Genomic DNA, 51,813 nt, shown 5'->3' with positions numbered 1-51,813 from the left:
TCTTGCTCTTTTTTTGTAAATAATCTTTTCGTCATTTCATTCCGCTCCGACATCTTTTTTCTCATTATAAACAAAAGAACCCTATAGGATAGACTTTTTTCAAAGTGTCTATCTTATAGGGTACATTTTACTTTGAATCAGCTTTCTTTCTTTTAAAATAAAGCCTGAATAAACACTTAACTTTTTTAAGCTTCAAATATCCCTAAATGTTCGCGTAAAGTTGAACCTACGTAATCTTTTCGGAATACTCCAGCTTCCACAAATAAAGGAATCACATCACTAAAGAAGAGATCTAATGATTTTGGAGGTCCTCCAGGGATTGCAATAAATCCGTCCAGTGCGCCTGCTTCGAATCTTTCCATGATTTGTTGAAAAATTTCTTGTGGTGTACCAATAGCCACCCAATGAGAAGAACCAATTACTTCTGGTCTTTCAAGCAACTGTTCAACAGTTGGTTCGTTTTTAATAATAAATCGTCGTAATAAATCCGCATGCGTTTTACTACGCACAGCTTGGTCAGCATCCGGAAGAATATTCGCAGTGACTTTTTCATTTAATGCTAACTCTCTAAGATTCAAGCCGAGAACCATTTCAGCTAAAGCATATCTTCGCTCTATCGTGAGATGCTGATTAGCTTGTCGATACATCTCTTGTGCTTCTTCATACGTATCGCCAATAAAGAAATATAGACCAGGTAATACACGTATGGCATCTGGTTGTCGGCCATGCCCTTGTGCCCGCTCTTTTAAATCTTTGCACAATTCAATCCCTGACTCGATATCTGGCGTTGCAGCGAAAATCGCATCGGCAACTGAAGCAGCAAAGTTTCGACCAGACTCTGAAGCACCAGCTTGAAATAAAGGCATTGTTCCCGAAAAATGCTCAGGGACATTAAGAGGACCTTTTACATGAAAAAATTCCCCCTCATGGTCAATCGGCTGTATCATTTCTCTAATCACTTCAGCGGCATCTGCACTATCTACTTCTAAAACTTCATAAGGATGGCTCTTCCAAAGTTTCTTTACCAATTCCGTGCATTCTGCGGCTTTTGCATACCGTTCTTCAGATGCTGGCATCTTCTCATTCCCAAAGTTTTCAGCACCCTCAATCGATGTCACAATATTCCATCCTACTCTCCCATTACTAATCCAATTTAAAGATTGTAATTGTCGCGCTAATATATAAGGTGGATTGAAAGATGTTGAAGCAGTTGTAACGACTCCAATTTTTTTAGTTTCACGAGCAATAGCCGTAAAAAATAGTGTTGGATCTAGAATTACAGATCCCCTATTACGAGCAATCAAATCAGGGTGGGCCACTAAATAATCTGCTTTAAATACAAAATCTAACTTTGCTTTTTCTGCACGCTTAGCTAACTCTATTTGCTCTTCAATTCCTGAATAAAACTTATTATCATCCATTTGCATATTTTCTTTATCTTTTTTACTAGAGGACAATGTTAATCCAATACAAAGTTGTTTTTTTAAAGACATATGTACACACCTTCCTATAATTAGTTTATTGTCACATTTTTGGCTCATCACCAAAAGTTGGGGATGACATTTGTTAAAACGTATACCTTGTTGATTGGAGTGGAGGCTGGGCGACTCCTTGGAGATTAGCTATAGAGGAACGAAGGCTAAAACCATCACGTCCTGTGATAACGCCTTCGTGACCAACGTCGGTGCTGTTGCTGTCGCTGCGCTTTCGCACAAACAAAACCCTCTGCTGCCGCTTCGCTTTCCCGCAAAAAACATCTGTTGGCCCGAGACCCTGGAGCGCAAGCGTAGCGTCTCATCGGACGCCCCCAGGAAGCTCTGCGCGAAAGCGTAACGGCAGCAACAATGTTTTATCTGTGCGAAAGCGTAGCGTCAGCAACAATGTTTTATCTGTGCGAAAGCGAAGCGTCAGCAACAAAGCACTCAGTCGGAACGGAAATCAACTACACGTTATGGTGAGGATCCCATTTTTACTACCACACCAAAATATCAATCGTTCGAACATAAAAAACATTAATGATAATGATAATCATTTTCATTATAAGTTTCTATAATAACAAAATCAAGGACTATACTTATCGTGATATCCATAAAAAAACTAAAATGGCTTTCGTTTCGTGGTTTTATGCTGGTATGAAACAGCACATCTTTTTTATACAATAAAGCTTTATCCCATAAATAAAAACGGCCTGTGATTATCGGTGTAATCAACAAGCCGTTTTTTTCTAAATTTAATTTTTTAACAATACTTGATGTTAGTTTGTTAAATCAATTTACTTTCTTTAAGTAAATCATATACTATCGTGTCTTTCGTTTTATGAATACCAAATTTACCTATTTGTTTTAAGATAAATGGAGCATCTACATCTGTTAACTTTTTACCATCAAGTAAGCGAGCAGTTGAAGACAATAAAGTACGAATATCATAAGTAGATGCAAATACTTCTGGAACGCCTCGATCAATATCTAACAATTGATAAACAGCTTCCATTGCTGTTCTTACTGAATACTCAGTTGTAAATACTGTGTCTCTTTCAGTTTCACTAAAGTTCCCCATGAAGGCTAAGTTAACAGATCCATTAGGGACAACTAAAGGACGATCTCCCATTGCTCTAGGCATGAAGTAAGATGTTATATAAGGCATGTAACATGGAATTGTATTACAAGAATTTTGTGCTAAATCTGGTATTTCGTCTACAGGCACACCCATATGGTACAACCACTCTTGTGCTATCTCACTTCCAGAACATTCAGTAATACTCTTTTTAATAAAATCACCTGGTTTATTAGATAGTAAACCATAAATCCAAACTACCAATTGGTCTTTTGGTTGATCTTTAAAATGAGGTTGTCGGTTCAACGTATAGCTTAGCATCCAATTAGAATCTGTAGCAGTTACAATACCACCAGTAACTACCTTGCCAGCATATGGATCTCTTTTACTTATTTTTTCAATATACGGAGCAACTTTAGCATCCAATGTAGTTAGTGTTGCTGAAACAAACCAACTTTCTTCAGGTAGGTTATCGCAGAATTTTTCTGGTTTACCAAACTCAGAATCTTGGGAAGCTATGTTTTTCCAAAGTGACCAGCTTCCGCCTAAATCAGTGCTTATAGGAGCTGGCGTATTATTGTCACCATATGTTGTACTCTCCGTAATACTACCATTTGTAACAAACACTAATTCATTTTCTGTTAGCTCGATATTCTTTTTCACACCATTTTGTCTTAACACTAAAGTATGAGCTACTTTTTTATCGCCAACTTTATCAACTAAAACATTCTCTACAACCGTATTAAATTGAAAATCAACATTATGGCCTTCCAAATATTTAATCATAGGAAGTACTAAAGATTCGTACTGGTTATATTTTGTAAATTTCAAAGCAGATAAATCAGGTAGACCCCCTACATGGTGAATGAAACGCATAATATAACGACGCATTTCCATTGCAGAATGCCATTTTTCAAAAGCAAACATCGTAGACCAATATAGCCAGAAATTCGATTCAAAGAACTCTTCAGAGAAAACATCTGTAATTTTTTTATCATCTAATTTCTCTTCAGGAGTAAAGAATAATTTAATCATTTCTTCAGATGCTTTATCAGATAATGTAAACTTCCCATCATCCTCAAGTCTTTGTCCTCTATTATCCATCAATCTACATTTTGAATAGTTAGGATCCTCTTTATTTAACCAATAAAATTCATCTAAAACAGAAGCGTTTTCTATTTCTAAAGATGGGATTGAACGGAATAAATCCCATAGGCATTCAAAATGATCTTCCATTTCCCGACCACCACGAATAATAAAGCCTCTTGTCGGATTTAAAATACCATCAAGGCTACCACCTGAGATATCTAGTTCTTCGAGAATATGAATATTCTCTCCCTTCATTTGACCATCACGAATTAAAAAACATGCGGCTGAAAGTGAAGCTAGCCCCGAACCAACAAGATATGCTGATTTCTCATCAACCCCCACTGGTTTTTTAGGACGTGCAAAAGCCTCATAATTACCGTTACTGTAATACATAATACCGCCTCCATAACTATTATTGTGATATAGCATACCATTAATTAGCACGATGATGGTAAAATGCGAGAAAATTTAACAAAAAATTCAATTTCGAAGGTAAACTATAGAAATATATATCCTTCTAATTTGACACAACATTTCATTGCATTTTTATAAATTATTTATCGATATCTTTTGCATCAAAGGATTTATGCAATAAATTGTTCTTGTAGAGATTATCTGTACTAAACATTAAAGCACTTGGATAATTGCATGATTTTCTTTTATATATTAATCACAAAAGGCCGTCCTTAAGGGTTAAAGTGTACAATCTTTTGAGGGTAGCCTTGCATAATTATTATATTAAAAAAATAAAAAGGTGATTCAGCATTCAAAATTCACAAGGACAATTGTTATTTATCCCAGTTGACGCTTTCTTAAGGCATGTCCCCTAGAAATACAATAACCATCTATCATTTTTTTGATAGATGGTTATAAAAGTGTTTAAAATTTCTCTTTAATTTCCGAAAGGAAGATCATTCAATCTGGCTCCCTTATTTTATAAATCGTATAAATCGTTTCTTCCCAATTTGTAAAACCTCCTCATTCATCAATATCTTGTCAGTATCATCTACTGTAAGTTTTCCACCATTTAAAGAAACGTCATTTTGTTTAATTAATCGCATAAATTCACTTTTACTTTTAATATAGTTTTTAGCAATTAATGATGGAATAATATCTAGTACAGATTCTTTCCCTATTTCAATTAACATTGAGGGTATATTATCGGGAATTTGTTTCTTTGAGGAATGGTCGAACTTTGCTAGCATCTCTCCTTCATTAACAATCTTGTCTACACCCTTTTGAATAATTTCTAATTGTTCCTCTGGTTTTAAAAACATACAATACAACTCCTTGAATTCTTAATTAATATTGCAAGTTCTATAAGAGCAAAAAAAACGCCCTTTAGGAATCAACCTAAAGGACGTGTATGAACGTGCTACCACCTTAATTTAAGAATTATTCACATAACCCTTCTCAATAGGTACGGCTAAAGCGATACCTTTGCATTGATTACGGATGCAAACCCGTCGTATCCTACTAAAGTTCGGTACGCAGCTCCAAGATGTATTCATTTTAACTTTCCTTGCGCCTCTCATCGACCGGCTACTTTCTGTAAGTTCCAATCAATTATGCCTCGGCATAATTGCGTCTGGAATCGGCTTTGTGCTTGCACAAAGAACTCCTTTCCGATTCCGTGACATCCGCCGGAGGCTTTAACTTCAACGCTTTTACTCTTATACTCCAAATCGTTATCAACAATTTTTCGTTATGCAAATCTTGTTAATTATTATAGTCCCTTTATTTGAATTGTCAATAAATTAAAAGGATATTTTAAATTAAGTTGGATAATTCTTGTAAATTTACTTAACATAGCTCCCTAAGTACATTTACAGATACAATTGATAACTAAAGCCCTCTAAATGCAATATCTAATAAAAATTATAATTGGGCTAAATGAATAATCAAAAATACTATAGGAGGAATCATTAATGATGGCAGAAGATTTAACGTATTAAATTTCTTGATCCCCAAAATACTTAAACCGGAAGCTAATATTAATATACCTCCTACAATCGTCACTTCATTTAGAAGATCATTGCTTAAAGAATTCTCCATTAATATCGCAATTAAATAAATAGAACCTTGCCATACAAATAATACTATTCCTGCAACAGCTATCCCAATACCAAAAGTAGAAGCTAAAACAATTGAAGTAATTCCATCCAACATACCGTTTGCAAGCAGATATGTATAGTCTCCCTTTAACGCAGCCTCAACGGGACCTAAAATTGATAAAGTTCCAATACAAAATAATAAAATAGCAGTCGATAACCCTTCAGCTAAATTACCCTTAGAGTACTTATTTACTAAAGCATTAAATCTTGTTTCTAACTTTAGTTTTTGACCTAGTAAACCTCCTATAGCTAAACTTACAATAAAGAGCACTGGATATTTGCTTGAAGGTAAATGTTGTACTAGTGCATTTATTCCTAACCCCATAGCTACTAGTCCCATAGCCTGCATTAAAATATTATGATATTCATCTTTTATCCCCTTTTTAAAGATGCTTCCCACAATGCTCCCGACTATTATCATCATTGTATTAAATATTGTTCCAATCATAATCATTTCTCCTATTAAATAATAATCTTAACCCAAATGTATTATGAAGCTTAGCCATTTCCCCTATTGAAAATCGATTCTCCATTCAAATCTTCCTTTAGTCATAAGATATGTTTAATTTATCTTATCACAATACAGTTCATTGACCGTTATTAGTGGCAGTTTTATCAAGCATATCCTCGATTCTTATATGGCTCAACCAGTAATTTAAATGATTTTATATAATCACTCTAAAAAAATAAGCTATAAAGAAAAATTTCTTCACAGCTTATTTTTATATTATTTTTTATTGCTCACTAGTTTGTGTGGATGGTTTTAATAAGAACCAAACAACTACTAAAGTTACTAGTGCTAATATAAAAGTACCCATATAAATAAAATGTACACTTGAAGCTAATGCTTCTTGCGATTCGGTTACTACGTTTGCTGTAGTTCCTTCATGCCCACCAGAAGTTACAAGGTCAAGGTTTTTAATACCGCGTGCATGAATCATCGTGTTGAACATTGCCCCGAAAACTGCAGCTCCTAATGTTTGACTAAACGTATTGATAAATGTGTTTAAACCAATTGCTGTCCCGCGCGTATTATTTGGAACAGCCGCTTGAATTGTTACCATGTAGATAGGTGTAATAAGCCCCATTCCTAAGCCGAATAATCCAACTGCAACATAAATGAGGAATGCTGGTGAATCTGTCGACAATGTAAATAATGAAAAGGCAGCAACCGAAAGAACGCTAGCTCCAAGTAGAATGATTTGCTTCGTATTTAAGCTACCAACTAATTTACCTGAAAAAATAGTGCCAACTGTCCACATTACAGGTAGTGGCATTAAAATGAGTCCGGCGTCTGTCGCATTTTTCCCTAATACACCTTGACTCCAAATTGGAAGATACATTGTAATACTAATAATCATTGCACCAGAAATAAGCGTTAGTATATTTATAATAGATAATGTACGGTTAGAGAAAAGTGCTAGCGGAATTAATGGTTCCGGAGATTTTTTCTCAATGAATAAGAAAATAATGAATGAAAGAGCTGCAAAGATTAAGAGGCCAATAATTGTCATGTCCCCCCAGTTTTGCTTACTGCTACCTGTTAATAACGCGTATAGTAGAGCGATTGTACTTAATGAGAATACTGTTGCACCAAGATAGTCGATATGATGCTTAGCAGGCTTAATAGATTCTTTATAATAAATGACAATCATTATGCAAGCGATAATTCCAAATGGAACGTTTAAGAAGAAGATATAGCGCCAAGAAAGGGAATCAACTAAAAATCCGCCAACTAATGGTCCGATAACACCAGAGATACCCCAAACAGCACTAATCCACCCCTGTGCTTTTGCACGGTCTTTCACTTCGCTATATAAGTCACCAATGATTGTCATTGTTATTGGCATAATAGCGCCAGCACCTAGACCTTGAAGGGCACGAAAGACGATGAGCTGTTCCATCGATGTAACGATACCGCAAAGTGCAGAGCCAATTAAAAATATTGTAGCTCCGATAAGTAAAACTTTTTTACGACCGAATAAATCAGCCAGTTTCCCGTAGATTGGAGTCGAAACAGCTGTGGCAAGCATATAAATTGCATAAACCCAACTAACAAGTTCGACGCCTGACAAATCATTCGTTATACGGGGGATTGCTGTACTAATAATTGTTCCTTCAACAGCAGAAAGAAATGTCATTAACATTAATGATAAAATAACTTTTTTTCTCATATTTTTCCCTTTCACTTCCATCTAGTTAAAAAAACCAATATATAACTAAGTATTTTTTATTATATATCAACTAATAACTATGTATCTTCTAAAACGTCAAATTGAATATCTCCACCATTGAAACGGATATCAATAAAACAATTATCGTCAGACCCCATTAATTTTTCCCTCATCAACATTATGTACTTCAACTAATCTGCCCCGATTAGCACAAAAAGCGATCGCTCTAATTGAACAATCGCCCTCGTTAATGAAAAAGAAAAGCTATTTATTAAACTTCTTGATAATTGCTCATTAAATAATTCACAAGACAATCATTAATTTTAACACAAATATCCATAAAAAAAACCACCTCAAAGAATAGCTAAATGAAGTGATTTTTATCAAGCTTTAATACAAATTATCTACCTTTTTTACAAAGCACAGCAGATGTGAAGAGATAATAAAGTTGTAAACTGAGCAAGTAGCAAAAAGACGTTATAGCTACTCGCATTTAAAAGAGCTTGTTACTTAAATTAAAAGGCCCAACTTCTCTGCAAATTAATATAGAGAAATTGGGCTTTTACGTTACTTCATTTAGTTATATGAATAGGACTATCTATAGCAGGAGTTAGATTTTCAATAAATACAAATTCTTTTAAATCACCTTTGAACTTCCGAAATACTAATGCAGGTCATTTTCCAGACTTAAGTGGAATACGAAGCTCTTCATTTGGCTTATTGATTCCATAACTATAAATGTAAATATCTAGCTCTTTCTTGTCGAATTTCTCATAAACGTCCATAGATTTATTACTTTCATCATAAGATTCTGGTTCCCCTAAGATCTGTTCTTTACCGTCCAAATAATAAGTTCGATCGACTCCATCAAACGTCGGGTCTGAGCTCAAGGTTTCCACATAGAGGTTATTGTCCTTCAAATAATAAGTCCATGAGACTGGATACCCCGCAATGCTAGACGTTGTAGTTTGATGTTTTTCTGATATGTCAGTCAAATGGATTGGTTTGTCGTTCTCGTCTCCGTAAAAACTATCGATACGGTGCTTCGCGACGAGGGTTATAGGCTGATTAGCCAGAGAAGCTGCATCTAGCCCTACCACTTCAAAGCGTAGTTCTTCTTGTCCTTTACCCATAAAATACCCATTTAACAGAGTTCCACCTACATCTAGTTGATACTCTCTAAAAGGAAGAGTGTAGTAGTCTTCTTGAGTAATTTTCAAACGAACTTGGGTTGGTGTAACCTTCATTTCGTGGATTTTCGTTCCGCCAGGCACATTGTCCATAGGGATATCTAGCACTTGCTTAAATGACCCATTTTCCAACTGTTTTTTGGAAAGATTCATATTTATGCTCCAAGTACTTTCTTTTGTTTCTAGTATGTGATCATAAGAAAGCTGGAATTTAGTTCCTTCTTCACGTAAGGTGTTAGACTTGAATATTTGACTCATGTTTGCTCCCATGTCTACGAAAGAAGAACTTTCCGCTTTTTTAACAGATTTATCCGCACTATTGATTGCCTCGAAATTGATCCATCTGTTCTCCAATTCAGGATCCGTAAGCGTAACGGCTGATTTTAGGAGAACTTTACCTTCAGCTTGTTCAAAAGACTGCAAGGTCACGCTACCCAGCCCATCCTTTTGAATTGGGAACACTTGCGTAGTAGAGTCATTAGGATTATAGCTGATGGACTGCTTCTTATTGTTGATCAATCGCATGTTCTCCATTATAAACTCAACATCGGTCGTCTGCCCTTTGCCAACCCAGTCCGTTTCAAAATACCCCTGGAATTCACCAATCTCTCCATTCCATTTACCCCAATAATTGCCTTCGATAAAGTTACCCTTTGAATCTTTTAGTCCGATCACTTCAAAATCTACATCATTTACATCCTGGGGTGTTTCAGGTTTCAAACTATACAGCAATACGGTTCTGTTCTCGTCTATAAACGCCGTATGTACGGTTAACGTGACACCCTCCTTTGTAACGGACTGCTCAATCGTTTGGCCTAAGCCCTTCTCTAACGCGGACTGAATACCTTCCCTATGCGAAAGCATGCTGGACCAGTCATAATTCAGAGCTGCATAAACTGGTGTAGCCATCAAAGCTACAGATAGCCCTGCAACCAATGCAAAGCGCTTTCTTTTTCGAGGACGGAGCACAACTGGTTCACCCCCAGCAACCTTTAGCTCGTCCTGCTGGATACTGCTCCACATCTGATCAAAGTCAGGGTAATCGACATTATTTGATGCCTTCATTTGGTTTTTAAGCTTTTTCTCAATGCGTTCCAAATTGGTTCTCTCCCTTCAACCATAAGTTGTTTTTGTGTTCAAGCTTTTTGCGCATGATTTTCAATGCTTTATGGAGTCTCGACTTCACTGTTCCCACAGGAATCTGCAGGGTTTCAGCGATCTCTGCCATGGATAGCTCACCGATATAGCGGAGGGTAACAACTGCCATTAATTTGTCTGGTAGTTGCTTCAGTAGTTCCTCCCATTCTTCCTGAGCTGTTTTTTCTACTACAATCGTGTCTACGGATTTAATTGAAAATGTAGCCTGCTCATGAAGCCATTGAACCTGACCCTGTTTATCACGCTGAGTCTGATTCCGTTTTAGCAAGTTTAAGCAATGGTTCATTGCGATGCGCATGATCCAGGCACGCGTATGCTCAACGCTTTGCCAATCCTGACGAAAAACGGTGATAAATACGTCATGGCAGAGATCTTCCGCATCTTGTGCGTTTCGTAGCATGTAATAACATGTGCGGTATACATCCTTGTTATAAGAATCGAATAATTCACGCTCTGTCAATCCAAGGCACCTCCTTTCTATGCGTTATACTTTATAAACAAATGACTATTGAAAAAGGTTCATCTTTTTTGGTAAAGTCATTCTTTATTGGTATTGAATTCTTTTTTGTGAACTTCGTATTCAAAACTAAGACAACCACAATAGAAGAGAAAGCTTCTATCATAAAGAAACCACGCATTTTGAAACATTGATCAAAGTGCGAGGTTCAAATTTTATCGATATTTAATTTTAAAAATGGGAAATCAGATGTTAGCCTAAATATATTATGTATTTTTTCTGACATACTAAGCCTCGTAATATTTTTAGCAATATTTAAAAATACTAATGTAATAGTCTTCTTCTGGAAAGTCCCCGATGTATTCCAGACCATTTCTTGAATAAAACTCTTTTAACTTTTCATTTCCAGCCCAACAATCTAAATATAGTGTTTTTTTTAACTCTTTTACAAAAGAACAAGCAAATTGCGTTATTGAGGAACCAAAATCCCTCCCTTGAAATTCAGGTAATATAGCAATCTGAGATAGATATTTACTTTTCACTTCAACAGAGAACTCATTGATATTATCTATATCGTTTATGCAAAAGGTCCCAATTATTTTTTTATCTAAAAATAAAACGTAACAGAAATTATTCTTTATTTGATTAGCAATTTTTTTGTGATCCCAAGGATAATCCCATTGGTGTATTCCTTTTTGTTGTAAATCCAAAGTAGTGGTATTCAATATATACAACAATTGTTGTAAATCATCTAATTTAGCTAATCTTATCTTCATATACTTACCCCCTTCCTTTAATGGTACTAGCTTTAAATCACCTGTGTTGATATTCCATGTTCTAAAATGGGATGTAATAAGTCATTTACAACCTCATAATACAAGCAGATGGCAATGTAGAGGTCCATTATAGAACTTCTAAACCATCTGCTTTTGTAGGCAAGCACTTTTTTATCATTAGAAAGATGGAGATAAGTTAGTTCATCTTCCTAAGTCTCCAATTCTACACTTCTCCTTTTTTACGTGCCGCCATTTCATCTTTCATTTCTTCTTTTAATCCTTCAATTGACTTTTGACGTCGCTTATTTTTTTCTTTAATCATTTCACTTTGCATAGGGTCTGCAAATTCCAAACTAATTTCCGCTTCATGAAGTTTTTCTTCGGTGTTTTTAACGATATCACGGATTCGTTCAACGTTATTGGATCTATCATCTGGTTTCGAGTGTCTTGAATTAGCCATGTTAGCCTCCTAAAATTTTGACATGAATTTAGTTTGGCTTGTTTGTGTGTTTATATGTGTACTAATTTTTACTAAGGAGAAGATAAATACATTTTAACGGTACAACAAAAAAGCAACCCCCGCTTGAGGATTGCCATTTTAGTTAGTCGAATCTCGTTGAATTAATATCGGCTTAAAGCGATATAATTTTTGCTCATTGGATAGATGTTCTTTTTTGATTTTGGTTAAGAGAAGTGAAGCCGATTTTTGAGCCATTGGTAGGATGGGTTGTTTCAATGTTGTGATAGAAGGAGTTACAAATTTTGCATATGGTACATCATCAACCGCTATCACCTGTAAATCATTAGGCACGTGCAAGTTTCGTTTTTTTATATAAATCATTAATTCTTGGAAAATTCGATCATTTGCCGCAATTATTCCCTTCGGTGGTTGTTCCAATGTAAATAATTGATTGAATATCTCTTCCATCTCAGCTGGCTCACCATTTTTTATATAGCGCTCATCAATGAACAGATTTCTATTTCTTAGTGCTTGGCGAAATCCTTCTAAACGTTCGACACGAGGAGTAATCGGTAAGGTTAAAGATGTAGTGATAATGGCTAATGGTCGTTTTAGAAACGTCTCCACTGCCGTATCCATTGCGGAAAAATTATCAAGCAAAACAGCTGGAATATCTACTCCCTCAATAAATCGGTCGATAAAAACGATTGGCATTGCTTGTTGATGAAGCCTTATATAGAGATTTTTATTTTCTCCTGTTGGAAAAACTATTAAGCCATCTACCTGTTTTTCTAGTAAAGTTTCGATATGCTTCTTCTCTTTTTTAGGATTATCCGCTGAGTTACATACAATCATATGGAAGCCTTCTTTATCAAACTCTGCTTCCAGTGCGTTTATAATTTTTGTTGAAAAGTCATGGATAATATTCGCTACAATAATGCCAATCGTAAAGGTAGATTTCTGTTTTAAGCTACGAGCCATTAAATTTGGACGATATTGCAATGCTTCAACAGCTTCTTCAATTTTCTTACGAGTCTCTGCACTCATATATTCATATCGCTTATTCAAATATTGCGATACAGTACTATTCGAAACATTTGCATATTGTGCAACATCGGCAATTGTTGTTTTTTTCACTAAAATCAATCTCCTACCTATAAATATGAAAACTCTTCTTGGTATTATGTAGCATAGCATATTTTACTGGTTAAATTAACTATTCAAATAGTTATACACTTGTTCAGGTAAATCAATGCCCTTTTCCATTGTTTCTGCACTACGCTTCTGTTCAATTTCACTAGGTACCAGTACTTTATCAAAATATAGTATAAATTGAAATAAAATACAATCAAAGATGTGTGTAACAGTCTTATATTTAAACTTCTATTTTTGAAATAGTGTATCAAATATTTCAAACTTATGATTAACTTTTATAAAAATAGCCTTCTTCTGTTTAGATTGAAGAAGGCTATTGGCTCTAGTATATTATATATCTGAATTTTTATCTTGATTTATTTCCTTATTTCTATCTTCCCAAAATGTTGCATTTTTTATCCCTAGTTTAGTTGGGTTAAAGACTGGATCAACCCCTAAAGCTTTTTGTTGTTCATAATCTTTAAGAGCTCTTAAAACTGGCTTTCTTAAAAGGAAAATTCCGATAACATTAATCCAAGTAATAAGTCCAACTCCTATATCAGCTATTGACCAAATTAAATTAGCTGACACCATTCCCCCATAGAAAGTAGATAAAATGACAATGATTCGTAATGCATTCTTGTGCATTGCATTATCTCCAAAGATATACACGATATTTGTTTCAGCAACATATGCAATAAACAGTAATGTAGTAACAGCAAAGAAAAATACTGCAATAGCTACAAAGACATTACCAAATCCCTGAAATACAGAATCTACTGCTAATTGAGTGTAGCCAACTCCAATTTCAACATTGCCTATCTGGTTCACTATATAACCACCAGCTGTATTTTCAACATTATATTTTCCTGTTATCAAAATCATAAATGCAGTTGCACTACAAACAATGACCGTGTCGATAAACACACCCATTCCCTGTACTAACCCTTGTTTAATTGGATGTGAAACATCGGCTGTTGAAGCAGCATGAGGCGCAGTCCCTTGACCTGCTTCATTTGAATAAATTCCACGTTTTACTCCCCATGCAATCGCAGCACCAATAAGGCCACCAAATGTTTCCTGAGTACCGAAAGCACTAGAAAAAATTAAAGCAATAATGTCGGGTAATTGACTAATATTCATAACTACAATAATTAAAGCTATTAAAATATAGGCAAGTGCCATAAAAGGAACGACAACTTCTGAAAACTTGGCGAACCTTTTAACTCCACCAAAGATAACTGCTGATACAAGTATACAAACAAATACTGCAGTAAAAATAGGCTTAATGTTAAATGCTGTACTAAAAGATGCTGTTATTCCATTTGCCTGAATACCAGTTAATAGGAATCCATAAGCAAATGCAATAGTAATTGCAAATAATGAACCTACCCATTTTTTCCCCAATCCTTTAGATAAATAGTAGGCAGGACCTCCACGAAATTCATCTCCAACCTTTTCCTTAAAAATTTGTCCTAATGTACTTTCAAAAAAGGAAGTAGCCATACCAATAAAGGCCATAACCCACATCCAGAATATAGCTCCTGGGCCTCCTAAACCAATAGCAGTTGCAACTCCGGCTATATTTCCAATACCAACACGTCCAGCAATGGACATTAATAGTGCCTGATAAGAAGATACATTATTTTTTGATACACTTCGATCAAGTGTTCTTTTAATCATTTCTTTAAAATGTCTAATTTGTATAAATCTAGTACTAAAAGTAAAATAAATCCCTACTACTAAAATTAATCCGATAAGAGCATAACTCCACACAATAGAATTAATAGCATCAACAACCGCTTGCATTAAATTTCCCCCTTTGTATAGTTGATTTTATTAAGTTTCTCAAGTTATAAATATTAATAATTCTTTTTTACATAGCTTTTAATTCGATTAATAGCTTCTATTAAATTCTCATCTGAATTGGCGAAAGAAAAACGTAAATATCCTTCACCCATCTTTCCAAATGCTGATCCAGGTGTAACAGCGACCTTTGCTTCATTTAAAAGTTCTATAGCGAAATCTTCAGATGGCTTTTTGAATTCTTTGATATTTGCGAAAGCATAAAAGGCGCCTGCTGAATTAATACAGGAAAAACCAGGAATCTCATTTAATCCATTTATTAAAATTCCACGTCGACGTTTATAATGGGTCACCATCTCTTCAACAACAGATTGTGGACCATTAATTGCTGTCACAGCTGCTTTTTGAATAAAAGGCGGTACACAAGAAGCCACTCCTTCTTGAATCTTTGGCATAACAGAAATAATATCTTTATTACCAATGACAAATCCTACTCTCCAACCCGTCATTGCATAAGTTTTAGATAAACTATTTATAATAAGAACATTTTCTTTCACTTCTGGAATTTGAGCCATACTAAAATGCACTTCATCATCGTAAATGATCTTTTCATACACTTCATCAGAAATAACGATTAAATTATGTTTTAATACAACTTCTGCTAGCTCTCTAATATCTTTTTCATTCAAAACAGAGCCTAATGGGTTACTTGGAGAATTTAAAATAATTGCTTTCGTTTTTGAAGTAACAGCTTTTTCAACGTCCACTGCTTTCAGTTTAAATTCATTTTCTTCATAAACAGGAACAGGCACTGCTTTGCCTCCAAGCATGAGAATTTGTCCTAAGTAATTAGGGTAGGCAGGATCAGCAATAATAACCTCATCACCTGGATTGATAGTTGCCACTAAAGCTAACATAATTGCTTCCATTCCTCCAAAAGCAACCATAACTTGATCAGGTGTATATTCTTCTCCAAATTCAATAGTGTATTTTTTGGCTACCGCCTGACGTAGTTCATCAGTCCCTGCATTGGATACGTAATGGGTAAGATTCTCGTCTATTCCTATCTTTGCAGCTTCTTTTATATAATCTGGTGTTTCAAAATTTGGCTCTCCAACAGTTAGTTTGATAACATCTTCATATTGATTGGCTAATTCAAACATACGTCTAATTGCCGATGCGGGATAATTTTTTGCAACATTCGATAAATAGTTCATAGTTATTCCTCCTGTAATAGCTAGTATAGTTTTTTATCAGTGCCAATAGATTTTATGAACAAATTTTACCACCAGTTTTGTTATGCTTTCTAAGAGGTTACTTGAATCTTCTTGGATAGTTTTCTTCATCCATACTTCTCTAAATGTCATATTCATACTTAATTACCTCCTAGTTTGATAGATTCTCAATATACGCTTTTGCACGTTCAACAACACCTGCATAACCATCTTTTGCAAATGCTTTGTTTAAATCACTTCCAATCCCAACTGCCACTGCCCCTGCATCTAACCATTCGTTCATATTAGCTAAGCTAACACCGCCTGTAGGCATAATTGTGATATGTGGTAGAGGCCCTTTAACGGTTTTAATAAAGTTTGGTTCAAATTGATTTCCTGGGAATAATTTAATAATGTCACTTCCACCTTCAAGTGCTGTTACCATCTCAGTAATAGTCATACACCCTGGTAAATATGGTATGCTATAGCGATTGCAAAGCTTTGCAATCGCAGCGTTGTAGCTTGGACTCACAACAAACTTTGCACCGTTTAAAATCGCGTGGCGCGCAGTCTCAACATCCAAAACTGTGCCGGCTCCAATTATTGCATCACTATGGCGTAATGCTTTAAAGGTTTCTTCAACAAAAGGTGTTGTATACGTTATTTCAATTGCTCGAATGCCACCTGTAATTGCACCTTTTGAAATTTCTGTCGCTTCTTCAGATGAACTTCCGCGAATAACAGCTACAACTTTTGCATTTGACAACGCTTTCAAAATTTCGATTTTTTGCATTCCTGACAACTCCTAACGCTCAATTAGTTTTTCATCGCCGATAAATTGCCTTAATTCTTGCAAGAATGGGAGCCCTTCATTATCTCCTTTAATCGCTGCTACCAGTGCACCCGCACCATTGGCTAAACGAAGACGTTCCGGGATATCGTAACCATTTAAATAGCTATAGACATAAGCTGCATCAAACGCATCCCCTGCTCCAACTGTATCAATCGCACGAATGGAAAAAGCTTCTCGATCATAATGTTCAGTTGCTGTATAAACAGTGGCGCCTTGTTCACCTTTTTTTACAATAATTTCATCTATTTTATAACTCTCTTGAACGTCTTTAACTGTACGCCCTTCAAATAAAAGTTCGAATTCATCCTGTCCTGTTAAAAGAAGATTGATAGATGGATACACTTTTTCATATACCGCTCGGGCATCTTCTATAGTCCATAGTTTTAAACGTAAATTTGGATCAAAAGATATAGGTATATTTTTTGCTTGTGCTAAAGCAATCAATTTCAATGCAACTTGAATGTTATGTTCACATACCGCTAAATACACTCCGCTAATATGTAATAAGTCCACATCATCAAGCACTGACTCATCTATACGATCTTCTGTCAGCTCAAGTAAAGGTGATGGATTGCGGTAATAAAACGATTTACCTGCACCGTCTTCTCGAATTTCTTTGAAGTAAATAGAAGTTGGAATATGGGGTGTTCGTAAAACATACGAAACATCAATCCCTTCACCACGCGCAAAGTTATAAATTAACTTGCCAAACTCATCGTCTCCAATACAACTAATCCATTTTGCTTCCATATCTAAACGTGTAACACCTATTGCAAAATTTAATTCTGCACCACCCACAGCTCGCTCAAAGGAAGGAACGAATCGTAGAGGACCTGTCTTAGATGGATTAAAAACGACCATTGCATCCCCTATCGTTGCAATTCGTTTATTTCTCAATTTTTTCATCCCCCTCCGCAAATAAAACGTTTTAGTAAATCGTTTTAGTAAATCGTTTTATTAATACTAACACGATTTTTTTTACGTTGCAATGACAATCTGATTATTTAGATTATTGAAACAAATTACCATTTCTTCAATTGTTAATAAAGAAAACTGTCATTCCAAAGCTGAAAAACAACCATATAGACCCATAAAGATTGTTTAGATTTAATTACTTTTATTTGATTCAACTTTTTTTGTAATTATGTAACTAACGAATATTTAAGCAAAAAATTCCCCGTAAAAGATAGGTTTATGCCTACCTTTTACGGAGAATTCACTTTGTAAAGAATTTTTCTTTATTGATAAAACGGCTTCACCTTGTACCCATTTTTCTCCAAATGATAGCGAATGTTTTTATCGATTAAGAAGTGACCTGAACCAACAACAACAAAGTACGTACCTTTTTTTTCTTCAAGTACATTCATGATTTTCTTTGCCATTTGTTCATCACGTAAACCAAATAGCATGTCATTGTACTCTGACGATTCTCCTTCCATTGCTTGGAAACTTTTTGCAAAAGTTTCAACATCCCCCTGCTTCCAGCTTGTAAACCACTCTTGCAGGATTTCGGATTGATTTTCTTCTGATGGATTGATTATGTTATCCAACACAGCAACTAAAGACTGCTCCTGCGCTTCTGGTGATAACGCGTCAAACATATCAACTTGTGCTTTTGTACCTTCTAATTCAATCACTGGCTTTTGCTGCAGATGTGCATTCAATAAAAAGTACATATCAATACCGTGCATCGCCATATCTTGTGGCGTCATACCAAAGGAATCATCCATCGCCAGTAATGATAATGTGCTAGAGAGCATCCAAGGCTTTTGCAATGTCAGTTCTTCCATTGGGAGCTCATAAAGCGCTGCGACTTGCTCAAGCTTCGCATATGTTTCTGGCGCAACTGCATCTTTCAATGTTAAGCCGTCCGTATACATTGCTTTTTCTGTATAGTATTCAAGCCCTTTCGTATCTAGAATATTTGCCTCTACTAACAGCGCATCCGCTTCATCGAACGCTGACACTAGTTTTTTATCAAATGGATATAAGTCAGGTGTACCTAAGTGAATGGACCCCAGTAAATACACACGTGTATCTTCATCCTCCACTACCCAGGCTACCCCTTTTGCTCCTTGCTCTGCAAGCGCATATGTACTCTTAATGAATCGAACAGCTAGTAGAACAGCCTGTTGCGTCGTTGCCTTTTTCTCTAACTGCAGTCCGTTTGAAGAACCTTGTAATATGTTATGATCTTTCATAAATTTAATGGCATCTGTGCCAACAGGTAAATCATAGCGCGCCACGATATTATACAAACGCTTCACAATATCACCGCGTGTGTTATCGTTCTTCACTTTCACTGGCTTATACTGTTTATTTTCTGCTAAGCCCAGTGAGGCAATTTTCTTTTCCGTTAATGCCAGCAGTTCATTTACCTTGTCCACCGAGATCTCTTGAAGGAAGCCTTCATAATACCATTCAGTTGGGTAAATTCCGTATTTTTCACCCTCGTTTAAGGTTTCAATCGCCCAATTACTAATCGATGGTACTAGGGGAGGTGATTGCTCCTCTGCATGGATCACGGGCACAACCGTTGTCAGCATCAATGAAGCACCAAGCAACGCAGCACTTGTACGTTTCATTATCTTTTTCAACATATTCTATTCTCTCCCTTGGTCTTATTTTTGAATCAATACTGTTTGAAATTATACCATACAATACCCATCTATTTTATACTAAATGTGAAAATGTTTACAATTTTGTATCGACCTGAAAAACTACAAAATGCTTGGCCATTTTATATGTATATCAATCCTGATACGGTTTCTAAAAAAAATAAAAGCCTTGTAGAGATATCTCCACAAGGCTTTTCTAATTGGAACGATTTACATTGCAAACTTATTATTTTGAAACAGAACCGTCTTTAACTTTATTGTTATTCGCATCAACTAGGTTAGTTGATTTGAAATCAACTACAATATTATCTGTTAAAGCATAGTGATCTTTAGTTGTCACAGTAAGGTTACCACCAGCTGCAACAGCAGAAGTAAGTTTTACAGTTGAACCAGCAATCTTAACTGTTAAACCTGTTGGTGTATTTTGGTCAGCAATACTTTCAGTGAAGTCTACGATAAATGTTTTGCTATCTACTACAGTTACTTTAGAAGCTACAGGGGCAATATTTTCTTTAAGTGCTATTTGAGTTGTAGCTTTACCATTTTTAAGTGTATTCCCTTTAGTATCTACTACATTCTTAGCTTCAAGTACATAATTACCATTAGCAGTAATAGAACCTTCAGGTAAAGTGAATCTTACTTTTTTATTACCATCTACAAACTGAAGTTGAGTTCCAGCAGGAAGTTCTTTTCCTCCAAGTGTGTAGTTAGCTTCTGTTGTTGCTGTTGCAGTCACATCTGCAGCATACTCAACAGTAAATACATTGTTATCTGTTACCACAACAGGTGTAGTTCCAAATACTAATGAATCTGTAACAGTTTCAGGTGTAGTTTCGAAAGATCCAGTTGTAACATTAAATGTAATCGTATCTGCAGTAACGTTTTTAGATAAATCTTTAACCGCTCCAGCAGCTAATTCAAATGTATATGTTGAATTGCTATCTAAATCAATGTCAACTTTCACTGTGTTTTTCTCAGCACCCTCAATTTTGCCGTTTCCATCTACGTCGAAACCAGCATCAGCTTTTACCGCTGTTACTTTTCCAGCTGTGTAAACAACACCATTTTGAGTTTTAAGCGTTAAATTTCCATCTACTTTTACAGGCTCATCAAAAGTAAGGTATAAAGCATCTACGTCTGTAGTAGAATTCACATCATCAGCTACTAACATTTTAGTTGAGGCAGATACAAGTGTAGCAGGCGTTGTATCTTTAGTTAGAATAGCATTGAACTCAAATGCATCTCCAGCATTACCAGCTAAATCTTTTTGTCCTTCTACTTTAATGTTTGTATTAATAAATGTCGCTGTACCTAATGCAGTTTTAGCATTGATAGTGAATACAGTTTTATCAGAAACATCTTTAGTATCAGCATCTGTTAAGTAGAAAACAGTTGATCCAACAGTTACTTTTGCATACTCTTCAGTAGTAGCATTTCCATCAAGATTTTGTTTCATTAATTCTTCTGAGAAATCAAACGTGATTTCTGTACCGTTCACTGCTGTAGAAACAGTTGGTTTTGAACTATCAACGTCTGCTTTAGCAACTGTGAAGTTAACAGCAATAGGATTAGCGATATTGTTTGCGAAGTCAGTAGCCCCAACAATGTCCACTTTATAAGTCTGTTCAGCTGTTAAGCCTTTGATTGTTAATGTTTTACCAGATAAAGTATATCGATCTTTAGAAAGTTCAGTACCATTTAAGCTTACTGTTCCTTCACTTTGTACAGGCTCATCGAAAGTGATAATAGCTGTAGTGCCTTTTGCTTCTACAGAATTAACGCTAACAGGAGTTGTGTCTGCAAATGTTAGCAGTTTGATAAACTCTTCAGTTAGAACTTTAGCATCTGCTTTAGTTTTGATTGGTTTTACAGTAACTTTCCCATTAGTTAATTTTAACTCTTTATCAGTCGTTAAAGTAACAGTCAGTCCGTCTTCAGATACTACTGCGCTAGTGACAGCTACACCTTCAATAGCGTATTTTGTTGTCATTGCAGCATCTTTTGCATCAACAGCTGTGTTGAACTTCACTTCAAGCTCCTTAGCATTAAGTCCTTTTACAGATGCTACAGCTGGTGTTACATCTTCAACTGCATCGATAGTACGTTTTACCATAGTAGCGAATTCTTCGCGGCTGATTTTATCTTGTGGTGCTAATAATGAACCTTTACCATTGATTACGCCGTTTTCTACAGCTGTTTCTAAGTAAGATACAGCCCATTTAGAAGCTTTAGAAGCATCTGAGAATTGACTAAGATCAGCTTTACCTGTTAATTGGTAACCTTGTACGATAACTTTAGCAGCTTGTTCTCTTGTTAATTGAGCTTTAGGTTCAAATTTACCATTGCCCATACCGTCAAATAATTCTGGTGAAGTTGCAAGCACTGCGTTATAGAACCAGTCATTTTCATTTACATCAGAAAAATCTTCTGTTCCTGTAGGTTTTAAATCCAATGCTTTTGATAAAATTTCAGCAGCTTCTGCACGAGTAAGCGTACCAGCTGGGTTGAAGTTTCCTTTTTCATCGCCTTGGATGAAACCTTTGTCAGTTAAAAACTGTACGGCTTCTTTTGCCCAAGATGAAATGCTATCTGCATCTTTAAATTCAGCAGCTGATGCTACTGGTACGATTGCTGATGCTACTAGAGCTGCTGTAGCTGTAGTTGCGAAAAATTTACGACCTTTGTTTTGCTTTGCCATTATGTTATTCCTCCAGAACTTTAATAAAATTATACTATTCTGTGAAAACAATATTATTGCTCTATTAATTTTCGCAAATATGTATAATAAGTTTTCGCAAATAATAAATTTACTACAAAAAATTATATGTAAAGCAATCTTCTAAACTTATAATGATTATATTTCCCAATCAAAATTTGCTTTACTAGACAATAATATTACTATGATTCCAATAAATAAACGATAAAAATAAGGTAATATTACTATAAAATTGGGCTAATAGGTTATTTTTTCATAAAAAATTATTTAGGTTTTCGAAAAATACGTTAAATTTTTTAAAGTAATAATAGGTGTGTTGATTAGGAAAAATAGGCTTATTATTGAGCGATAAAAGGATTTTTTTATCACAAACCTGAAGTAATACTATTTATGTAGCTGCAAAGACAATTGTTGTGAAAGCTGAATTAAAGTATTTCTTCAACCTTTATTTAATAACAAATAGAAACACTCCATTTTGAATTGTGATCAAAATGGAGTGTTTTTATAACTAAGTATGAATTTTTTAATATCCCTTATTGCTTTTATTACAGATTTATAGACTGCTACCACTATTGGTACTTTCCTTTACTTATTGAATAAATCTAGGGTCTAATATCCCTAAACCACTTCCTAAAATTTCAAATCTTACTTTCGAAACGCCTTCTAAATTAACATTAACCTTCACCTTGTCTTTTATTGATCCGCTATTATAAATCAATTCATCATCTGCATAAATTTTCAAGGATCCTATACCAGAAGATCCAGCCACTAACTTTTTAACCGGCGCTAAATAGGTTTCGAACCCTTTGTAATTTCCATTAGATAAGTATTCAACTGTATGATCTTGAACAGCTCCTCCTCCATGATATCCACCAACTTGATATGAATGATCAAACTTTTCCCCCGTACTAATAACGATTGAACTTGGATAATGGAATAAGTGGTCTTCATCATAGCCAATAGGTTTTACATCTTTTAAAGAGATGAATTTTGGAACATCGCCAATATAAATCGATTTTGTTTTTCCATCCCATGTCACTTGTTCTCCCAAAGATTCAGCAACAAAGCGCATTGGGACGTATGTAGTGCCTTGATAAATAAATCCAGATTGACCTTCGACCGGTACTTTTTTAACCTTATCTACATAGTAATTGATAGTATCTTGAACTACGCTGATCTTTATCATGTTGCTTGCTGCTTCCGTTGTTGAGAGGATAGTAAAGGTCAAACCTCCTAATATAAAAAATCCTAAATAACTTGTTACGATAAGTAGCTTTTTCACAAAATCACTCCTTGATATTTCATATCAACATAAATTTATTCTAAATTATACCATATATTTCATAACAGCTTTAAAGGTTTGGAAATAATCGCTGATCCTTATTACAGGTTAAGTGTCGCCCTATTGTTGAAAAGTTTGTCCTGTTTTATTGGCTAAGTGGTTTCTGGGGAGGAATATTGCAATTCTACTGTCAGCCTAAGGGAATTGCAAAAGGGCAATTAAACTATTAGCTTCCTTTTTTATACTTTTTCAATAAAATTTGTGGAATTTTTTATAATATGTAAACTTTTCTTAAGGTTCTGCGTTGTATGGGCAGAAGGGAGGCAGACATGGCAAAGCAATCAATGAATGAATTTTTGCAGCAAGTAGGAACCATATTATACCGTTATTTGAGAAAACGTGGATTAACCCATGAGGATGCAGAGGATATCGTTCAAGATACATGTTATAAATTTTTATTACATAAAAATGGAATTCAATCAGACAAAGTAATGAGTTGGTTATATCGTGTGGCCACCAATCAGTTTTATGATCTCAAGAGAAAAGAAAAGCGCCATCCAACAACCGAATTTGATGAAGTTCAATTGACAGTATTGATTAACATGCCTGAGATTCAGGTCCTAAAAAAAGAAAAATTACAGGACATCCGAGACACGCTTGAAACGCTATCCACCTTGCATCAGGAATTATTAGTCCTGAAATATGAGCTGGGATTATCGTACAAAGAAATTTCAGCCCTCATGAATAAGAATGAAAACACACTAAAAACGCATGTCAGACGTGCTAGGGAAGAATTTACTGAACGATTTAAGGAGGACACTGATTATGAATAAAGAACAAAATAATTTTTTATTTGATGAAAAACAGACGAAAAAAATAATGAGAAAGGCGAAATTTTGGTCAACGATAAAAATTATCGGAATATCGATTATCGTTACGCCAATTGTTCTAGTAGCAGTATGGTACAATCTCAGGAATTTATCATTAAATAGTGCCGTGGAAGTAATGGATGATATTTGGTTCTATAACCAAATTAGTTCCCCAAATGTTCAAATTAGCAAACAGATGTTTGATGATAATTTGTTCGGAGGGAAAATAAAAGCAACAACATATAAGGTACTTGGAGATAAGAATAGACCTTATATTTGGGAACCTCTCGAAAGTGATTACAATCTATTCGGAACTATTTCACATAATTACATTTCGGACACAATCCAAATAGAAGGTTCAGAATCACTAGCAGAAACAAATCAAATTGAATCTTTTAATGAATACACTGGCGATAGAGAAATGTTTTTTTATCATCCTAAGATTTCATACGATGTTTATAAAGACAGTATCAGTGAACTCAATCAATTGGAAGAAAATACTTTAGTAGAACTAGCAATATCTTTTGATAATGCATATAGCTTTGACGACATTAAAAGCAAGTTACCTTCTAATGTGCAAGTAGATTGGTGGTGGGTAGATACCTTTACAGGGGAAGGATTGAATTTTATGAAGCAAAGTCAGGGTACTATTGGAGCTAAATCTCCGTTCATTTATGGATTTCAATCAGAGCAATCAAAACCAAAAGCACGACGTTCTCCAAGCGGGGTTGACACCTTTATTTCAAACATTGAGTATCTTCGAGGAAGGAAGAACTTTCAGTGGGAAACAAACCAAGTTTATCAATCTTTAATAGGGGAAAATGGAACCCTGGATAGAAGTGATGTAAAAATTATTGGGGCCGTAGTAACTGGCACACCAGAGCAATTGGAGTCTTTACTAGGGCAAACATACATTAAAGCATCAACGTTTGGGGTAATATCTAATCGAAAATAGGGCACTTAAAATTTATTCCGTAATCAGGCGCGATTTCGGAATAAATTTCCATATTCAACTAAAGGATGCTTTAGTAAAAATATCGACAAAAGATCAATCTTTATTATAAAGCTACACAAATATGTATAGTACAAATAAGGCTCGTTTCACAATAAAATTAATTAACGAGCCCTTTGTTATATTCAATCCACTTTTCCATTTCTCTTTCTACTGCTCGATTTTGCCACTCAAACCAAATACCAGAACATTCGCTACAATGACTGTCTACTCCATTTTTATTATGCATATCTCTACATGTAAATAAAGTCTTTTTACGGCAACTGTAGCAGTAGATTTCTTTTTCTCTATAAAATTCCATGACTAATCCCCTTCAATTTTATACATATTTATTTCCATTTTTGAAATAAGTTATTCTAAATAAACTAGAATATTTAACTACAAAAAGAATATCTTTTAAACTTTTTAAAGTTTCAATTTGGATAAATACTGTAAATATTATTGAGAATAGTGGGTTTCTAAATGAACAATCATTTGCAATTCCAGAGAAATTCGTACTAAAAACGCCATTAAGGAAGTACTTTTCATAATGGTGTAAAGTTCATCATTTATTGTCATAGTTATCTATGAAACTAAAAAAGATGACTCCTATACAGTATAGAAATCACCTTCTTGTTTCTTAACCTCTGTTCTCTTGTGTCCTTGACATAAGTGCTACTTTCGTTGTTTTCCAATTACTATCTTGTAGTAGCAAATCCTTCTTTGAGAATATTCTAATCCCTACAATATAAGTAACTAGTCCAATAGCAGCCAATACTACTAGCTTCAAAATATAATCAGATGTTCCGGCAATAATGGAATTGACTTCATCCAACGCTACAATTGTCAGTTTGTCTATTTAGCTGGTTATACCATGATTAGATTAAAAAAGTAGTATAGTAGGACAACGATACGCTTTTTTTGGGTAGAATGTGCATGGCATCCGCAAGCAATATCGAAGTAATTGCTAAAGTCATATGTTCTAATTACTATTTAAATCATATAAATCTTTTAATTTTATCTCCTCAGTATTATTTTTAAATTGAATATTTATCTTGTCCTCATCGGTTAATTCTTTTTTTTCGCCATTGTTGAGTAATAGAGTATTTTTATCTAAGAAGGTATAAGTGATGTTAACACCATCTCTATAGGACGTTGCTAATTCAGAGAAAAAATTCCATTTCTTATCAGCTGAAATATTCCAATTTTCATAAATAATAATTTCATCTTTATATTTATTATTTCTAGAATTATCAATAGCTAAAAGATAACGATTGTTACTTTTGGCTTGGAATGTCAAGGTAACTGTTGTTCCATGTCGTTGAATGTTTGTTTGCACATTATTCTCATCTGCTATCCACATATGGACAAAAAGAAAATAATAACTCACAGATATAATGATAAAGAAAGCTAGTAATGATCCTGCGACCATGAAAATTTTTCTCCTATTTTTGGAACGCACCTTTTTTAAATAATCAATACTTTCCTTTTCCTTATTATGTTCATGGGTATTTTCTACAAAAAAAGCTTCTTGCATTTCCATTACATATTTTTTGCATTCTTCACATTCCTTCATATGTTTTTCCATCTGTCTAGTAGTTTCTTCACTAGTCAATTTTTCTATATAGCTAGGTACTAAATCTTTAAAAATATCATGGTTCATATCCTATAACACCCTTTCTTAATTCTTGTTTTGCACGATAAAATGTAACTCTTGCCCAATTTTCCGTTTCACCAACAATGGAGCCGATTTCCTTAAAAGAAAGATCACCTAATAACCGTAAGTAGAGTATTTCACGCTTTTTATCACTCAGTTGATGAGCTTGCTTGAAAAAATTAACTTTATCTTCTTTTCTAAAATATTCTTCTTCTAAGTTGGAGGTTAATGCTTTCATATCACTTAATGACTCTAATAATTGATTTCTTTTCTTATCATGATTCAGTTCCTGTAGCCAAACATTTTTTGCAATAGAACATAGCCATGTAGTAAATTTCACTGTTCCATCATCATGAAATTTGTTTATAGACTTAATCGCTTGATAGAACGTCTCCTGAGTTAACTCTTCAGCAATTTGATGATTATTAGTTAGTGCCAATAAATATCTAAAAACGAAATCTCCGTATTCTTGATATATATTATCTTTATTCACAATTTACCTCCTTTCAGATAGCTTGAAAAACACCAAATAAAGTTCGTTTGGTTGATAAATATAAGAAAGCGCGATATTTATTAACTTTAATTAAATTGGCTTTAATTTCTTTTTAATAATTTTTTCAACTATCAGTCAAGCTACTAAAAAAGTTAATCATTCATATATCCAAAATTTTATTGATTCGTTACAGTTTTTATAAAAAAATATATATTTTTTTTACCATGTCTACTTGATTATTTCCTGTCACACCTTCTAAAGAATGTATATAGGAAAGAATTTCATGTTTATTTGATTTATCTATATTACTTGTAGCTTCATTTAATAGTAGTAGTTTAGGGTTACTAACTAAGGCTCTTGCTAAAGCAATTTTTTCACCCCAGATAGATTACCGCCATTTTCATCTAGTAACATTTTTAATCATTTAAATGAAAAGAATCTAACTGGTAAAGACCACATATTTCCGCAACTTCATCGATATGATTAACATCCAATTCCCTCAACGAAGTTCCCATTAATAGATTATCTAAAATAGCCCCTTCAAATATAAATGAAGATTGATTTACATACGCTATATTTTCTTATGTACTTAATGAATATTCTGCTTCAACCCAAGCTTGAAAATAAGGATTGCTTTTCACTATTCTGAATCTACAATTGCTAGTTTTGGATATGCCTTATCATTACTCGGACTAATAATCGAATATCAACTTTCTAACTGTAGAGGTGATTCTTCTCCTGTGTAGAAATAAAAAAGTTGTTTAATTAGGCTCATTGAAATAAAGTATCCATCTATCAGCATAATGGATAGATGGGTATTAAAGATGTGCTGCGCAGATTATCAAACAAAGTACTCGGTGTTCCACATGAATTTCCCCACATACCCCAAGCCGTCTCCATTTAACTCCTTTGAATTAGTTAATTATCAAAAATTTAGTAACCCCCCGATATATTAATACGTCTAACGGAATATAGATGAAAGGGAGTGAAACACTTGCGCATACTACAAGCTACTGTCATTCTGTTATTACTTTTCTCCAGTCTATCAGGGTGTTCAAGACCGAGTAGCGATTCGGAAGGCATATCAAAAAATATGGTAAGTGAACAGTCTAGCATGTCAAAAGAGCCGATAGGTACAGCTGATGCAGAAGGATATATTATAGACAAAACGGAAAATTCATTAACGATTGTATGGTATGTTCAACAAAAAGACGTTACTACGAAAACTAAAAAGGAAATTCTTGATATTGCAAAGCCCAATGCTTTAACTGCCTCTTATTCAGAAACCAATAATTTTGAAATTGGAGATAGCGTGTTAATTTGGACAACGGGCAAATATGATGATTCAAATCCCCGTCAAGGCGCCGCAACAAAAGTAACATTAGTCTCCAAAGCAGATGAATCGTAAGGAGCTTTTTCCCCCAAGAGTTGTGTTCACGCAGATGCTTTGAATTATACTTCGAATTGGTTAGGACAAGTAAAAGCATGTTGAGATTGTAACTATACTGCGTCAAGAATACGGATTAATGGTCCAGTATCTAGGAAACATGATGATGCAATAATAAGTGCCGCGATGGCTCATGAAACAGGGCATGCTTTGGGTATCAATTACTCAGCGGTTACTAATGCTTTAATATACAAAACAATTGGTAACTCGAATCAGGTAAGAATCTGGGATGACAATGCAGCTATTAAAGCTATTTATGGAAATTAGGAGGTGATTCACATGAAAAAGAAAAATTTCATACTTTTAACAGTCCTTGCAGGTCTTACAATCTTTTTAACTTCAAGCTATTTTATCAATGCAAGCAGTCCAGACGAACTAGTATTTAATGAAACACACGATTCATTTGAGAAAAAATATGATGATGTATCCGAACTAGAAAAAAGTGCTGAGTTGATAGTCGAGGCAAAAGCAACAGATGAAAAAAATAATCAGGTAATAATGGATGGAGATTTCCCATTATACTACTGGACAGAGAGCAAGTTTGAAGTGGAGAAAATTCACAAGAATAATTTTGGTATTAAAGAAAATGATGTTATTACTGTGAATGAACCTTATGCATTTATTAATGAAAATGATGTTTTTATCTCTGAAGGATATGAGATGTCCGAAGTGGGAGCAAAGTATCTTCTATTTTTAGCGAAAAAGGAAAATGAAGATAAATATCTTCCTATCGCTGTATATCATGGAAAATATAACATGAACTTTAATGGTAAAAAACAATTATCAAATAGAATGAATCCATTCGAAATTGAAAATCCTAATTATGTGAAACTAAAAAATTCAGTGAAAGAAAAATACAACTTTGATTGATAGAAGTAGAATAAAATGTCACCAATTAAAAGATAAATATTAATATAATTTTTATGTAAATAAAGTAGTGTCCGGATACAAGTCTTTTAATAAGTTCTGCATGGCTAACATCTTCTTCAAATATTCAAATCATATAAGAAAAAACATAAACCTATACTAGTATCGAGTAGCTTGAATATTATTTCCATTAGGAGACTTACTTGCACTTTATACTAACGAGGTTAGAATTTCTGAACTTATTTTATAACTTGAATCATAATGTCTAACTGAACATCTTTTTTCCAAAATATTTTTCACACTCATGATATCAACTCCGAAGTTTTTATTTATTTCACCTTTAATTATAGTAAGCAATAATAAATAAGAAAATAACGCACTTAAATGTGGTATAGCCACTTTTAAGTGCCTATTTAGGAGGGAAAGCATAGGGTTAACTATAATACTGGCATCAACATTTTTATGAACATCGCAGGTGGGAAATGGAAATGTTTAATACTCTTTTTCTTGAGTCAAAAATCAGTAAGGACAAAAGAGTTTTACGAATTAATACCTGGAATTACACAAAAAGTCTTAACAGATCAATTGAAACAGTTAGAAAGAGATGGACTTGTACGAAGAGAAATATTTAAAGAAGTACCACCAAAAGTAGAATACAGCTTAACAGTTCTAGGAAGATCATTTGTACCAGTATTAAACACAATGTGTGAATGGGATAATAAGTATGCAATTATAAAAGGTATAGATAAAGATCAAAAAATTAATTGTGATCAAACTTCACCTAAGGTTCCCACTTTCAAAGACAATTATTAAAAATAACTTATTCAGTAGGATCACACCTCTATCTTCGCCGCTTCTTTATATGGGTGAATAATTCAATTTCTATTTAACCTTCACCAATTTATAATTATCTATTGTTAATACATGATCACATAATAGATCAATATCTTCTTGATTATGGCTCGTTATAAAAATCGTCTTACCATTATTTTTATAGTCCAATAATAACTTTCTTATATTCTCTACACTTTCACTGTCGAGTGCATTGAATGGTTCATCTAATATTAAAACTTGCTGATTTTCCATTATAGCTTGAGCTAAAGAAAGCTTTTGTTTCATCCCTAATGAATAGTGTTTTACCTTTTGTTTGTTATTGGGATCTAGACCTACGATTTTCATCGCATTTTTGATTTCTCCATCTGAAACAAGATTCTGAATAATTGCTAATGTTTTCAAATTATCAAATCCATTTTTGCTAGAATCATAACCCGGACGATCTATGATGATTCCAAAGTTTTTCGGGAATTTAGTTTTTAGTTCCATATAATCAGGATCAATCACTATACTGCCTTCATCAGGCGGTATAAAACCACAAATCATTTTAAAGAGTACAGACTTACCTGAACCATTATTTCCTGTAATTCCGTAAATATATCCTTTTTCAAATCGAACAGATATGTCTGTAAATATCGGGTTATTTTTAAATGATTTACTTACATTTATTAACTCAATTAATGCCATTAAATTTCCCTCCAGTATTATAATGAAACTCCTCTTTTTTTGAATAAGTAATAAATAATAAATAATTCAACTAAGAGATAAATAAGCAAAATAATAGAAATTTGAACTATTACATTTTCGCCACCGCCTACATGACCAAGACTGTTTAAACCAGATGGGAAGATTAGTTTTTGATTCAAAATAGGTAAACTAAGTACCATAAGTATTCCTAATGTAATCAGGCTATACTCACCTTTTTTCCATATCCAGATGACAATAAATGAAATGAGTACATAATTCATTAGTTGTAAAAAACCATTTATAAAGAAATGATAAACTAGCATAGGTACTGAACTTCCTGGCACTTCTGTTAAGGATAAATTGAGACTTTTCCCTTCCAATACGCCTGCGATAATCGTTACGCAAAATAAAACGGTTAATAATAAGATTCCCTTAAGCATAACTGGCCTGAAAAATTGCCCGAACCAGCGATACAAGCTAGGATACCGTATTAATTGATAATAAATTCGTTCGGTTAATACAATACTTAAATGCATTTGGAACAAATAAACGAACCCTAAGAAAATAATGCAGTAATAAACAAACGAATCGATGAAAAATCTCTGTTCAGTAAAGCCAAAAAAGACAATATATAATCTGTCCCAAACAGTAGAAGTTTTTACACCAGCCCCAGATGCAGGGAAAATGACCCCTAAAAGACAAAGAACTATATAAATGACTGTATTTTTGATTTGTGGCATAGTATTCCATCCTAGTTCTCTATTTTTTAAAAAGTTTTACCACTAAAATACATATTATAAATATTGTGGGTAATATTAACAATGGAATATAAAACGAATTGAAATTTCCAACATTATAGTAAGTAAGAACATAATTTTGAATTTGAAGCCAAGTCCAATCTACCCTTTTAAATGAGATAAGTGTCCCAAAATAGATACAGCTTATTGCAATGGTTAGCGTACTGTTTTTAGGCCTAAATAAGTAAAACGTCGCTATAACAACATGTACAGTAATCAAAAAAGAAAAATACTGTAACATTTGCACCAATACGGAAAAATATGGCTTACTAAAATGCTGTTGCAATCCAAAAACAAGATAATTTATTAATCCAAAATCATTGGTAGCATACTGGCTCCACGATAGTTGGAAAGGAAGAGGCAAGGTAATTAAGTAACCGATAAATATCCAAATTAATAGGAATACTACAATCGACGGAATAATTTTACTAACCGTATATAAAATCCATCCTGTATAGCTACGGACTCTATGCAAGATCATATATTCCCAATTTTGCAAAATTACCTTGCTAAACAAGAAAAGAAATAAGGGAAATAGAAAATATATAAACAAAAAAGGATTAAAGATAAAGTCTATAATGAAATCCCATAGATTAATTGAAACTCCCTGTATCTCTTGTATCTTAGCTAGTTTAGATTTTATATTCCAACCGTAAGGAAAAAGGAAAAGTATCCATAGTGTCCATTTCCAGCTTAGAAATTCTTGTCCAATCTCTTTTAACTTGATCATATTAAATCATCCAGATAATCGAATTTTTTTCTTATGTATAGAAATAAACATAAACATAAACAACACAATCCTATAAACGGAGTGACAGCTGTCCAAATGGGTTGTTGTATATAATTGTATGGGAAGACAGCATCCAAAAGTTGAAATGGTCTATCTAGTAGATAGCTGCCTACGAAAAAAATTAATGTCGGAATAGACATAGCTACAAACTTATTTGGTACTATCAATAAAAGCAAGAAACCAATAGAAGCATATATTGCTGCATTTATCCCTACCCAAAAGGAATAGATTAATCCATAGGTTAAAGAACCATATTCTAAAAGTTGTGTAAAAGTAAAACGTGTATAAGCGTCTTCTTGAACCGTTATTTCATTCAAATTATATGCTTCGGGTTGTAAATGAGCCAACCCTAGCGAGGGGAAAATATAAAAGCAAAGGCTAAACAATGAAAAAATATAAATAAAAAAAACACTAAATGATAACAGAAAATTTGCAGAAAACTTGATGAAGAGTAATTTCTTTATCGGCATTCTTAGACGTGTATAAACTAAAAATCGATTTTTCAACTCTGCTGAAAATAAGGGTAAATAAATTAACGTTGCAAGAATAGTAAAGAAAATCGGCATATTTTTAACCATAAAAGAAAATACTTGTAATGAGTCTTTAAACTCGTAACTGTCTCTAACCGCTAAATAATAGATGATGGGTAAACACATAATGAATAACCATATTAAAACATTTCTAAATTTCAGTTTATATGCAATTTCCCTTCCAATCGAATACTGGCTCATTAATAGCATCCTCTCTCAATTAAAACTGATATAAGTGTTTGTTAACAATATCATTTTTACATTAATTTGTAAATTTCGAAAGAATGTGGAATCCCCTTATTTCTGCAATTTTAAAGTTAGTTCCCTATCCACTGAAAATTGTTCTCTAACATCTACTACGTCATCTAACCAATCCAACAAAACAATAACTTCTCTCCAAATTTGAAAAGAATTCATGCTGCCTTGTAGTCTTCCAGCCATTTATTCGCGTTACATTCCCATTCGAGGAAAAATCCTGAACATTTAACCACGGAATATACTCACTAAATTCTCCCTGACCTCTGCCTTCCTTTAAATATCGCATACTTTTTTCTTCCATCCACTTTTTCTGTTTGCCATATTTAAAACACCCCTCTTTGATAAAAATAAAAAGAAGCTGGGACAAAAAGATTTTAGCCAATGAAAAACCCGAACTATTTTACGAAACTCTAATTTAGTGTTTTGTAATAGTTCGGGTCTTCTGATTATATTTCCAACTTTATTTATTCTATACATAAATGTAGAGTGACAATAAAGTTATTTAATTTTCTAACCTCAAATAAAAAAACCCGTCCAGATTTTTAGGACGGGATTAAAATAAAGTTGTTTAATTTTTGATGTAAAATACTTCACTACTTTTAAATTAAAAATAATAAAATCGTTTAATTCTAAGTGGTGTTTTACAATAGGGCTCTTAGTGAAATAGATCAACATTTAAGAATGTTGATCTATTTCATCTCCTGCTTTTTTCGATGCTCTTTGAAGTTGATAAAATTTCATCATACTAATTAATCCCGCTAATAGGGCTCCCAATAGGACTGACCCAATAATGACGAGGATCAATGGCCACTCAGCTTTTCCAAATAAATAATTAACCGTTACCATGTCAACATTGATAACTGAAAAAACCGCGATAATTAAGACCACAATTAGAGCTAATATTAAGTTCCATTGCTTTTTCATAAGCCACCTCATTAATTGTTATTTAACTATTCTACATTCACTATTATAGAATCAGGATTAGCTTAGGACAATCACTATTTCGCGGCAAGGATATTCCCTTTTTAAACAACTCTATTATTTTTTAATCGACTTTATTGTTTTTTAAATATTTTTATTACCATGAAACAATAAATATTGCTTTGAAATAAAGTTTGATCAAAATAGATTCTTCTCTTGCATATTTAGGTTTCGATTTTATAAAAAAGTTTGAACATTTTTTAACTGTGTTGTTCAACAATCGCGCCCGATTGCGGAAGACCGTGCCGTACAAAGTTTGATAATTAATTATATTTCCGATTGATAGGCATAGAATCCATTCTGTTTCTTGTAATCCGGAACTGGATTTTTCCCTGTAAATGGAGCCAATCGTTCAACATTCTCCCATAATGAAGGACTATTAAAATCTGAACTATTTTATCATCAAAAATTTGAAAGTATGGAACATTTCATTTCAGAATTGGAGAAGTACATTTACTATTTACAATAACAAACGAATTAAAGGAAAATTAAAAGGAATGAGCCCTGTCCAATACAGAGTTCATTCCTCAGTAACTGCTTAAAATATGTGTCTAACTTTTTGGGGTCACTTCATTTGAAGTTCCTTATAAATTCGTTATCTTACAGGTTCTATAGATGAGATCCGCCACTTGCATCGAGCAATTGACCAGTTACCCAACGGCTGTCTGAGGAAGCGAGAAAGGCGGCAATATCTGCCACATCCTCGGGTTCTCCCCATCTGTTGAAGATTGAAAGACCAGCCGCATATTTTTGTCCATCAAGGTTTTCCAAAGTCTCAGCATTCATCTCTGTATTAATAATTCCAGGCTGGATGGCGTTTACCGTAATATTACGGCTCCCTAGTTGTTTGGCTAGAAGACGCGTAAATGTGTCGATAGCACCTTTGGACATACTGTACGTGAAGACACTTGGAGAAGCTGCACGTGTTACAAAAGATGAAATATTAATAATGCGTCCTCCATCTTTTAAACGTGGCAAAGCTTGTTGAGTAACAAAAAGTGGTGCTTTAACATTAATCTTCATTACCTCGTCAAATGATTCTTCCGTCGTCTCTTCTAAACTGATAATTTGACCAATTCCAGCATTGTTGACAAGAATATCGAATCCGTCACCGCCCATATATTCCCGAATAGTGTCATCCAAAGTAGTAAATAAATCTTGAATACCATCTAAAGTACTAAGGTCCGCACCAATCGCGCAAGCATTTCCTCCGCTTTGCTCGATTTGGTGAACAACTGCTTCTGCCTCATTACGTCTTTTCCCGTAATGAACGACGACAAAGGCTCCCTCTTGTGCCAGACGCAATGCAATACTGCGGCCAATTCCTCGACTTGATCCTGTAACTAAAGCTATTTTGCCTGCTAACTTACTCATGCTTCCATCTCCTTGTTCAAACATAGTTATATTACATAGATAGTTATATCATGGAACATTATTTGAAATGTTGCTCTCCTATTCGGTTTCAAGGGGGCGATTGCTTCAGATAACTTAGTTCATCTCTTGGTTGCCAGCAGCATTGGTAGAGGTGGATTCAGGATTGTTCTTTATTTAGTAACTGAAAAAAATGAAATATACTTACTAACTATGTACCCAAAATCAGAGTGAGAAAATATGACTCCTAAAGAAATTAGAGATTTAGTCAAACATAATAAAGACTTAATTTTTGAATCAAAAGAATAAAAAAGGCCTCATGATCACATGGAGGGCACTGAAAAAGTCGATTTTCCACAAAAATGTGATGCAAATCGACTTTTTTGAGTTTCTAAATCCAACAAAAGACAGATTTATAATATAAAAAAATGAATTTCTTTAGTTTTTCAGTGCCCTTGATCACATGGAAGCTCTTTTTATTTAAAGGTGATTTTTATTACAAATTATCAGTCTTTTTTACAAAACTACGTTCTAAAGTGACGATAACATAGATATTCAATAAAAAATCTCTCCTCTTAGAAATCTATAGAGGAGAGATAATTTTAATCAATCTTTATTATAAATAATCCATCTTTCGTACAAAGCTACAGTGGTAATAATCTTTTTTTCAAGTAACGAACTTTTTTAACAAGTATCGATCTTTTTTTCAATACAACAATTATCCAAAGGGGTAAAACGGTGCAGCTTTTTTACAAACGGTATAACTTTATTTTAAACGGTACATCTTTTTTACAAACAGTACGACTTTATTTCAAATCTACATAATGTTGAATGACAATAAAATTGTATACTATAGGTCGCTAAAAAGCGCATTCTTATATTAGATATTTAAATTATTTTACAAAAAAGTTATATATTTAATATCCATTTGGTTGTAATGATTTCCCATACAACTGTAACAAAAAAGTTGTATACTGAAACGCTCCGAAGTGGAGCGTTTTATTAGTTTATTTTTGCAGTTTTTTAAAAGTTAAAATTGACCTCTTCGAGATAAATTCATAAGATTCAAAAGTTGTATTATTTTATTATGTATAACGGTCCATTTTCCTAAAAAATGTAGTAAATGGATACTGAAAATGTGATAGCATTAAATAATATAGTTTTGTTTAAAAATTTTAGGGAGGTTTAATATGTATTTATACTGTGAAAGGGTTTTATGGGATTATAAACAAAATGCATATGAATTAGTATTTGATTTTTATTTGAGAGAAGATTTGACTACCTTATCACGTTTTGCTGACTTAGAAAGTAATAATAACAATACTAACTTGTTAAAAACACTTTTAGTTCTAAATAAGGTGAAAGTCGAAAGTTATAAAGGGCCACGTCCGGGCTATTGGTATGATATCCCTATTGAGTTTTTCGAGAAATTCCTAATAACAGAGACAGAACCTGAATATAGTTTGATAAAATTTAATTTAACAATGCAAGATAACAATGAATTAAATTTTCAACAATATAGAACAATAAATGATGAATTATTTATTAATAATGAAACTATGAATTTTCATAAATGCAATTTTTACAACGAGCTTAACAAGCTTAAAGATGAAAATAATCCAAAGTTAATTATTAGAGATGTAGGTTGTGGTAATTGGAATGAAATAATTTGGGATGATTTCCATCTGATTTATGATCTTGGAGGAGATGTGAAGTTTAAAGAATCTGAAATGAACACAATAATAAATAGAGCAAATTTAACCAAAAAATTTAATGTAGTAATTAGTCATTGGGATTTAGATCATTATAGAGCTATCTTAGATTTAAATGATACTCAAATAAAGTTGATGGAGAATATTGTCGTTCCTTCTAAAATGCCAAATACACTTCAGCTGAATAATGCATTCAACCGATTACAATCTTCCGGTATAAATATTGATATTCTTTCCCCTGCACATAAAACGAAATCCGGAAGGAGAATCGAATTAGTATCTCAAGGTAAAGTTAATAATCTGGAATTATTTCGTTCAAGTGATGGTAGTAATATGAATCAAAGTGGCATAGTAATAACAATTGAAGGGAATGAAAAAATAGGTGTTTTAACGGGGGATCATCATTATCCTCAAATCTATAATAATGTATTAAATGTAACATCTGTTAAATCATACGTAATAGTGGTTCCTCATCATGGTGGGAATGCAGGAGAATTTAATAAAAACATTTGGGATACGCTTCCTTTATCGGAAGGAGCATTATCTACGAAATCTTTTAGATATAGGAATTTACCTCAAAATAAAATACATAAATTTTTTATAGAGGATAAAAGTTTCCATTGCACAGAGTGTCATTCTTCAGATTTCACATCGATACTATAGACTTAAAACTTTATCAATTAACACTTTAAACACCATTATTGAATATAAAAACAATTAATAATAGGTGGAGGTGGTTAGTTTGTTTTATGGAACGAGATGGTTTTATAAAATTTTATACTTTATAACGGCGATGTCACCTGCATATTTTTTATTTTTATTACAACTTGATGATAAATTTCAACATCCCTTTAAGATGAATTGGAATATCAAGATAGTGACGATAGATATAAATGTTTATTGGTGGTGTGGACTTTTATTTATTATTTTGTTTTTTTTAACATGGTTTCTTAGATTCTTGTTAACCCAACAATATATAAATTCTTCTACAAATCAGGTCCTACCTGGTAACAGGAAATCATTTGAAGAAAGTGAACTAGAAGAAATAAACGGGAATACAATGTCGTTTTTACTAGGTAATATAATTCCAGCTGTATTAATAATAGAAGGTAACTTATATGGAGCGATAATTGTTTTTATAGTAATTCAAATTTTGATTTACACTTTAATAATGAAAAGTACAGATATATTTCCTAATATCGCTCTCGTTATTCTAGGAATAAATCTATGTAAGACAAAAGATAGCAAATATGTTTTTACCTTTAAATCAAAAAAATTTATAGATTTTAAGGTATATCAACTAGGAGAACCAACGAAATCAAAGATATATATAACGATGTATAAGAAGTGAGGTATTGATGAGTAATGGCTTTAGAGCGTATTTATGTATGTACATCAAAAAATTCTAAGTTGTATAGAATTTATTTGTTGCAGACTGGTGATAAAGAGAAACAAAGTATTTTTAATAATTTTAAATCCGACTTAGCAAAACAGAGAACCAAGGAAAGTAATATGAATGTATTGAATGGTAATGCTTTAATCGAAGATATCCCGTATTATTTAGAGTTTGCTAAAATTGCCGAAAAAAGCTATCTACATGACTTTAAAGAAAAAATTGAAAGTTTACTCAACGATCCAGAGGAGAATATTATCCACTTTTCTAAGAAAAGTAAATCAAAAGGAGAAATAAAAAATCTTGAAGAAAATGAAGGTATAAAGTTTTTGATTGTTCAAGATGAACAATCTCTATATTTTTTATCTATTGCTAGAAATGCAGTAATCAAGAATAAATCCATATTGTCTGTATCAATCACTGAAAATACAACAGTTGTAGATGTTCCTAAAGGTATCCAAGTTCCACCTGTTGTTACAGCGCGATATGATAGAGCAGATGAAAAATTGTTTGTTTATGATGTTAATCGATTTGAAAGTATGTTAACTCTAAATGAAAATCGTAAAGCCAAATCACAAGCAGTCATAAGTAAATTCGCTCATGGTGAATATACAATTTCATCTGCTAAATATAAATTTTCTGGATTAGATGAAGATACAGTGACACAAAAATTATATAGCAGCGCGAGAGCTGTGAGAAGATTGTCTAAATATAGTGCTCAAGATACAGATTATTCTATTGAAAAAATTAAAGAAGCTGTTAATAAACTAGATGTATCACTTAGAGTTACTTTCAATGATACAAATAAAACAATTGAAGTAACACCCGATACAGCAAAAACATTTGTAGGGATTATCCATAACAGCATCGTACAACGTTTAATATCTGGTGAAATTGAAATTGCTATTTAAGAGGATTTAAAGATCTAAAAACCCACATATTTTGATTAATTTTTGTTCAAAACGTGTGGGTTCCCTCTATATAAAATCAAGGTTTGAAGCATTCTTTTAATCAAACTTTTTTCTAAACTACTCAACAATTGGGTAGTTTATTTTTTGATTATCTAAAGTAATTGTGTATGGTTCCATGTCTTTTACTTTTTTCAACAAATGGACCATATTCATTGAAAACCTGCTAATTCCGTTCATATTTACATGATAAATATTATTACTTGCTCGTAAATTCACACCCGTTTGTACACTAACGTCTCTTATTAAATCATAAGCGTGAGACCAGTATGAGAGTTGACCATCATATACCCTACTACATAGTTCTGTAGCTGAAAGAGTGAATTGAGCAGCTAATTGGTTAGGATCTTGTATATCAGCAAATGTAACAAGCGTTCTTGTAGCAGCAACTTCACCATCGGCAGATGCAGTAGTTATTGTACTTAAGAAACTTTCTCTATCAGTTAAGTAGCGTAAGCTTGCTATGTCTACTTCTAAATTGGTTATCGTATCACTTTTTACTACATTATAAACCGTTTCCTCGATTTGTTTTAATAACTCAATATCTACTGAATCTTGATACAAAGCTTCGTAAAGCTTATCGTACCTGTGTAATTTAATATAATTAACTCTAACAGATTCTCCATTTCCTACTGAAATAGATTTTTCACTAGGAGGCATTGTGTCAGGATTAAGTGGCTCCCTACTCCAATCAATAAACCACATATTCTCAATTAATGGTTCTGTTTCAGCGTCAATAATTTGCTTAACATTATACAAAATAGATTTTATATTCTCATCACTTAAGCTGTATCCAATGAAGATAATTGGATGTTCCATAAAATATGTAAACAGCTTGGCAATTAAGTATATCTGCTTTTTAAAGAAATAGTCGTAATCTTGTTGTTCGATAACGATACTATTACATTCATCAACTGAACCATGAATTTTTAAAATATGTCCAATATCTGTTGATTTCTTCTGGCGGATAACATGTTGGCCAACTATCGCCTCATATTTTGGAAATAAAGTTTCCAGTAATTTATCATAATTGGTTGTAACTATGGCTTGAGGATTTAATTTTTTTATTAATTCAATTTCATCTTTTAACTCATGAGAATCAGCATCAAATCGTTCCATAAGATTAATTAGTATACTCGCAATCCTATACTTCAAATGGATGCTTTTAGAAGATGATTCAAAAATAAAAGGAGGAAATTGTTCTTCATCAGAATGGTGATTCCAAGCATATGAATGATAATAATCAACCAATTCAGATGCAATTTTTGCGTAATCACCACCATGCTCTTGAATAAAATATTGTATGGGCATATCAATTTCAGGATTTTCATCTATTAATTGTTTTAATAAACTAGACCAAGTAGGTGCGTTAATATATCTTTGAGAGAAACCAGAACCAATTCGCATGTAAAGTGAAGGATCTTTTTTTCTAAGCTCTGTTCTTGAATAAGTAGGGTATTGAGTGATTAAATCGAGCCACCTTTGTTTCATATCACTATTAGTGTTATTTATTTTGTTAATAGGCTTATTATGTTTTTGCCTCGAATATTTAATAATTGTTTTTATATCAACTTTTAATATTTCTGAGCATGCTTTGTAACTCAACTGTTCACTTTCTACCAATTGGTGGAGTTTGTTCAACCAAGTCTCACCAAACATCTTAATACGTCCAATTTTTGTTTTATCGTTTTCTGTTTTATCTGGACCCTTACGAGAATAGACGAATCCACATACACAAGAGAAGGTTCCTACAGGCCTTTTACTATCATTACCCATCATCTTAACCCTCTGTGTAACAAATCACTGATTCAATGTAGAAATCAAAGTATTTCTATTTTATATAAACTCTCAGTAAAAAGGATTGATACTATTAAAAAAAATAATGATATTATTAAAAATAGTGCCACTGCAGCTATTAAAAATGATACATACATTCTTTTAGACAAGATATTATTCCTCCTCTTGAAAATCAGTAAGCTCACATTGTTGGATGAACCTCAAAATATTAATAAAACAGTCCACACCATACAAAAGTCCGTTTGGTAAAAAGTGTTATTTACGTTCACTACGGAAACTATAAGGTTGTGTAATTAAGATCGTTATCTATAGAACAAGGATAAAATAATAATTTAGGGCCACCAGCTAAGTTAAAGTGGAGGCCCTCATTTTGTTCTATTAATATTTAAAATTTATATTTCATTATTTCTTTTTGTTTATTTTTCCTTCATAATCACTCAGTAGTTTATTTAGTTCACCTTCTCCTTTTAAATATTGTGTAAAGTAATCGGCTCCTACATTTGTAATCTCATTGAATTTGTCTGCGTTAAATTGTGGTGGCTTAATTAATGCTCCAGGTTGGTTGTATGCTGGTGATAAGTCAAACTCGTATTTTTGAATAAGTATATCTTTAATTTCTTCGTCCCAATATGTAGGGAATAATGTAGTTTTAGTTAATAATTTGGCGAATTTTTCACCCTGTATATATTCTAAAAATTTTATAGCTTCATCATTATCACTATACTTTGAAATAGAAAATAGAGAATCTGTAAACGCAAGACCTCCTTTATTTTCCTCAAAAACAGGCATTTCCACTATTCCCCAATTTGATTTATCCAAATCCGCATAAAACTTAAGAAATTCGGAATCTATTAGTTGTCCTAATGGTAGAAGAGCCATAGATACTTTCCCATTCATAAACTCCTCTCCTGTTGCTTTTGAGTTATCTTTGTACATATCAGCGAACAGCTTCCAGTACTTTTTAGTAATCGTAGTATTAACTATAGCTTTTCCATCCTTATTTTCAAAATAATCAACTGGATCATTTATACTTTGATATAAAAAGTAAAATTGTCTATCTGAAGAAGGAAAACCCAATGCAATACCTTTATAATTCGATTTCTCTTGAACTTCAGTAGCTAATTTACTTATTTCTTGCCACGTCATACTATTACTTGGTTTTTCGACTTCTACTTGTTCAAAAATTCTTTTATTATACACAAGTACATAGTTATTAAAGTATGGAGCAACCGCGTATACATCCCCTTTACCTGCTTGTTTAATAGGTTCTAATATAGCTGGTGCAATTTTCTCCAATACAGATTCATCCATTGAAGTACTCAAATTTTTTAAATCCCCTTTTTCAACCAACCCCTTTAAATAATCAGGTGTAAACCCATACACTATATCTACATCCTTATTATTTATCAAGAAATTATCAATCACTTTATCCAACTCTACCCAATTACCATTTATTGCATCTACACTGGGTAATATAGACTTAATTTCTATATCATAATCATAATTTTCAGCATATAAATTTTTAATTGAATCTTCCATTTCTGGAGCCATCACAGCTATAATTAGAGGTTTACTTTTTAAGCTACAGCCACTTAGTACTATTAAAAATAACAAAAATATAAACAATTTCTTTAACATAAGACATTATCCCCCTTGTTGATTTCAACATTATATTTTTCAGCTATTAAAAGAATATACTAGAAAAAATATTGAACCTTATTTAAACCATTCTCTTAGAATAAACTTACTTTTTTCTTATTTTATCATAGAAATAAATTGAATAATCCATTTTTACCTTATATTAACAAAAATTAATGCCTATATTAACTTTTAAATATTTAAATATTCGAAAAAAAATAATAATCTAGTATTAATCGAATGGAGGTGATACAAAATGGCTAATAAATTTAAAGCTTTTATTTTAACTGCAGCACTATTGATAACTGGCGTCTTTGCGTTACCTACAGGAGCTTTCGCAGATTCCAATTATAATGCTACTGTTCAACCAGGGGAAAAAGCGAAACTTGCAACCGAATCTATGTGGCTATCAAATTATGTGCAGGGTTCTCAAAATTCTGTATATGCAAATGGGAACTGTGGAGTAACTTACATTATTACAGATTCTAATAACAACACTAAAGGTCAGAAAACTGTATATGGTAATGATAACAGCGTTAACATTACATTCGATCTTGGATCTTTAGGTGAAACTCTTACTTTATGGGGTAAAAATATCTATAACGGAGCAAGAGATGCTGTTAAACTTATCGGAAAATGGTTAGACTAAAAAATAAAAAAGCCAGTCCTTTATAAATTCTGAGGACTGGTTTTTCTTTTGAATGATTAACCTTCCATAATAATTACAATGCAAAAAATGATACAAATAAATTCCAAAGAGCGTGGGCAATAATTGGAATCCAAATATTATTGAAACGAATCGCTAATATACCTAAACTTAAACCTAACCAAATAATTAATGTGGGATCATCATGAAATAAAGCAAAAACAATGGATGAAACCAACAACATTAAATATTTTATCCTTTTACTCGGTATTAAAACCAATAATCCTCTATACATAAATTCTTCTGCTATTGGAACTATTATTAGAACACGTAAAAGTAATACTAAGTAAGACAAAAAATCCATGGTAAATATTCTAAGTTGAAAATTCGATCCAGAAACCATTTCTATAATTAAGTAAGTTGCAAATAAAGAAAGAACAATCCAAACATAACTTTTATTATTTTTTAAAGGTTCTATACTAAATAAATAAATATATTTTTTTCCGATTGTCTTTAATAATAAGACAAAAAATATAATAACTAAGAAATCATTCTCAATATCTATTACGACCCACGCTGGATTTATATTATTTAAAAAATCAAATCTAGGCATTTCTATATTCGCTATAATGAAGGACATAAAATATAAAATTACTAATAAAAGAGTTTTATATATGAAGTTTAATAGTTTTTTCATATTTCTGCTCTTTTCTGAATTTAATAATTCCCTCATTTATCCACCCCCTGTTGGCCTCCTACATTTTTTAAAATGGGTATAACTATTAATATTATACACCACTCTCACTCTCTTATATTATAACAATTCTCAATTTATTACTTTTTTTATACAATTTTACATTTTCAGTGTTATAATATCACTAAAGTTAGGAGGGATTATATGAATTCAAATTATATAGCTGTTTTGACTAATAATCATAATTTTTATCAATTTCTTGACTTATTATTGTTTAATATATCACTAAAGAGAATTAACGATTTTCAAAGTTTAATAAATGATGAAGATTGTATAGCTTTTGTTGGAGATTCTCTCTGCTATGAAGATCTACAAAAAGTAGAGAAAAACATTAATAAGCCGGTTATTCTTCTTTCAAGTTCATTAGATTATAAGGAGAATTTTTTGAATTTTTATTATAAATTTCCAAGATTTATCTCTAAACAAAACTTCATTAATAAAGAATTCAATGATTTATATAGATTAAATACTGATACTTATTTCTCTATAGAAAAACACAGTATTATTACTAAAAATCAAAGCCATCCACTAACTAATCTGGAATTTAGGCTAATTTATTATTTATTAAAAAATAGAGGTAAAGTTATTAGTGTAGATTCTCTCATTGATAGGTTAGATTTAATGACACCATCATCACTATATGTCTGCGTGAAAAAATTACGAGATAAAATTGAGGAGAATAGTGATTCTCCTTCTCTTTTAGTCTATTTAAAAAACAAAGGTTATTATTTAAATATTGATAGTAACTAAAAATAAATATCTTAATTTTCAGTTTGCTACATAGTTAATAATAGGACAAATGGTTAATTTAGGATATGCCACTTGTATATTAGCATATACAAATATCCAATAAAAAAATCACCTCAATGAACAAAGAGAGGTGATTTTTATCAATAAAAGAGTTCTTCCATAGATATGGTTTAATTATTCAGTATACTACTTTTTTTGTCCTGTATATAACATTATTGTGAAGTATACAACTTTTTTGTCGAGTATAGATATTTATTGTTACTCAACAATAAATGTAGATTTGGAATAAAGTTTGATTAAAAGTTAGGTTCAAACATTGGTTCTGTAATAGAACAAACCCACGAACTTTGAAAAAAGATTGATCAAAATGCGTGGGTTTGATTTTTTGTAGAGCTTAATTTTATAAAAAAGATTGATTAAATTGATGCTTTATAAAAAATATTTAATACATCTCGCTTTTGCCCATCTATAAAATAATTTTCAAGTATAATAAAACTATCAAATATATTAAAATCTATATCACCAAAAATGGATAAAGCTTCACATATTTCTTCAAACGTCGTCATATTTTTATATCTACTAGTATCTCGATGTATTGTTCCTATTAAACACTTATTTTCCTTCAAAAGAATCTTAAAGTTATTAAAAATCACTTTATCATCTAATTCATAATTATCAATTAAAGAAATACATTTATCATATGCACTAGCAGCAATCGCCATTTTTCTTATACTTTCAGTGTAACCTTCTTTTAAGCTATCTATAGTAACATTAGGCTTCTCTTTACAAATAGCAGGTAATGACAATAAATCTTCGGCTATTGTAAAAAAAGAATACTTCTTAGGTATAGAAGAAATCATTGCATTTAAAAAAGGTTTTCTATTCATAGTAGCTGAACTTATAATAAGCAAACTTTTATTGGAAGAAACTCACCTTTTTACTTCTTCTATTACTTCAAATGGTATAGAATTTATTATTTGATATTCTTGTAAAGACATAGGAGAGAATGGCTCATCATATGGAATCAGACCATTTCTCTGCGCCTCATAAAAATATTTAGCTGAAAACCAAACTTCTATACACCAACTTAAAAGATCTAAACTACGATACTTCTTATCCAAATATAAAGAGTTAATTCTTAAAAGGGGAAGATTAAACCTTTCCACTAATCTATTTTTAAGTTTATCTCTCGACTTTTGAATTTCTACTAAATGAGACTTTCCATCAAACTCTACTGCAAATAATGGTTGCAATGTTGTATTATCATATACAGTAAAATCAAAATGTGATTTTAAAGCGAAAGAATACTCTTCGTTGGAAATCCCACTATCAGTGATTGGAAAAGTTGATTGTGGATTCTTGGTATCGGATGAGATTCCATCTGAAGCTTCCTATTCGCGTATGATCACGTTAATTAGCGAATCAGACGCGTTAGAAATTGTTCAAGAGCGTCTTCTTCTCCAGGCAATATCGGAAGGATTTGTCTCAGGTGAAACAATAGCCATTGATGCAACCCATGTTGAATCACGTGACCGCGCTCCATTCAAAACAGAAAAGGTTAAAAAGGAACCTCAGAAAAGAGGTCGTAAAAAGAAAGAAGAACGTGAACAGTGGCTCCTCGCACAGGCTGAGAAAGAAGCTAACCTTCCGCTCTATGAAAAAACAATTGCCGGCCAACTGGATGTACCCCTCAAAGAACTTCGCTCCGCTGTACCCATTCAACCTGAATGGGGGGTGAAGAAGAATAGCGAAGGGAAGAATATCTTTTGGTTCGGATTTAAGTGCCATCTAGCCGTTGGGACGAAAAGCCAATACATCCTTCAATCGCTGTTTTCTTCTGGCAGTCTTAACGATGGAAAAGCTGCAATTCCTTTATTGAAGGGGGTCCACGCCCGTTTACCTTCTTTAGAAATCAAGAGGACGACAATGGACGCCGGTTATGACTACTACCCTATTTATGAACAAGTTCATCGTATAGGAGCCCAGTCTGTCATAGCATACAATAAGAAAAATGAGCCTGAACCAATAGGCTTCGATAAGCACTTCGCGCCAACATGTGTGCGAGAGCATAGTTATCGTTACGACAGCTATGATACAAAATATGGAACATTAAAATATACACGACCAATCGAATGTAAAGAATGTTCATTAGCCCGCGACAGCCTTTGTCAAAAGGTTTATAAAAAGAAAGTTACAGATGACCTGAGACGGTACCGGCAAGAGGCTCGATGAAATGGACTGAAATCTATAAGGAACGAAGTGCCGTTGAGCGCGTAAACGCCTATCTTAAAGGTTATTTTCTATTGAATCAGATTTACCATTGTACAGGGAAGAAAGCTAAAGTCCATTTTGATTTGGTTCATCTTGCGTACAACGCCTGCAAACTGGCAGTTGATCGGCTTTCCCAACTACAACTTTCTGTAGCATAATTAGCTATTTCATTCGTTTTTTTAAGAAATCATCGAAATTCTGTTTCTTTATGATTTTTTAAAAGTGCGTATTATGAAATTGATTCTACTACATAATAAAAAAATATATTTTTAAGGAGAACAAGATGAAAATAGAACGTATGTTAACCATTATTGTGATGTTACTTAATAGAAATCGTGTAACAGCAAATGAATTGGCTGAGAAATTTGAAGTGTCGGTCCGGACTATTTACCGAGATATTGAAACAATCAATCTAGCTGGCATTCCCATCATTTCCCATTCCGGAAACAATGGTGGATTCAGCATTTATGAGAGTTATAAATTAAATCATCAAGTACTAACTCTTAATAACCTGTCCTCCCTTCTTTCTGTTCTCAAGGATATTAATTTCACAGTTGACGACATTGAGTTAGAATCATCCATAGAAAAACTACAAAATATCATTCCTAAAAACAAGGTAGATTATCTAAAGCTGCATATGGAACAAATCATCATTGATTTACATCCTTATGGAGACTCTCCAAATCAAAAAGCATTAGTTAAGACGCTAAGGAAAGCTATTACACAGACTAATTTACTGACTATTGACTACAGAAATTATGATAATATCGTCAGCAAAAGACAAGTTGAGCCTATGTCGCTCATATTTAAAAATTATACTTGGTATTTATTTGCTTATTGTCTTTTAAAAGAAGACTTCAGAATATTTAGAGTTTCCCGTATAAGTGATTTTCACATTAAAAATCAATCATTTGAACGTCGAGAAAAATCCTATCACGAGATTATGGCATTATTAAATGAACAAACAACAATGACAACAATTGTCTTAAAAGTTTCCCCTCAAATGAAGTCTCGTGTGAAGGATGTTTTTAATAAAGAAGATATTGCGGTGTTAGAAACAGGTGAACTTCTTGTTACAGCTACATTCCCCGAAAAAGAATGGTTGTTCTCTCTCATATTTAGTTTTGGAGAGCATATAGAGGTCTTAGCTCCAAAAGAAATGCGCAAAAAAATTGCTTCCAAACTCAGATTGATGGCTGACAAATATCATTAAGTGAGTTTCTCAAAGCTGACAGACCGTTGTCAAACGTCCATGATAATATTGTCATTGTAAGATACTTTTATTTTAATTAGGAGGATGTTGAATGACAAACAATTATGAATTTCCAACACCAACACTTATCTCAGGTAACGGTGTGGAGCTAGAGGTTTTTGAAGCTGGACAAAAAAATGGGGGGCAACCTATCGTTCTCTGCCACGGATGGCCAGAGCATGCCTTTTCTTGGAGACATCAAGTGACCCCTCTTGTAGAAGCAGGTTATCACGTTATTATTCCTAATCAACGAGGGTATGGAGAGTCTTCTTGTCCAAAAGAAGTCACAAAATATGATATTGAACATTTAACGGGTGATCTTGTTGCTCTTTTGGATCACTACCAATACAAAGATGCCATTTTTATGGGCCATGATTGGGGCGCAAGTGTTGTTTGGAGTATGGCTTTGCTGCATCCAGAACGTGTTAATAAAATGATTAACTTATGCTTGCCCTACCAAGTTCGAGGAGAGAGACCTTGGATTGATTTTATGGAAGAAGCTTTTGGCGATGATTACTATTTTGTTCACTTTAACAAACAACCAGGTGTTGCAGATGCTGTATTAGACGAAAATGCAGCCCAATTTCTTCGTAACTTATATCGAAAGAATGTTCCATCACAAGGCTCTGTTGAAGGAATGGAAATGATTAATCTAGCTAAAGCAACCCAGCCGTTAGGTGAACCTGTTATGAGCGATGATGATCTTTCTGTTTATATCACAGCCTTCAATAAGACAGGTTTCACTCCAAGCATCAATTGGTACAGAAATTTAAATCGTAATTGGAATTTATTAGGTGACTCATCTCCTATTCTTCATCAGCCAACATTGATGATTTATGGTGAGAAAGATATTATTCCGCCGCTTCCAAATATAAAAGATTTTGTACCTAATATAGACATTAAGAGTTTAAACACTGGTCATTGGATTCAAGAAGAAAGACCTGAAGAGCTTAATCAAATGATTTTAGAATGGCTGGAAAAATGAGTGAAGTGCTATTTTTTAGTAATCAAACAGAATTTATTGATTGGTTGGATATTCATCACCAAACAGCTAGTGAAATTTGGGTAGTTTTTTTTAAGAAAAAGACCAATAAAGCAAGTCTTACTTGGTCCGAATCAGTAGATTGTGCACTGTCATTTGGTTGGATTGATGGGATACGAAAAACAGTTGATGAAGATTGCTATAAAATTCGCTTTACTCCACGTAAGCCTAATAGCCTCTGGAGTAAAGTTAATGTGCAAAAGGTGCATAAACTGATAGAACACAATCAAATGAGGCCTGAGGGATTGACTGTTTTCAATCAAAGAAATGATCAAACAGGTTATTCTTCCGTTCATAGGAACGTTACTTTAACGAAAGAATATGAGGATGAAATTATAAAACATCCAAGTTCTTGGGAATTTTTTAATCAGCTTCCACCTTCGTACAGAAGAGATTCTATTTGGTGGGTAATGAGTGCTAAAAAAGAAGAAACTCGGCTAAGAAGATTGAATCGATTAATTGTTTCATGGGACAAGGGAGAAATGTTAAGACCCTAGATTTTCATTTTGCTTCATTGTCGCAAAGAGAGTATGTAAGGGGTTATGCATTTCGCTAATCAATCAAAAAAAGAAACGCCGTTAAATGTCAAGCCCGTTAGAATAGACACTGAATAAAATCCTTAAAAGGCATGAACCCTAAATTCTAACAGAAAGCATGTCTTTTAGTTTCCTTTGAGGCATATCTGTATTGTACTTAATTTGACAATTCTATTGAATAAAACAAACAAAGAAGAATAACAGATGAATGTAAAGAACCTAACTAAGGAAAACAAAGATTATACGATCGGATTAAGACATCATTTTCACCAGTACCTTGGAACTAGATTAGTCGCAATGTTACAAGACAATAAAGACCATCCAATAATTGGGTTAAGAACGGACATTGATGCAACGTCTTGAATATTGAGCCAAGGTTTATACTCGGAGCCAACACTCGTCCCTCGCCCTTCTTTAATCCATTTTTCGATTTTAGATGTTCTTGCTCGTTTAGACATAAAAAACACCCCTTTAGACAAATATAATCTAAAACCTAGATTATTCATCAACATATACAAAATCCCACAGAAAAACTGACCTATCAGCTTTTCTGTGGGATTCTCTTTTTCACTTAAAAGATGAAAAAAGAATCCATTTCTGTTAAGGTTATTGCGACTAAACATCAACCAAAAGAAAGGATTCTTATGATGACTACTTTAACGCAAAATACCCTACATTTCAACCGTTCCATTAAATTATCTAATGATGGAGGCATGCTTTCTTCTGACACCGGGGAATTGATTTTCCGTGAATTTGATGAAAAAATCGGCTTTTCTCAAACGATCGCTAAGCATCTCCATTTAAAGATGAACGCACGTATTGCATTCATGAAAATGAACAGCTACTTCGTCAAAAAATTTATCAGCTCATCGCAGATTATCATGAGGA

44 protein-coding genes and 5 pseudogenes are annotated in these 51,813 nt (G+C 33.1%); 16 read left to right on the top strand and 33 right to left on the bottom strand.

The annotated features are described in order from the left end of the window. Positions 1–185: 185 nt before the first annotated feature. The 17 genes from AN161_RS16895 to AN161_RS16815 all read right to left on the bottom strand — a co-directional run bounded on the left by AN161_RS16895 (position 186) and on the right by AN161_RS16815 (position 23,594). Complete coding sequence (locus AN161_RS16895) at positions 186–1,493, bottom strand: NtaA/DmoA family FMN-dependent monooxygenase (protein ID WP_053595513.1); 1,308 nt, start codon at positions 1,491–1,493, stop codon at positions 186–188. Between the two features lie 769 nt (positions 1,494–2,262). After that, positions 2,263–4,035 (bottom strand): oleate hydratase, encoded by a 1,773-nt coding sequence (locus tag AN161_RS16890; RefSeq protein WP_053595512.1) that lies wholly within the window; start codon positions 4,033–4,035, stop codon positions 2,263–2,265. 536 nt (positions 4,036–4,571) lie between these two features. After that, complete coding sequence (locus tag AN161_RS16885) at positions 4,572–4,919, bottom strand: hypothetical protein (RefSeq protein WP_053595511.1); 348 nt, start codon at positions 4,917–4,919, stop codon at positions 4,572–4,574. Between the two features lie 601 nt (positions 4,920–5,520). Then, positions 5,521–6,204 (bottom strand): DUF554 domain-containing protein, encoded by a 684-nt coding sequence (locus AN161_RS16880; protein ID WP_053595510.1) that lies wholly within the window; start codon positions 6,202–6,204, stop codon positions 5,521–5,523. A gap of 286 nt (positions 6,205–6,490) precedes the next feature. Next, the gene (locus AN161_RS16875) at positions 6,491–7,930 is read right to left on the bottom strand and encodes an MDR family MFS transporter (protein WP_053595509.1); all 1,440 of its coding nucleotides are present in this window, start codon (positions 7,928–7,930) and stop codon (positions 6,491–6,493) included. Positions 7,931–8,604: 674 nt separating this feature from the next. Then, positions 8,605–10,218: a DUF4179 domain-containing protein gene (locus AN161_RS16870; protein WP_053595508.1), complete on the bottom strand. Its 1,614-nt coding sequence runs from the start codon at positions 10,216–10,218 to the stop codon at positions 8,605–8,607. Next, on the bottom strand, positions 10,205–10,738 hold the full coding sequence (locus AN161_RS16865; protein WP_053595507.1) for an RNA polymerase sigma factor: 534 nt from the start codon (positions 10,736–10,738) through the stop codon (positions 10,205–10,207). The genes AN161_RS16870 and AN161_RS16865 overlap by 14 nt, the downstream gene beginning before the upstream one ends. A 302-nt stretch (positions 10,739–11,040) precedes the next feature. After that, complete coding sequence (locus AN161_RS16860; protein WP_053595506.1) at positions 11,041–11,511, bottom strand: GNAT family N-acetyltransferase; 471 nt, start codon at positions 11,509–11,511, stop codon at positions 11,041–11,043. A gap of 223 nt (positions 11,512–11,734) precedes the next feature. After that, complete coding sequence (tlp, locus tag AN161_RS16855) at positions 11,735–11,971, bottom strand: small acid-soluble spore protein Tlp (RefSeq protein ID WP_053595505.1); 237 nt, start codon at positions 11,969–11,971, stop codon at positions 11,735–11,737. Positions 11,972–12,109: 138 nt separating this feature from the next. Next, positions 12,110–13,108 carry a LacI family DNA-binding transcriptional regulator gene (locus tag AN161_RS16850; RefSeq protein WP_053595504.1) on the bottom strand — a complete coding sequence of 333 codons (999 nt, stop codon included), beginning with the start codon at positions 13,106–13,108 and terminating at the stop codon, positions 12,110–12,112. Positions 13,109–13,456: 348 nt separating this feature from the next. Beyond that, positions 13,457–14,914: an alanine/glycine:cation symporter family protein gene (locus AN161_RS16845; protein ID WP_053595503.1), complete on the bottom strand. Its 1,458-nt coding sequence runs from the start codon at positions 14,912–14,914 to the stop codon at positions 13,457–13,459. Between the two features lie 53 nt (positions 14,915–14,967). Continuing rightward, a complete protein-coding gene (locus tag AN161_RS16840) occupies positions 14,968–16,128 on the bottom strand; it encodes a pyridoxal phosphate-dependent aminotransferase (protein WP_053595502.1) in 1,161 nt (386 codons plus the stop codon). A 169-nt stretch (positions 16,129–16,297) separates the two neighbouring features. After that, positions 16,298–16,918 (bottom strand): bifunctional 2-keto-4-hydroxyglutarate aldolase/2-keto-3-deoxy-6-phosphogluconate aldolase, encoded by a 621-nt coding sequence (locus AN161_RS16835; RefSeq protein WP_053595501.1) that lies wholly within the window; start codon positions 16,916–16,918, stop codon positions 16,298–16,300. 12 nt (positions 16,919–16,930) lie between these two features. Beyond that, positions 16,931–17,884: a sugar kinase gene (locus AN161_RS16830; protein ID WP_053595500.1), complete on the bottom strand. Its 954-nt coding sequence runs from the start codon at positions 17,882–17,884 to the stop codon at positions 16,931–16,933. Between the two features lie 332 nt (positions 17,885–18,216). Beyond that, positions 18,217–19,578 (bottom strand): TraB/GumN family protein, encoded by a 1,362-nt coding sequence (locus AN161_RS16825; protein ID WP_082340170.1) that lies wholly within the window; start codon positions 19,576–19,578, stop codon positions 18,217–18,219. Between the two features lie 244 nt (positions 19,579–19,822). Continuing rightward, positions 19,823–22,294 (bottom strand): S-layer homology domain-containing protein, encoded by a 2,472-nt coding sequence (locus AN161_RS16820; RefSeq protein WP_053595499.1) that lies wholly within the window; start codon positions 22,292–22,294, stop codon positions 19,823–19,825. 607 nt (positions 22,295–22,901) lie between these two features. Next, positions 22,902–23,594, bottom strand: a complete 693-nt coding sequence (locus tag AN161_RS16815; protein ID WP_053595498.1) for a stalk domain-containing protein — start codon at positions 23,592–23,594, stop codon at positions 22,902–22,904. Between the two features lie 329 nt (positions 23,595–23,923). Here AN161_RS16815 and AN161_RS16810 point away from each other — a divergent pair, with 329 nt between their 5' ends. Together AN161_RS16810 and AN161_RS16805 are read left to right on the top strand one after the other, a co-directional pair. Then, positions 23,924–24,427, top strand: a complete 504-nt coding sequence (locus AN161_RS16810) for an RNA polymerase sigma factor (RefSeq protein WP_053595497.1) — start codon at positions 23,924–23,926, stop codon at positions 24,425–24,427. Beyond that, complete coding sequence (locus AN161_RS16805) at positions 24,420–25,418, top strand: anti sigma factor C-terminal domain-containing protein (protein ID WP_053595496.1); 999 nt, start codon at positions 24,420–24,422, stop codon at positions 25,416–25,418. The genes AN161_RS16810 and AN161_RS16805 overlap by 8 nt, the downstream gene beginning before the upstream one ends. A 157-nt stretch (positions 25,419–25,575) precedes the next feature. Here AN161_RS16805 and AN161_RS16800 read toward each other — a convergent pair whose 3' ends face one another. From AN161_RS16800 to AN161_RS16790, 3 genes are all read right to left on the bottom strand, one after another. After that, the gene (locus AN161_RS16800) at positions 25,576–25,776 is read right to left on the bottom strand and encodes a hypothetical protein (RefSeq protein ID WP_053595495.1); all 201 of its coding nucleotides are present in this window, start codon (positions 25,774–25,776) and stop codon (positions 25,576–25,578) included. A gap of 660 nt (positions 25,777–26,436) precedes the next feature. Continuing rightward, on the bottom strand, positions 26,437–27,117 hold the full coding sequence (locus tag AN161_RS16795) for a zf-HC2 domain-containing protein (protein WP_053595494.1): 681 nt from the start codon (positions 27,115–27,117) through the stop codon (positions 26,437–26,439). Then, positions 27,107–27,604: a sigma-70 family RNA polymerase sigma factor gene (locus AN161_RS16790; RefSeq protein ID WP_053595493.1), complete on the bottom strand. Its 498-nt coding sequence runs from the start codon at positions 27,602–27,604 to the stop codon at positions 27,107–27,109. The genes AN161_RS16795 and AN161_RS16790 overlap by 11 nt, the downstream gene beginning before the upstream one ends. A 994-nt stretch (positions 27,605–28,598) precedes the next feature. On the opposite strand from AN161_RS16790, the gene AN161_RS16785 reads away from it, so the two are divergent. The 3 genes from AN161_RS16785 to AN161_RS16775 all read left to right on the top strand — a co-directional run bounded on the left by AN161_RS16785 (position 28,599) and on the right by AN161_RS16775 (position 30,731). Beyond that, a complete protein-coding gene (locus AN161_RS16785) occupies positions 28,599–29,012 on the top strand; it encodes a DUF3221 domain-containing protein (protein ID WP_143114878.1) in 414 nt (137 codons plus the stop codon). 318 nt (positions 29,013–29,330) lie between these two features. Beyond that, positions 29,331–29,921: a hypothetical protein gene (locus AN161_RS16780; RefSeq protein ID WP_053595491.1), complete on the top strand. Its 591-nt coding sequence runs from the start codon at positions 29,331–29,333 to the stop codon at positions 29,919–29,921. A 459-nt stretch (positions 29,922–30,380) separates the two neighbouring features. Further along, the gene (locus tag AN161_RS16775) at positions 30,381–30,731 is read left to right on the top strand and encodes a winged helix-turn-helix transcriptional regulator (RefSeq protein ID WP_053595490.1); all 351 of its coding nucleotides are present in this window, start codon (positions 30,381–30,383) and stop codon (positions 30,729–30,731) included. Between the two features lie 69 nt (positions 30,732–30,800). On the opposite strand, the gene AN161_RS16770 is transcribed toward AN161_RS16775, so the two are convergent. From AN161_RS16770 to AN161_RS30665, 6 genes and pseudogenes are all read right to left on the bottom strand, one after another. After that, a complete protein-coding gene (locus tag AN161_RS16770; protein ID WP_053595489.1) occupies positions 30,801–31,439 on the bottom strand; it encodes an ABC transporter ATP-binding protein in 639 nt (212 codons plus the stop codon). A 17-nt stretch (positions 31,440–31,456) separates the two neighbouring features. Continuing rightward, positions 31,457–32,179: a hypothetical protein gene (locus AN161_RS16765; protein WP_053595488.1), complete on the bottom strand. Its 723-nt coding sequence runs from the start codon at positions 32,177–32,179 to the stop codon at positions 31,457–31,459. 19 nt (positions 32,180–32,198) lie between these two features. Continuing rightward, positions 32,199–32,966 carry a hypothetical protein gene (locus AN161_RS16760; protein WP_053595487.1) on the bottom strand — a complete coding sequence of 256 codons (768 nt, stop codon included), beginning with the start codon at positions 32,964–32,966 and terminating at the stop codon, positions 32,199–32,201. Then, positions 32,963–33,757, bottom strand: coding sequence for a hypothetical protein (locus AN161_RS16755; RefSeq protein ID WP_053595486.1), 795 nt, complete (start codon positions 33,755–33,757; stop codon positions 32,963–32,965). The genes AN161_RS16760 and AN161_RS16755 overlap by 4 nt, the downstream gene beginning before the upstream one ends. Before the next feature lie 732 nt (positions 33,758–34,489). Next, positions 34,490–34,738, bottom strand: coding sequence for a lipopolysaccharide assembly protein LapA domain-containing protein (locus AN161_RS16745; protein WP_082340164.1), 249 nt, complete (start codon positions 34,736–34,738; stop codon positions 34,490–34,492). Between the two features lie 330 nt (positions 34,739–35,068). Beyond that, a pseudogene (locus tag AN161_RS30665) lies at positions 35,069–35,170 on the bottom strand (flavin reductase family protein); the annotation flags it as partial. Between AN161_RS30665 and AN161_RS27665 the strand changes: the two are divergent. Further along, positions 35,169–35,337, top strand: a pseudogene (locus AN161_RS27665) (IS3 family transposase); the annotation flags it as partial. The pseudogenes AN161_RS30665 and AN161_RS27665 sit on opposite strands and share 2 nt — an antisense overlap. 67 nt (positions 35,338–35,404) lie before the next feature. Here AN161_RS27665 and AN161_RS16740 read toward each other — a convergent pair. Further along, positions 35,405–36,169 carry an SDR family oxidoreductase gene (locus tag AN161_RS16740; protein WP_053595484.1) on the bottom strand — a complete coding sequence of 255 codons (765 nt, stop codon included), beginning with the start codon at positions 36,167–36,169 and terminating at the stop codon, positions 35,405–35,407. Positions 36,170–37,356: 1,187 nt separating this feature from the next. On the opposite strand from AN161_RS16740, the gene AN161_RS16735 reads away from it, so the two are divergent. From AN161_RS16735 to AN161_RS16725, 3 genes are all read left to right on the top strand, one after another. Beyond that, positions 37,357–38,541, top strand: a complete 1,185-nt coding sequence (locus tag AN161_RS16735; RefSeq protein WP_053595483.1) for a hypothetical protein — start codon at positions 37,357–37,359, stop codon at positions 38,539–38,541. 79 nt (positions 38,542–38,620) lie between these two features. Next, positions 38,621–39,229: an antibiotic resistance protein VanZ gene (locus AN161_RS16730; protein ID WP_241774590.1), complete on the top strand. Its 609-nt coding sequence runs from the start codon at positions 38,621–38,623 to the stop codon at positions 39,227–39,229. A 14-nt stretch (positions 39,230–39,243) separates the two neighbouring features. Continuing rightward, positions 39,244–40,182 carry a hypothetical protein gene (locus tag AN161_RS16725; protein ID WP_053595482.1) on the top strand — a complete coding sequence of 313 codons (939 nt, stop codon included), beginning with the start codon at positions 39,244–39,246 and terminating at the stop codon, positions 40,180–40,182. Positions 40,183–40,299: 117 nt separating this feature from the next. On the opposite strand, the gene AN161_RS16720 is transcribed toward AN161_RS16725, so the two are convergent. After that, a complete protein-coding gene (locus AN161_RS16720; RefSeq protein WP_241774589.1) occupies positions 40,300–42,018 on the bottom strand; it encodes a TnsD family Tn7-like transposition protein in 1,719 nt (572 codons plus the stop codon). 420 nt (positions 42,019–42,438) lie between these two features. Further along, a complete protein-coding gene (locus tag AN161_RS16715; protein ID WP_053595481.1) occupies positions 42,439–43,674 on the bottom strand; it encodes an extracellular solute-binding protein in 1,236 nt (411 codons plus the stop codon). Between the two features lie 256 nt (positions 43,675–43,930). Between AN161_RS16715 and AN161_RS16710 the strand changes: the two genes are divergently transcribed. Further along, positions 43,931–44,323, top strand: coding sequence for a hypothetical protein (locus AN161_RS16710; RefSeq protein WP_053595480.1), 393 nt, complete (start codon positions 43,931–43,933; stop codon positions 44,321–44,323). Positions 44,324–44,396: 73 nt separating this feature from the next. Here AN161_RS16710 and AN161_RS16705 read toward each other — a convergent pair whose 3' ends face one another. Continuing rightward, the gene (locus AN161_RS16705; protein WP_053595479.1) at positions 44,397–45,053 is read right to left on the bottom strand and encodes a CPBP family intramembrane glutamic endopeptidase; all 657 of its coding nucleotides are present in this window, start codon (positions 45,051–45,053) and stop codon (positions 44,397–44,399) included. 165 nt (positions 45,054–45,218) lie between these two features. Between AN161_RS16705 and AN161_RS16700 the strand changes: the two genes are divergently transcribed. After that, positions 45,219–45,824, top strand: a complete 606-nt coding sequence (locus AN161_RS16700; RefSeq protein WP_053595478.1) for a helix-turn-helix domain-containing protein — start codon at positions 45,219–45,221, stop codon at positions 45,822–45,824. A 416-nt stretch (positions 45,825–46,240) separates the two neighbouring features. On the opposite strand, the gene AN161_RS16695 is transcribed toward AN161_RS16700, so the two are convergent. Next, positions 46,241–46,711: a hypothetical protein gene (locus AN161_RS16695; RefSeq protein WP_143114875.1), complete on the bottom strand. Its 471-nt coding sequence runs from the start codon at positions 46,709–46,711 to the stop codon at positions 46,241–46,243. A 42-nt stretch (positions 46,712–46,753) separates the two neighbouring features. Then, complete coding sequence (locus AN161_RS16690) at positions 46,754–47,146, bottom strand: DUF2726 domain-containing protein (RefSeq protein WP_277815959.1); 393 nt, start codon at positions 47,144–47,146, stop codon at positions 46,754–46,756. A 19-nt stretch (positions 47,147–47,165) separates the two neighbouring features. On the opposite strand from AN161_RS16690, the pseudogene AN161_RS16685 reads away from it, so the two are divergent. The 4 genes and pseudogenes from AN161_RS16685 to AN161_RS16665 form a co-directional block, all read left to right on the top strand. Next, a pseudogene (locus AN161_RS16685) lies at positions 47,166–48,253 on the top strand (transposase); the annotation flags it as partial. A 125-nt stretch (positions 48,254–48,378) separates the two neighbouring features. Continuing rightward, positions 48,379–49,308, top strand: coding sequence for a YafY family protein (locus AN161_RS16675; RefSeq protein ID WP_053595473.1), 930 nt, complete (start codon positions 48,379–48,381; stop codon positions 49,306–49,308). Between the two features lie 91 nt (positions 49,309–49,399). Further along, positions 49,400–50,332 carry an alpha/beta hydrolase gene (locus tag AN161_RS16670; RefSeq protein ID WP_053595472.1) on the top strand — a complete coding sequence of 311 codons (933 nt, stop codon included), beginning with the start codon at positions 49,400–49,402 and terminating at the stop codon, positions 50,330–50,332. After that, the gene (locus tag AN161_RS16665) at positions 50,329–50,886 is read left to right on the top strand and encodes a YdeI/OmpD-associated family protein (protein ID WP_053595514.1); all 558 of its coding nucleotides are present in this window, start codon (positions 50,329–50,331) and stop codon (positions 50,884–50,886) included. The genes AN161_RS16670 and AN161_RS16665 overlap by 4 nt, the downstream gene beginning before the upstream one ends. A 386-nt stretch (positions 50,887–51,272) precedes the next feature. Here AN161_RS16665 and AN161_RS31255 read toward each other — a convergent pair. Then, a pseudogene (locus tag AN161_RS31255) lies at positions 51,273–51,383 on the bottom strand (transposase); the annotation flags it as partial. Positions 51,384–51,572: 189 nt separating this feature from the next. Between AN161_RS31255 and AN161_RS16655 the strand changes: the two are divergent. Further along, positions 51,573–51,813, top strand: a pseudogene (locus tag AN161_RS16655) (transposase); the annotation flags it as partial.

The organism is Lysinibacillus sp. FJAT-14222, assembly GCF_001278875.1.
Lineage (GTDB): Bacteria > Bacillota > Bacilli > Bacillales_A > Planococcaceae > Lysinibacillus > Lysinibacillus agricola.
This window is presented reverse-complemented; position numbering and strand designations above follow the sequence as displayed.

Excerpts from the sequence above, each read along its gene's own strand:
- AN161_RS16895 (WP_053595513.1), bottom strand. The coding sequence starts at position 1,493 with ATGTCTTTAAAAAAACAACTTTGTATTGGATTAACATTGTCCTCTAGT.
- AN161_RS16890 (WP_053595512.1), bottom strand. The coding sequence starts at position 4,035 with ATGTATTACAGTAACGGTAATTATGAGGCTTTTGCACGTCCTAAAAAA.
- AN161_RS16885 (WP_053595511.1), bottom strand. The coding sequence starts at position 4,919 with ATGTTTTTAAAACCAGAGGAACAATTAGAAATTATTCAAAAGGGTGTA.
- AN161_RS16880 (WP_053595510.1), bottom strand. The coding sequence starts at position 6,204 with ATGATTGGAACAATATTTAATACAATGATGATAATAGTCGGGAGCATT.
- AN161_RS16875 (WP_053595509.1), bottom strand. The coding sequence starts at position 7,930 with ATGAGAAAAAAAGTTATTTTATCATTAATGTTAATGACATTTCTTTCT.
- AN161_RS16860 (WP_053595506.1), bottom strand. The coding sequence starts at position 11,511 with ATGAAGATAAGATTAGCTAAATTAGATGATTTACAACAATTGTTGTAT.
- tlp (WP_053595505.1), bottom strand. The coding sequence starts at position 11,971 with ATGGCTAATTCAAGACACTCGAAACCAGATGATAGATCCAATAACGTT.
- AN161_RS16845 (WP_053595503.1), bottom strand. The coding sequence starts at position 14,914 with ATGCAAGCGGTTGTTGATGCTATTAATTCTATTGTGTGGAGTTATGCT.
- AN161_RS16840 (WP_053595502.1), bottom strand. The coding sequence starts at position 16,128 with ATGAACTATTTATCGAATGTTGCAAAAAATTATCCCGCATCGGCAATT.
- AN161_RS16835 (WP_053595501.1), bottom strand. The coding sequence starts at position 16,918 with ATGCAAAAAATCGAAATTTTGAAAGCGTTGTCAAATGCAAAAGTTGTA.
- AN161_RS16830 (WP_053595500.1), bottom strand. The coding sequence starts at position 17,884 with ATGAAAAAATTGAGAAATAAACGAATTGCAACGATAGGGGATGCAATG.
- AN161_RS16825 (WP_082340170.1), bottom strand. The coding sequence starts at position 19,578 with ATGTTGAAAAAGATAATGAAACGTACAAGTGCTGCGTTGCTTGGTGCT.
- AN161_RS16820 (WP_053595499.1), bottom strand. The coding sequence starts at position 22,294 with ATGGCAAAGCAAAACAAAGGTCGTAAATTTTTCGCAACTACAGCTACA.
- AN161_RS16810 (WP_053595497.1), top strand. The coding sequence starts at position 23,924 with ATGGCAAAGCAATCAATGAATGAATTTTTGCAGCAAGTAGGAACCATA.
- AN161_RS16805 (WP_053595496.1), top strand. The coding sequence starts at position 24,420 with ATGAATAAAGAACAAAATAATTTTTTATTTGATGAAAAACAGACGAAA.
- AN161_RS16800 (WP_053595495.1), bottom strand. The coding sequence starts at position 25,776 with ATGGAATTTTATAGAGAAAAAGAAATCTACTGCTACAGTTGCCGTAAA.
- AN161_RS16795 (WP_053595494.1), bottom strand. The coding sequence starts at position 27,117 with ATGAACCATGATATTTTTAAAGATTTAGTACCTAGCTATATAGAAAAA.
- AN161_RS16780 (WP_053595491.1), top strand. The coding sequence starts at position 29,331 with ATGAAAAAGAAAAATTTCATACTTTTAACAGTCCTTGCAGGTCTTACA.
- AN161_RS16775 (WP_053595490.1), top strand. The coding sequence starts at position 30,381 with ATGAACATCGCAGGTGGGAAATGGAAATGTTTAATACTCTTTTTCTTG.
- AN161_RS16770 (WP_053595489.1), bottom strand. The coding sequence starts at position 31,439 with ATGGCATTAATTGAGTTAATAAATGTAAGTAAATCATTTAAAAATAAC.
- AN161_RS16765 (WP_053595488.1), bottom strand. The coding sequence starts at position 32,179 with ATGCCACAAATCAAAAATACAGTCATTTATATAGTTCTTTGTCTTTTA.
- AN161_RS16760 (WP_053595487.1), bottom strand. The coding sequence starts at position 32,966 with ATGATCAAGTTAAAAGAGATTGGACAAGAATTTCTAAGCTGGAAATGG.
- AN161_RS16755 (WP_053595486.1), bottom strand. The coding sequence starts at position 33,757 with ATGAGCCAGTATTCGATTGGAAGGGAAATTGCATATAAACTGAAATTT.
- AN161_RS16745 (WP_082340164.1), bottom strand. The coding sequence starts at position 34,738 with ATGAAAAAGCAATGGAACTTAATATTAGCTCTAATTGTGGTCTTAATT.
- AN161_RS16740 (WP_053595484.1), bottom strand. The coding sequence starts at position 36,169 with ATGAGTAAGTTAGCAGGCAAAATAGCTTTAGTTACAGGATCAAGTCGA.
- AN161_RS16735 (WP_053595483.1), top strand. The coding sequence starts at position 37,357 with ATGTATTTATACTGTGAAAGGGTTTTATGGGATTATAAACAAAATGCA.
- AN161_RS16725 (WP_053595482.1), top strand. The coding sequence starts at position 39,244 with ATGGCTTTAGAGCGTATTTATGTATGTACATCAAAAAATTCTAAGTTG.
- AN161_RS16720 (WP_241774589.1), bottom strand. The coding sequence starts at position 42,018 with ATGATGGGTAATGATAGTAAAAGGCCTGTAGGAACCTTCTCTTGTGTA.
- AN161_RS16715 (WP_053595481.1), bottom strand. The coding sequence starts at position 43,674 with ATGTTAAAGAAATTGTTTATATTTTTGTTATTTTTAATAGTACTAAGT.
- AN161_RS16710 (WP_053595480.1), top strand. The coding sequence starts at position 43,931 with ATGGCTAATAAATTTAAAGCTTTTATTTTAACTGCAGCACTATTGATA.
- AN161_RS16705 (WP_053595479.1), bottom strand. The coding sequence starts at position 45,053 with ATGAGGGAATTATTAAATTCAGAAAAGAGCAGAAATATGAAAAAACTA.
- AN161_RS16700 (WP_053595478.1), top strand. The coding sequence starts at position 45,219 with ATGAATTCAAATTATATAGCTGTTTTGACTAATAATCATAATTTTTAT.
- AN161_RS16695 (WP_143114875.1), bottom strand. The coding sequence starts at position 46,711 with ATGAATAGAAAACCTTTTTTAAATGCAATGATTTCTTCTATACCTAAG.
- AN161_RS16675 (WP_053595473.1), top strand. The coding sequence starts at position 48,379 with ATGAAAATAGAACGTATGTTAACCATTATTGTGATGTTACTTAATAGA.
- AN161_RS16670 (WP_053595472.1), top strand. The coding sequence starts at position 49,400 with ATGACAAACAATTATGAATTTCCAACACCAACACTTATCTCAGGTAAC.
- AN161_RS16665 (WP_053595514.1), top strand. The coding sequence starts at position 50,329 with ATGAGTGAAGTGCTATTTTTTAGTAATCAAACAGAATTTATTGATTGG.